Origin of the sequence: Pseudomonas sp. 25 R 14, from assembly GCF_900004755.1 — a bacterium.
Classification (GTDB): domain Bacteria; phylum Pseudomonadota; class Gammaproteobacteria; order Pseudomonadales; family Pseudomonadaceae; genus Aquipseudomonas; species Aquipseudomonas brenneri.
Genome location: NZ_CVTS01000066.1, coordinates 1 through 46,762, shown reverse-complemented (window position 1 = coordinate 46,762; position 46,762 = coordinate 1). Strand labels below are relative to the sequence as shown.

The 46,762-nt window shown below is 60.4% G+C and carries 45 protein-coding genes and 3 pseudogenes; 20 read left to right on the top strand and 28 right to left on the bottom strand.

From position 1 onward, the window contains the following. Window positions 1-83: 83 nt before the first annotated feature. Window positions 84-200, top strand: a pseudogene (locus tag BFQ03_RS30870) (outer membrane lipoprotein carrier protein LolA); the annotation flags it as partial. 112 nt (window positions 201-312) lie between these two features. Next, window positions 313-411 (top strand): annotated as a pseudogene (locus BFQ03_RS30865) (outer membrane lipoprotein carrier protein LolA); the annotation flags it as partial. 3 nt (window positions 412-414) lie between these two features. Here the strand turns inward: BFQ03_RS30865 and BFQ03_RS25590 are convergent. Continuing rightward, window positions 415-1,296, bottom strand: a complete 882-nt coding sequence (locus tag BFQ03_RS25590; protein ID WP_065944273.1) for a helix-turn-helix domain-containing protein — start codon at window positions 1,294-1,296, stop codon at window positions 415-417. Window positions 1,297-1,434: 138 nt separating this feature from the next. Here BFQ03_RS25590 and BFQ03_RS25585 point away from each other — a divergent pair, with 138 nt between their 5' ends. Further along, the gene (locus BFQ03_RS25585; protein ID WP_065944272.1) at window positions 1,435-2,346 is read left to right on the top strand and encodes a DMT family transporter; all 912 of its coding nucleotides are present in this window, start codon (window positions 1,435-1,437) and stop codon (window positions 2,344-2,346) included. Between the two features lie 102 nt (window positions 2,347-2,448). On the opposite strand, the gene norR is transcribed toward BFQ03_RS25585, so the two are convergent. Further along, window positions 2,449-3,990 (bottom strand): nitric oxide reductase transcriptional regulator NorR, encoded by a 1,542-nt coding sequence (gene norR, locus BFQ03_RS25580; RefSeq protein ID WP_032857637.1) that lies wholly within the window; start codon window positions 3,988-3,990, stop codon window positions 2,449-2,451. A gap of 155 nt (window positions 3,991-4,145) precedes the next feature. Between norR and hmpA the strand changes: the two genes are divergently transcribed. Together hmpA and BFQ03_RS25570 are read left to right on the top strand one after the other, a co-directional pair. Continuing rightward, window positions 4,146-5,327, top strand: coding sequence for an NO-inducible flavohemoprotein (gene hmpA / locus BFQ03_RS25575; protein WP_065944271.1), 1,182 nt, complete (start codon window positions 4,146-4,148; stop codon window positions 5,325-5,327). A gap of 237 nt (window positions 5,328-5,564) precedes the next feature. Next, window positions 5,565-6,071 carry a disulfide bond formation protein B gene (locus BFQ03_RS25570; protein ID WP_032857633.1) on the top strand — a complete coding sequence of 169 codons (507 nt, stop codon included), beginning with the start codon at window positions 5,565-5,567 and terminating at the stop codon, window positions 6,069-6,071. A gap of 553 nt (window positions 6,072-6,624) precedes the next feature. Here the strand turns inward: BFQ03_RS25570 and BFQ03_RS31120 are convergent. Further along, window positions 6,625-6,839: pseudogene (locus BFQ03_RS31120) on the bottom strand (hypothetical protein). A gap of 27 nt (window positions 6,840-6,866) precedes the next feature. Between BFQ03_RS31120 and cyoA the strand changes: the two are divergent. From cyoA to cyoE, 5 genes are read left to right on the top strand one after another with little or no spacing between them, the layout of a single operon-like run. Beyond that, on the top strand, window positions 6,867-7,805 hold the full coding sequence (cyoA, locus tag BFQ03_RS25565) for a ubiquinol oxidase subunit II (protein ID WP_032857631.1): 939 nt from the start codon (window positions 6,867-6,869) through the stop codon (window positions 7,803-7,805). A 3-nt stretch (window positions 7,806-7,808) separates the two neighbouring features. Beyond that, entirely contained in the window at window positions 7,809-9,827 is a 2,019-nt protein-coding gene (cyoB, locus tag BFQ03_RS25560; RefSeq protein ID WP_032857630.1) for a cytochrome o ubiquinol oxidase subunit I, read from the top strand. 3 nt (window positions 9,828-9,830) lie between these two features. Continuing rightward, a complete protein-coding gene (gene cyoC / locus BFQ03_RS25555; protein ID WP_029300213.1) occupies window positions 9,831-10,454 on the top strand; it encodes a cytochrome o ubiquinol oxidase subunit III in 624 nt (207 codons plus the stop codon). Further along, entirely contained in the window at window positions 10,454-10,789 is a 336-nt protein-coding gene (cyoD, locus tag BFQ03_RS25550; RefSeq protein ID WP_032857627.1) for a cytochrome o ubiquinol oxidase subunit IV, read from the top strand. The genes cyoC and cyoD overlap by 1 nt, the downstream gene beginning before the upstream one ends. 11 nt (window positions 10,790-10,800) lie before the next feature. Next, window positions 10,801-11,688, top strand: coding sequence for a heme o synthase (cyoE, locus tag BFQ03_RS25545; protein WP_029300217.1), 888 nt, complete (start codon window positions 10,801-10,803; stop codon window positions 11,686-11,688). 510 nt (window positions 11,689-12,198) lie between these two features. Here the strand turns inward: cyoE and BFQ03_RS25540 are convergent. The 8 genes from BFQ03_RS25540 to BFQ03_RS25505 all read right to left on the bottom strand — a co-directional run bounded on the left by BFQ03_RS25540 (window position 12,199) and on the right by BFQ03_RS25505 (window position 19,990). After that, a complete protein-coding gene (locus BFQ03_RS25540; RefSeq protein WP_065944270.1) occupies window positions 12,199-12,903 on the bottom strand; it encodes a hypothetical protein in 705 nt (234 codons plus the stop codon). Window positions 12,904-13,011: 108 nt separating this feature from the next. Further along, on the bottom strand, window positions 13,012-13,929 hold the full coding sequence (locus BFQ03_RS25535; RefSeq protein WP_032857624.1) for a CobW family GTP-binding protein: 918 nt from the start codon (window positions 13,927-13,929) through the stop codon (window positions 13,012-13,014). Next, window positions 13,926-15,662 carry an amidohydrolase gene (locus BFQ03_RS25530; protein WP_065944269.1) on the bottom strand — a complete coding sequence of 579 codons (1,737 nt, stop codon included), beginning with the start codon at window positions 15,660-15,662 and terminating at the stop codon, window positions 13,926-13,928. Before BFQ03_RS25530 ends, BFQ03_RS25535 begins: the two co-directional genes overlap by 4 nt. An 87-nt stretch (window positions 15,663-15,749) precedes the next feature. Then, window positions 15,750-16,931, bottom strand: a complete 1,182-nt coding sequence (locus BFQ03_RS25525; RefSeq protein WP_032857621.1) for a pyridoxal phosphate-dependent aminotransferase — start codon at window positions 16,929-16,931, stop codon at window positions 15,750-15,752. A 21-nt stretch (window positions 16,932-16,952) separates the two neighbouring features. Continuing rightward, window positions 16,953-17,642, bottom strand: a complete 690-nt coding sequence (locus BFQ03_RS25520; RefSeq protein WP_032857620.1) for an ABC transporter permease — start codon at window positions 17,640-17,642, stop codon at window positions 16,953-16,955. A gap of 12 nt (window positions 17,643-17,654) precedes the next feature. Beyond that, the gene (locus tag BFQ03_RS25515) at window positions 17,655-18,368 is read right to left on the bottom strand and encodes an ABC transporter permease (RefSeq protein WP_032857618.1); all 714 of its coding nucleotides are present in this window, start codon (window positions 18,366-18,368) and stop codon (window positions 17,655-17,657) included. An 18-nt stretch (window positions 18,369-18,386) separates the two neighbouring features. Next, window positions 18,387-19,160 (bottom strand): transporter substrate-binding domain-containing protein, encoded by a 774-nt coding sequence (locus tag BFQ03_RS25510; protein WP_032857617.1) that lies wholly within the window; start codon window positions 19,158-19,160, stop codon window positions 18,387-18,389. A gap of 47 nt (window positions 19,161-19,207) precedes the next feature. Then, window positions 19,208-19,990: an ABC transporter ATP-binding protein gene (locus BFQ03_RS25505; protein ID WP_029300232.1), complete on the bottom strand. Its 783-nt coding sequence runs from the start codon at window positions 19,988-19,990 to the stop codon at window positions 19,208-19,210. A gap of 305 nt (window positions 19,991-20,295) precedes the next feature. On the opposite strand from BFQ03_RS25505, the gene BFQ03_RS25500 reads away from it, so the two are divergent. The 3 genes from BFQ03_RS25500 (at window position 20,296) to BFQ03_RS25490 (ending at window position 25,106) form a co-directional block, all read left to right on the top strand. Beyond that, window positions 20,296-21,180, top strand: coding sequence for a LysR substrate-binding domain-containing protein (locus tag BFQ03_RS25500; protein WP_032857614.1), 885 nt, complete (start codon window positions 20,296-20,298; stop codon window positions 21,178-21,180). Window positions 21,181-21,298: 118 nt separating this feature from the next. Further along, window positions 21,299-22,906 (top strand): 5-guanidino-2-oxopentanoate decarboxylase, encoded by a 1,608-nt coding sequence (locus tag BFQ03_RS25495; RefSeq protein ID WP_065944268.1) that lies wholly within the window; start codon window positions 21,299-21,301, stop codon window positions 22,904-22,906. A 166-nt stretch (window positions 22,907-23,072) separates the two neighbouring features. Beyond that, the gene (locus tag BFQ03_RS25490; protein ID WP_065944267.1) at window positions 23,073-25,106 is read left to right on the top strand and encodes a c-type cytochrome; all 2,034 of its coding nucleotides are present in this window, start codon (window positions 23,073-23,075) and stop codon (window positions 25,104-25,106) included. Window positions 25,107-25,138: 32 nt separating this feature from the next. Here BFQ03_RS25490 and BFQ03_RS25485 read toward each other — a convergent pair whose 3' ends face one another. The 4 genes from BFQ03_RS25485 to BFQ03_RS25470 all read right to left on the bottom strand — a co-directional run bounded on the left by BFQ03_RS25485 (window position 25,139) and on the right by BFQ03_RS25470 (window position 29,272). Beyond that, window positions 25,139-26,407 carry a type II toxin-antitoxin system HipA family toxin gene (locus tag BFQ03_RS25485; RefSeq protein ID WP_065944266.1) on the bottom strand — a complete coding sequence of 423 codons (1,269 nt, stop codon included), beginning with the start codon at window positions 26,405-26,407 and terminating at the stop codon, window positions 25,139-25,141. Then, complete coding sequence (locus BFQ03_RS25480) at window positions 26,404-26,838, bottom strand: helix-turn-helix domain-containing protein (protein WP_083204913.1); 435 nt, start codon at window positions 26,836-26,838, stop codon at window positions 26,404-26,406. The genes BFQ03_RS25485 and BFQ03_RS25480 overlap by 4 nt, the downstream gene beginning before the upstream one ends. Before the next feature lie 132 nt (window positions 26,839-26,970). Further along, window positions 26,971-28,221 carry a 2-aminoadipate transaminase gene (locus BFQ03_RS25475; protein ID WP_032857606.1) on the bottom strand — a complete coding sequence of 417 codons (1,251 nt, stop codon included), beginning with the start codon at window positions 28,219-28,221 and terminating at the stop codon, window positions 26,971-26,973. A 154-nt stretch (window positions 28,222-28,375) separates the two neighbouring features. After that, window positions 28,376-29,272 carry a LysR substrate-binding domain-containing protein gene (locus BFQ03_RS25470; RefSeq protein ID WP_065944265.1) on the bottom strand — a complete coding sequence of 299 codons (897 nt, stop codon included), beginning with the start codon at window positions 29,270-29,272 and terminating at the stop codon, window positions 28,376-28,378. Between the two features lie 148 nt (window positions 29,273-29,420). Between BFQ03_RS25470 and BFQ03_RS25465 the strand changes: the two genes are divergently transcribed. Further along, window positions 29,421-30,449, top strand: a complete 1,029-nt coding sequence (locus tag BFQ03_RS25465; RefSeq protein WP_065944264.1) for an amino acid ABC transporter substrate-binding protein — start codon at window positions 29,421-29,423, stop codon at window positions 30,447-30,449. Window positions 30,450-30,452: 3 nt separating this feature from the next. Here BFQ03_RS25465 and BFQ03_RS25460 read toward each other — a convergent pair whose 3' ends face one another. The 4 genes from BFQ03_RS25460 to BFQ03_RS25445 all read right to left on the bottom strand — a co-directional run bounded on the left by BFQ03_RS25460 (window position 30,453) and on the right by BFQ03_RS25445 (window position 34,663). Continuing rightward, entirely contained in the window at window positions 30,453-31,457 is a 1,005-nt protein-coding gene (locus BFQ03_RS25460; RefSeq protein WP_032857603.1) for a diguanylate cyclase domain-containing protein, read from the bottom strand. A 153-nt stretch (window positions 31,458-31,610) separates the two neighbouring features. Beyond that, the gene (locus BFQ03_RS25455; protein ID WP_065944263.1) at window positions 31,611-33,530 is read right to left on the bottom strand and encodes an alkaline phosphatase D family protein; all 1,920 of its coding nucleotides are present in this window, start codon (window positions 33,528-33,530) and stop codon (window positions 31,611-31,613) included. A 94-nt stretch (window positions 33,531-33,624) separates the two neighbouring features. Further along, window positions 33,625-33,888, bottom strand: coding sequence for a hypothetical protein (locus tag BFQ03_RS25450; protein ID WP_065944262.1), 264 nt, complete (start codon window positions 33,886-33,888; stop codon window positions 33,625-33,627). After that, window positions 33,878-34,663: an MlaA family lipoprotein gene (locus BFQ03_RS25445; protein ID WP_032857600.1), complete on the bottom strand. Its 786-nt coding sequence runs from the start codon at window positions 34,661-34,663 to the stop codon at window positions 33,878-33,880. Before BFQ03_RS25445 ends, BFQ03_RS25450 begins: the two co-directional genes overlap by 11 nt. Before the next feature lie 164 nt (window positions 34,664-34,827). On the opposite strand from BFQ03_RS25445, the gene BFQ03_RS25440 reads away from it, so the two are divergent. Then, entirely contained in the window at window positions 34,828-35,538 is a 711-nt protein-coding gene (locus BFQ03_RS25440; RefSeq protein WP_032857599.1) for a response regulator, read from the top strand. After that, window positions 35,535-36,851 (top strand): sensor histidine kinase, encoded by a 1,317-nt coding sequence (locus BFQ03_RS25435; RefSeq protein WP_065944261.1) that lies wholly within the window; start codon window positions 35,535-35,537, stop codon window positions 36,849-36,851. The genes BFQ03_RS25440 and BFQ03_RS25435 overlap by 4 nt, the downstream gene beginning before the upstream one ends. Before the next feature lie 35 nt (window positions 36,852-36,886). On the opposite strand, the gene BFQ03_RS25430 is transcribed toward BFQ03_RS25435, so the two are convergent. Together BFQ03_RS25430 and BFQ03_RS25425 are read right to left on the bottom strand one after the other, a co-directional pair. After that, complete coding sequence (locus BFQ03_RS25430; protein ID WP_032857597.1) at window positions 36,887-37,264, bottom strand: response regulator; 378 nt, start codon at window positions 37,262-37,264, stop codon at window positions 36,887-36,889. 108 nt (window positions 37,265-37,372) lie between these two features. After that, window positions 37,373-38,092, bottom strand: coding sequence for an SDR family oxidoreductase (locus BFQ03_RS25425; RefSeq protein ID WP_065944260.1), 720 nt, complete (start codon window positions 38,090-38,092; stop codon window positions 37,373-37,375). A gap of 174 nt (window positions 38,093-38,266) precedes the next feature. On the opposite strand from BFQ03_RS25425, the gene BFQ03_RS25420 reads away from it, so the two are divergent. Together BFQ03_RS25420 and BFQ03_RS25415 are read left to right on the top strand one after the other, a co-directional pair. Further along, complete coding sequence (locus BFQ03_RS25420; protein WP_175403920.1) at window positions 38,267-38,827, top strand: hypothetical protein; 561 nt, start codon at window positions 38,267-38,269, stop codon at window positions 38,825-38,827. A 55-nt stretch (window positions 38,828-38,882) separates the two neighbouring features. After that, window positions 38,883-39,266 carry a c-type cytochrome gene (locus BFQ03_RS25415; RefSeq protein WP_032857595.1) on the top strand — a complete coding sequence of 128 codons (384 nt, stop codon included), beginning with the start codon at window positions 38,883-38,885 and terminating at the stop codon, window positions 39,264-39,266. 63 nt (window positions 39,267-39,329) lie between these two features. On the opposite strand, the gene phnX is transcribed toward BFQ03_RS25415, so the two are convergent. From phnX to psrA, 4 genes are all read right to left on the bottom strand, one after another. Next, on the bottom strand, window positions 39,330-40,157 hold the full coding sequence (gene phnX / locus BFQ03_RS25410; protein WP_065944259.1) for a phosphonoacetaldehyde hydrolase: 828 nt from the start codon (window positions 40,155-40,157) through the stop codon (window positions 39,330-39,332). Window positions 40,158-40,239: 82 nt separating this feature from the next. Continuing rightward, on the bottom strand, window positions 40,240-41,112 hold the full coding sequence (locus BFQ03_RS25405) for a LysR substrate-binding domain-containing protein (RefSeq protein WP_065944258.1): 873 nt from the start codon (window positions 41,110-41,112) through the stop codon (window positions 40,240-40,242). A gap of 37 nt (window positions 41,113-41,149) precedes the next feature. Beyond that, window positions 41,150-42,445 carry an MFS transporter gene (locus tag BFQ03_RS25400; protein ID WP_065944257.1) on the bottom strand — a complete coding sequence of 432 codons (1,296 nt, stop codon included), beginning with the start codon at window positions 42,443-42,445 and terminating at the stop codon, window positions 41,150-41,152. 92 nt (window positions 42,446-42,537) lie between these two features. Beyond that, window positions 42,538-43,629, bottom strand: coding sequence for an iron-containing alcohol dehydrogenase PsrA (psrA, locus tag BFQ03_RS25395; protein WP_032857585.1), 1,092 nt, complete (start codon window positions 43,627-43,629; stop codon window positions 42,538-42,540). A 281-nt stretch (window positions 43,630-43,910) separates the two neighbouring features. On the opposite strand from psrA, the gene BFQ03_RS25390 reads away from it, so the two are divergent. Further along, entirely contained in the window at window positions 43,911-44,423 is a 513-nt protein-coding gene (locus BFQ03_RS25390; RefSeq protein ID WP_065944256.1) for a type VI secretion system amidase effector protein Tae4, read from the top strand. Next, entirely contained in the window at window positions 44,420-44,647 is a 228-nt protein-coding gene (locus BFQ03_RS25385; RefSeq protein WP_065944255.1) for a hypothetical protein, read from the top strand. Before BFQ03_RS25390 ends, BFQ03_RS25385 begins: the two co-directional genes overlap by 4 nt. A gap of 94 nt (window positions 44,648-44,741) precedes the next feature. Here the strand turns inward: BFQ03_RS25385 and BFQ03_RS25380 are convergent, their stop codons facing one another. The 3 genes from BFQ03_RS25380 to BFQ03_RS25370 all read right to left on the bottom strand — a co-directional run bounded on the left by BFQ03_RS25380 (window position 44,742) and on the right by BFQ03_RS25370 (window position 46,491). Further along, a complete protein-coding gene (locus BFQ03_RS25380; protein WP_029300265.1) occupies window positions 44,742-45,113 on the bottom strand; it encodes a PH domain-containing protein in 372 nt (123 codons plus the stop codon). Between the two features lie 29 nt (window positions 45,114-45,142). Next, window positions 45,143-45,472: a hypothetical protein gene (locus tag BFQ03_RS25375; RefSeq protein ID WP_032857579.1), complete on the bottom strand. Its 330-nt coding sequence runs from the start codon at window positions 45,470-45,472 to the stop codon at window positions 45,143-45,145. 149 nt (window positions 45,473-45,621) lie between these two features. Beyond that, window positions 45,622-46,491: an AraC family transcriptional regulator gene (locus BFQ03_RS25370; RefSeq protein WP_032857576.1), complete on the bottom strand. Its 870-nt coding sequence runs from the start codon at window positions 46,489-46,491 to the stop codon at window positions 45,622-45,624. Between the last annotated feature and the right edge of the window lie 271 nt (window positions 46,492-46,762).

Here is a 46,762-nt window from a genome sequence, read left to right as displayed (position 1 = left end):
CTACAGGGATGCGTGTATGTTCAGGGGCGGGGCAGGAACGCCTGCCGATACTCCCCCGGAACGGCAGTGACCCGCTGCGCAACATCACCTGCGCCCCCCCTGTAGGAGCGAGCTTGCTCGCGAAGGTCGTTAACGATAACGCGGGGAACCTGACTCCCCGCATTGCCCTCAGGTTTTTCGCGAGCAAGCTCGCTCCTACAGGGATGCGTGTATGTTCAGGGGCGGGGCAGGAACGCCTGCCGATACTCCCCCGGAACGGCAGTGACCCGCTGCGCAACATCACCTGCGCGCCCCCCCCCTGTAGGAGCGAGCTTGCTCGCGAAGGTCGTTAACGATAACGCGGGGAACCTGACTCCCCGCATTGCCCTCAGGTTTTTCGCGAGCAAGCTCGCTCCTACAGGGATGTGTGTATGTTCAGGGGCGGGGCAGGAACGCCTGCCGATACTCCCCCGGTGTCGCCCCCATCGCCTGGCGAAACCGGTTGGTAAAGTGGCCGGCACTGGAAAATCCGCACGCCAGGGCGATCTCCCCCAACGGCAGTAACCCGCTGCGCAACATCACCTGCGCCCGAGCCAGGCGGCGGGCCAGTACATATTGGTGAGGCGGCAAGCCGAAGCTTTCGCGAAACATCCGCGCAAAGTGGTACTCCGACAACGCGCACAATCCGGCCAGTTGCCCCAGGCTGATCGGCTCGGCCAGTTGCTGCTCAATGTAGTCCACCAACTGCCGGCGTTGATGCGCAGCAAGGCCACCCTTGAGGCGCAAGCCTTCACGCAGGCCGACCTGGCTGAGCAGGGTGTGGCTGAGCATTTCATGGGCCAGGCTACTGGTCAGCAGGCGTTCGGCAGGTTCCTGCCAGTTCAGGCCAATCAACTGGTGAAAGCGCCGGGCTTGCTGCGGGTCTTCCAGGAACGTACTTTCGCGCAGTTGCAGCGCCCGGGGCTCGCGGTCCAGCAGGGTGACGCAACCCAGGGCAAATTGCTCCGCGCTGAAATACACATGGGCCAGGCGGATCTCGCCGTTGATCACCCAGGCCGACTGATGCTCGGCGGGCAGGATGCACAATTTGTCAGGGCCACCCTTGGTGCCGGGCTGGCCGCGCCGAAATGTCTCGGTGCCACCGCCCACGTAGCAGGACAGGGTGTGATGGCTGGGCGCCTCGTAGTCCTGGGCATCATGGTGGTTGCTCCACAAAGCCGCAGACAAGCCGTCCCCAAGCTCGGCGCTGAGCTCAAGGCGAGCGTTGGGCGAGCGGTTGAGGGCTTGAAAGACTTGCAGGGTTTCCAGGGTAGGCATAATTCGTTCTCTGGGACGCCTTGCATCCTACTCCCGGCAGTTGGTGCTGTGATCCCTCGGCCTGACAAAAGCGCAAGAATCTGCAAGTGCGCAGCATCAGGGCAGGGCGACACTGTGGCTCAACCACCGGAGTGCGCCATGAACCTTTCCCTGTATTTACTGACTGTGCTGATCTGGGGCACCACCTGGATCGCCCTCAAGTGGCAATTGGGCGTGGTGGAAATTCCGGTTTCCATCGTCTATCGCTTCGGCCTGGCAGCGCTGGTGCTGTTTGTGTTGCTGCTGCTCAGTCGCAAATTGCAGGTGATGAACCGGCGCGGGCACTTGATCTGCCTGGCCCAGGGTTTGTGTCTGTTTTGCGTGAACTTCATGTGCTTCCTCACGGCCAGCCAGTGGATCCCCAGTGGCCTGGTGGCGGTGGTGTTCTCCACCGCGACGCTGTGGAATGCGTTGAATGCCCGAGTGTTCTTCGGCCAGAAAGTCGCGCGCAATGTGTTGCTGGGCGGCGGCCTTGGGTTGCTCGGCCTGGGCTTGTTGTTCTGGCCGGAACTGGCCGGGCATACCGCCAGCCCCGAGACGCTATTGGGCTTGGGCCTGGCGTTGCTGGGGACGATGTGTTTCTCGGCGGGCAACATGCTGTCGAGCCTGCAACAGAAAGCCGGGCTCAAGCCGTTGACCACCAACGCCTGGGGCATGGCTTACGGCGCGTCGATACTGGCGCTGTACTGCGTGATCCAGGGCATTCCTTTTGAAATGGAATGGAACACCCGCTATATCGGTTCGTTGCTGTACCTGGTGATCCCGGGCTCGGTGATCGGCTTTACCGCCTACCTGACCTTGGTCGGCCGTATGGGCCCGGAGCGGGCGGCGTATTGCACGGTGTTGTTCCCGGTGGTGGCGCTGAACGTCTCGGCGCTGGTCGAGGGCTACCAGTGGACGGCCCCGGCACTGGTGGGGTTGGTGCTGGTGATGCTGGGGAATGTGTTGGTGTTTCGTAAGCCCCGAGCGATTACGCCTGTGAGTCCGCTTTTGGAATCGAAGCAAATCTGATGTGGGAGCTGGCTTGCCTGCGATGGCGGTGGAGCAGCCAAAATCTACGCTGGCTGACCCACTGTCATCGCAGGCAAGCCAGCTCCCACAGTTTGATCGGTGTTACTTCAGGCCCAGGCGCTTGGCCATGCGCCCCAGGTTGGCGCGGTCCAGCCCCAGCTCTCGGGCGGCGCTGGCCCAGTTGTGCTGGTGGCGTTCCAGGCAGGCGCCGATGACTTGCCTTTGGTAGTGCTCGGTGGCCTGGCGCAAGTCACCGGTCACCACGGGTAGCTCGGCCTGTTCCTCAATCAGCGGCGCCGATTCACTGGGCAAGTCCAGGTCCTTGGCGCTGAGGCTGAGAATTTTCGGCCGCTCCCGGTGGTTGCCCAAGGCTTTCAGGGCACTGCGACCAATCAAGTGTTCCAGCTCCCGCACATTGCCGGGCCAGCCATAAGCCAGCAACGCCGCCTGGGCATCGCTGGTCAGGCGCAGGCTACCCAGGCCCATGCGCGAACGGTTCTGCTCAAGGAAGAAACCCGCCAGCAGCAACACGTCGCGCCCGCGTTCACGCAAGGCCGGGACTTGCAGCGGGTATACGCTCAGGCGGTGATAGAAGTCGGCACGGTAACGGCCATTGCGCACCTCTTCGGCCAGGTCGCGGTTGGTGGCGGCGATCAGGCGCACGTCCACTTGATGCTCCTTGTCCGAGCCCAACCGTTGCAACTGCCCGCTTTGCAGGACCCGCAGCAGCTTGGCCTGCACGGTCAGCGACAATTCGCCCACCTCATCAAGGAACAACGTGCCGCCATTGGCCAGCTCGAACTTGCCCCGCCGTTCATTTAGCGCGCCGGTAAACGCGCCGCGAACGTGGCCAAACAGTTCGCTCTCCACCAGGGTTTCCGGGAGGGCGGCGCAGTTGAGGCTGATCAGCGGTTTTTCGCTGCGCGATGAGGCCGCGTGGATGGCCTGGGCCACCAGTTCCTTGCCGACCCCGGTTTCGCCGGTGATCAGCACGGTCAGGTCGCTGCCGCCCACCAGTTTGATTTCCTCTACCAGGCGCTTGTGGGTCTTGCTCTGGCCGATCATTTCCTTGTGCTGCTGGCCGCTGGCCTGGCGATAGATTTCCGCGCGCTGGTGTTCATCCTCGGCGCGCAATGCCAGGTGCTCGATACGTTCGGCGACATTGACCGTGGCGGCGGCGAGGCTGGCAAAGGCTTGCAAGGCGTCCAGTTCGACGCGCTCGAAGCGCTCGGTGTCCAGGGCATCCAGGGTCAGCAGGCCCCAGGGGCGGTCGTCGACAAACAGCGGGCAGCCCATGCAGTCGTGGACTTCCAGATGACCGTGCAGGCCATCGACCAAGCCGTCATAGGGGTCGGGCAGTTCGCTGTCGCTGTCGAAGCGGGTCGGGCCGGGGCTGCTCAATAGCACTTCGAAGCGCGGGTGTTCGCTGATCTTGAAGCGTCGGCCCAAGGTGTCCGGGCTCAAGCCGTCCACCGCCAGTGGCACCAGCCATTCACCGTCCAGGCGCAGCAGCGCGGCGGCATCGCAGGGCAGCAGGGTGCGCATGGCTTGCAGCAGGCGTCGGTAGCGCTCGCCTTCGGGCAGTTCGCGGGAGAGGTCGGCGACCAATGGCAACAGGGTGGTGAGCAGGGAGTGTGCAGTCATAATGACTCCTTGTAGTCCTAATGACTATAATGTGTAGGAAGTCATATTGACTATATTTAAATTAAGCTATTGATAAATAACGAATTATTAGTTGGCACGAATACTGAGTATCACAAGGTAATCATTCAGAAGCCTAAAAGCTCAGGAGTCTCCCCATGCTTAGCGTTCAAGACCGTGCCATCGTCAAGTCCACTGTGCCACTGCTCGAAAGCGGTGGTGAAGCCCTGATCACCCACTTCTACCGCATGATGTTGTCCGAATACCCCGAAGTGCGCCCGCTGTTCAACCAGGCCCACCAGGCCAGCGGCGACCAGCCTCGCGCCTTGGCCAATGGTGTGCTGATGTATGCGCGGCATATCGACCAGTTGGATCAGTTGGGCGACCTGGTGGCCAAGATCATCAACAAGCACGTGGCCCTGCAAATTCTGCCGGAGCATTACCCGATTGTCGGCAACTGCCTGCTGCGGGCGATTTCCGAGGTGCTGGGTGATGAAATCGCCACCCCTGAAGTGATGAGTGCGTGGGGCGCCGCCTATGGGCAACTGGCCGATATCCTGATCGGTGCCGAAAGTGCGATCTACGACGAAAAAGCCCAGGCCGTTGGTGGCTGGCGTGGTGCCCGGCCGTTTCTGCTGGTCAAGCGTGTGGAGGAGAGCAGCGAAATCATTTCCCTGTACTTTGCCCCGGTGGATGACGGCCCGATCCTCGCGGCTGAGCCTGGCCAGTACATCGGCCTGAAACTGCTGCTCGATGGCGAAGAAGTGCGCCGCAACTATTCGTTGTCGGCACGCACCGATTCGGGCCTGTACCGCATCAGCGTCAAACGCGAAGCGGGCGGGCGGGTCTCCAACTACCTGCATGACCAGATGCACGTGGGTGCGACCCTCGACCTGTTCCCGCCATCGGGAGAATTCACCCTGGTGCCCAGCGACAAACCCCTGGTGCTGATCAGTGGCGGGGTGGGCATCACGCCAACCCTGCCGATGCTGGAAGCGGCTTTGGCGACCGAGCGCCCGGTGCACTTTATCCACTGTGCGCGTAATGGCGGTGTGCATGCGTTCCGTGACTGGGTCGATGCGTTGGCCGTGCAGCATCCGCAACTGCAACGCTTCTATTGCTATGCCGAGGATGATGGCATCAGCCCGGCGGCGGACAAGCTGGGGATGTTGACTCAGGAGCAACTGGCGGCGTGGTTGCCTGAGGAGCGTGATGTGGATGCCTACTTCCTGGGGCCAAAGGGCTTTATGAGTGCGATCAAGCGTCACCTCAAGGCACTGGGTGTGCCTGAGAAGCAGAGCCGGTATGAGTTCTTTGGGCCGGCGGCGGCGCTGGAATAAGCGGCCGCTCTTCAACACCGCACCGCCGCTCCCACATTTGATCTGTGAATACATTCAAAATGTGGGAGCGGCGGTGCGGCGATTCGACTTGCTCGCGAAGAGGCCCGAAAGACCACCACATTAATGCGCCGTTAACCCATTTTGCCTACCCTCCCGCTGCCTACTGCTAAATTTTCACCTCCTGTGTGTAAACTTGCGGCCATTGGCACAACCATCATTAGGCAAAGGGAAACGGGGATGATTGACGAAATGCGGTTAGGGCGTGAACGGCGCTTCCTGGTGTTGTTGGGGATCATCTGCCTGGCGCTGATCGGTGGCGCGCTCTATATGCAAATAGTGTTGGGCGAAGCGCCATGCCCACTGTGCATCCTGCAGCGCTATGCCTTGTTGCTGATTGCGCTCTTTGCCTTTATCGGCGCGGCGATGCGCACCCAACGCAGTGTCACGGTCTTTGAAGTGCTGGTGGTGCTCAGTGCCCTGGGGGGTGTCGCTGCCGCCGGGCACCATGTGTATACCCAGTTCTATCCGGCCATCAGTTGCGGTATCGACGTGTTGCAACCGATTGTCGATGACCTGCCCCTGGCGAAGATCTTCCCGCTGGGCTTCCAGGTCGACGGTTTCTGCAGCACGCCGTACCCGCCGGTCCTGGGCTTGTCCCTGGCTCAATGGGCGCTGGTGGCGTTCGTGTTGACGGTGATCCTGGTGCCCCTGGGCATTTACCGTAACCGCAAGCACAGCGCTTAAATCGTCCTACAAAACGCCCCGGTCCTGCTGATGCAGGCCGGGGCGTTTTTGTGTGCGGGCATTTTGTGAAAGGACCGTGACGCTGGACAAGAATGGCAGCGCGCAACGTGCGACACGTTGTCACACTGAAGGCGCCGCAGGACGTTTCCCACCCCGTGCCCCGATGCTTGATCAGCCGTTGACCAGGCGTTTTTGCCTGTCACTTTCCATCCAGGCCGACCCCGCGCACGGCGTGCGGTACAGAACTTCCAGTGAGCTGTGAATGCCTTGTTTTTAGCGGGCTTGCCTAGGGTTTACGGGGGGCAGGAGAGGGCGCTGAATGCGACAAAATGGGCAATAACACGGCATTTTTTGTGGTTTTTGTTGAGAATCAAACGCGATACGATCCCGGACCTTTGCAACAATGGCGCAGGATTATTGCTGTAATCGATAAAAATAATTTCTTTATAAGTCATGGTTTATACATCGCTAGCTAACTACAATCGCCCGCACTGAATGTCCGGTGCTGCTCAACCCTGAGCAAATAGGGCGGTCGAGAGGCGAAAACATTGCTTCATGCGACCCCAGGTGCCGGCAGCCTTTCAACTATCCGCACCAAATGGAATTGGTCTGTAACAAGGCCTTTGACCAACGAAATCGAATAAGAATTCACCGCCAGACCTGGACGTGTCGATCAGCGCATGAAGCGCCGGGCAGGCCCTTATTCAATCGAAGAGAAATGCCAACCCTTGGCAGGGTGAAGTGTTGGCGATCAAAACCCAACTGCATTGCGCAAGCTGCTTTAGAGGTCGTGAGATGAGTAAAAACAGGTACACCCGATTACTAGGCATAGTGCCGCTTTTCGGCATGTTATTGCTGGGAGGCTGCAACTGGACGCTGCTCGACCCTGTGGGTCAGGTCGGCGTGGAGCAACGTAACCTGATCATCACCGCTACGCTGCTGATGCTGTTGGTCGTGGTGCCGGTGATCGTGATGACCTTCGCGTTCGCCTGGAAATACCGCGCGTCCAACACCAAGGCGACCTACGCGCCGAAGTGGTCGCACTCCACCAAGATCGAGATCGCGGTGTGGCTGGTACCTGTACTCATCATCATCGCCCTGGGTTACATCACCTATAAGTCGACCCACGAGCTGGACCCTTACCGTCCGCTGGAATCCGACGTGCCGCCAATCACTATCGAAGTGGTCGCGCTGGACTGGAAGTGGCTGTTCATCTATCCCGAGCAAGGGATCGCCACCGTCAACAAGATCGTGTTCCCGGCTAACACCCCGATCAACTTCAAAGTGACTTCTGACTCGGTGATGAATTCGTTCTTCATTCCGGGCCTGGGTGGCCAGATCTACGCAATGGCGGGCATGCAGACCAAGCTGCACCTGATTGCCAACCAGAACGCCGAGCTCGACGGTATCTCCGCCAACTACAGTGGCGCGGGCTTTACCGGTATGAAATTCAAAGCAATCGCCACCACTCAGGAAGATTTCAATGCCTGGGTACAAGAAGCCAAGAGCTCACCAAAACAGCTGGAAAAAGCTGAATACGAAGCCCTTGCCAAGCCAAGCCAGAACAACCCTGTAGAGCTGTACTCCTCGTACACGCCGGACCTGTTTGACAAAATCATCGATAAGTATGAAGCGATGAAGCCAGGCAAGCCGGTCAAGCACGAGAAGAAAGAAGTGGCTGCTGTGGAAGGGACGGACGCAAATTCGCATTCAGCTGCCGGGGCAGAGGAGTAAACGATGTTTGGTAAATTAAGTTGGGAAGCGGTGCCGTTCCACGAGCCGATCGTGATGGTGACCATCGCCATGATCGCGCTGGGTGGTCTGGGGCTGTTTGCGGCAATCACCTACTTCAAGAAGTGGACCTACCTGTGGACCGAGTGGTTGACGTCGGTCGACCACAAGAAAATCGGCGTGATGTACATCATCGTCGCCATGGTCATGCTGCTGCGTGGTTTTGCCGACGCCATCATGATGCGGACCCAGTTGGCCATGGCCACCGAGGGGTCGCCTGGCTACTTGCCGCCTGAACACTATGACCAGATCTTCACCGCCCACGGTGTGATCATGATCATCTTCATGGCGATGCCTTTCTTCACCGGCCTGATGAACCTGGCAGTGCCGCTGCAGATCGGTGCGCGTGACGTTGCGTTCCCGTTCCTCAACTCCCTGAGCTTCTGGCTGCTGGTTTCCGGCGTCGTGCTGATCAACCTGTCCCTGGGCGTCGGCGAATTCGCCAAGACCGGTTGGGTTGCCTATCCGCCGTTGTCGGGGCTGCAATACAGTCCGGGCGTGGGGATGGATTACTACATCTGGGCGCTACAGCTATCCGGGTTGGGTACGACACTGACGGGGGTCAACTTCCTGGCCACCGTGCTGAAAATGCGTACCCCAGGCATGAAACTGATGGACATGCCGATCTTCACCTGGACCTGCACCTGGGCCAACGTCCTGATCGTGGCTTCGTTCCCGATCCTGACCGCTACCCTGGCACTGCTGACGCTTGACCGTTACATGGATTTCCACATTTTCACCAATGAACTTGGTGGCAATCCAATGATGTACGTGAACCTGTTCTGGGCATGGGGTCACCCTGAGGTGTACATCCTGATCCTGCCAGCGTTCGGTATCTTCTCCGAAGTGATCTCGACCTTTACCGGCAAGCGCCTGTTCGGTCACCACTCGATGGTCTACGCATCGGGCGCGATCTCTGTACTGGGCTTCATGGTCTGGCTGCACCACTTCTTCACCATGGGTTCGGGGGCCAGCGTCAACGCCTTCTTCGGCCTGGCGACGATGCTGATTTCGATCCCGACGGGGGTGAAGCTATTCAACTGGCTGTTCACCATCTACCACGGCCGTCTGCGCTTCACCAGCCAGGTTCTGTGGACCCTGGGCTTTATGGTGACCTTCGCTATCGGCGGCATGACCGGCGTACTGCTGGCCATCCCGGGTGCTGACTTCGTACTGCACAACAGCCTGTTCGTGATCGCTCACTTCCACAACGTGATCATCGGCGGCGCGGTATTCGGCTACATCGCAGGTTTCAGCTTCTACTTCCCGAAAGCGTTCGGCTTCAAGCTGCACGAAGGCTGGGGCAAGGCTGCATTCTGGTTCTGGATCACCGGCTTCTTCGTCGCGTTCATGCCGCTCTATGCACTGGGCTTCATGGGCATGACCCGTCGTCTGAACGCCAGCACCAACCCTGAGTGGGTGCCGTACCTGTACGTCGCCATGTTCGGTGCGGTGATGATCGCTGTGGGTATCGCCTGCCAGTTGATCCAGCTGTACGTGAGTATCCGTGACCGCAAGCAGAACGCCTGCGACTCCGGCGACCCATGGAATGCACACACCCTGGAATGGTCGACCTCGTCGCCACCGCCGTTCTACAACTTTGCCGTGCTGCCTAAGGCCGAGACGATCGATCCGTTCACCGAAGCCAAGGAAAACGGTACTGCGTACCAGCGTCCTGTGCGCTACTCGCCGATCCACATGCCGAACAACACCGCCACTGGCGTGGTGATGGGCGCGCTGTTGACGGTATTCGGTTTCGCGATGATCTGGCACATCTGGTGGCTGGCCATCGCTAGCCTGGCTGGCACCGTGATCTATTTCGTGATCCACGCGGCTCGTGATGATCAAGGCTACATGGTGCCGGTCGACGTGATCGAACGCATCGAAGCCGAGCAGCACGCTCGCCTGGTTGCCGAGAAGAAGATTCCGGCCAACCGTGTTGAAACCTCGTTGGAACAGGCTTAAACCATGTCGAACTTAGTGACCAATGCTGGACACGCCCATGTCGATGACCATGGGCACGATGACCACCACGACGCGGGCGAGATGACCGTCTACGGTTTCTGGCTCTACCTGATGACCGACTGCATCCTGTTTGCGTCGATCTTCGCGGTGTACGCGGTACTGGTAAACAACGTAGCGGGTGGCCCGTCGGGCCACGACATCTTCGAGTTGAATTACGTACTGGGCGAAACCGCCTTGCTGCTGTTCAGTTCGATCACCTACGGCTTCGCCATGCTGGCGTTCTTCCGTGGCAACAAGGCAGGCGTGCTGAAGTGGCTGGGCCTGACCTTCCTGCTCGGCCTCGGCTTTATCGCCATGGAGATCAACGAGTTCCACCTGCTGATCTCCGAAGGCTACGGCCCTAGCCGCAGCGGCTTCCTGTCGGCGTTCTTCACCCTGGTCGGTACCCACGGTCTGCACGTAACCGCCGGTCTGATCTGGATGGCGATCATGATGTACCAGGTCAACAAGCATGGCCTGACGTCGACCAACAAGACCCGCCTGAGCTGCCTGAGCCTGTTCTGGCACTTCTTGGACGTGGTCTGGATCTGCGTCTTCACCGTTGTCTACTTGATGGGGACTCTGTAATGGCTAACGCACACTCCCATGACAGCCATGATGCGAGCCACGGCAGCGTAAAGTCGTACGCCATTGGCTTCATCCTGTCGGTGATCCTGACTGTCATCCCGTTCGGCCTGGTGATGTACCCAACCTTGCCGAAGGCCACGACACTGGCCATCGTGCTGTTGTTCGCGGTGATCCAGGTGGTTGTTCACCTGTATTACTTCCTGCACCTGGATCGCTCCCAGGCCCAGCGCAACAACGTGGTTGCGTTTGTGTTCACGGCCATTGTGATCGTGCTGCTGGTTGGCCTGTCGTTGTGGATCATGTTCAGCATCCACACCTACATGATGGCGAAGTGAGGTAAGACCCGATGTCGCTTAAGCACTTTATCCAAATCACCAAACCGGGGATCATTTTCGGTAACGTGCTTTCTGTGGCAGGCGGTTTCTTCCTGGCCTCCAAGGGGCATGTCGATCTGGCCATTTTCCTGGCGGCAATGATCGGCACTTCCCTTGTTGTGGCGTCCGGTTGCGTGTTCAACAACTGCATTGACCGTGACATCGATATCAAGATGGAGCGCACCAAGAATCGCGTGCTGGTCCAGGGCCTCATCTCCCTGAAACTGGCACTGATTTTCGCGACCGTCCTCGGTGTTGCCGGCGTTGCGTTGCTGTACACGGTGGCCAACCCGCTGGCGGCGTTGTTTGCCGTGATCGGTTTTGTCATCTACGTCGGCCTCTACAGCCTGTACCTCAAGCGCAAGTCGGTTCACGGCACGCTGGTGGGCAGTCTGTCGGGGGCGATGCCGCCGGTGATTGGTTATGTGGCTGTGACCAATAGCTTCGACATGGCTGCGCTGGTGCTACTGGTGATGTTCAGCCTGTGGCAGATGCCGCACTCTTACGCCATTGCGATCTTCCGTTTCAACGACTACCTGGCGGCTTCGATTCCGGTACTGCCGGTCAAGCGTGGCATCCAGGTGGCGAAGAAACACATCCTGCTCTACATCCTGGCCTTCCTTGTGGCGACCTTGATGTTGACCTTCAGTGGCTACGCCGGCATGAGCTACCTCGCCGTGGCCGCAGCCATGGGCATGTACTGGTTGTACATGGCCTGGACTGGCTACAAGGCGGTGGATGACACCGTCTGGGCGCGCAAGTTGTTCGTCTTCTCGATCTTCACCATCACCGCCTTGAGCGTGATGATGTCCCTGGATTTCCAGGTGCCGAAAGAGTTGCTGCTGACTTACGCCCACTGAGTTGGGATGCAATGAAAAGCCCCGCCTTCGAGAGAAGAGCGGGGCTTTTTTGTGGGGTGTTGGGGATGGTTTGGTATGAGTACATATCCATTTTTGCGGTCACGGCGGCTATTGGTTCCGCTCTTACAGCGGGTCACTTTTGGAGGGACCCAAAAGTAACCAAAAGGTCCTCGCCCCACCACTCGGTGCCTCGCCTAGGCTCGGCATGCCCACAGTCAGGCATTGCTCCGTGGGCCCGCCGCGATCGGCCATCCATGGCCGTGTCGCGGCTACCCCGGCATCCATGCCGGGGTGCCCACTGCGCAATACCTGCCTGCGGCCATCGTGGTTTAACGGGGCGCCGATCAAGATCAAGATCAAAAGCAGAGCAACAGCAAAACCAGAGCGCGGAGCTGCTTACCTGTGGGAGCGGGCTTGCTCGCGAAAGCGGTGTATCAATCAGCAAATAAAGTGACTGACACTGCGCATTCGCGAGCAAGCCCGCTCCCACATTTAGAGGTGGGGGAGGGCTTATTGCTGGGCGATGCTGTAACCGTCAAACGCTGTCTGCTGCTGCAACGCGGTAACGATGCTCTTGCGCGTCAACGGCTGCTCGGCACCGGCGTTATCCACAAAGGTCTCGCTCTCAAGCTCGGCCTCATCGCCTTCACCCACAAAGCTGAAACCGAGGAATTCCAGCGCCTCGCGGTCAACATTGAGTTTGGAGCGCGGTGTGCGCAAGGGCAGGGTGACGCTGATGCCATCCTTGCTGATCACAAACACTTCCACTTCCTTCTTCGCCCGTGCAGCCTTGCCTTTGCCGGCGCTCGGATTGCTGATGGCCTGGTGGGTCTGGTTCAGCACCTTGAGGGCCAGGCCGTAGACCAGTTCCTGGAACTCTGGGTCGTCCTTGAAGCTGGAAAGGATGCGGCTGATCGAGAACTTGCTGCTCAAGTCTTCGAGGGCGGCGTTGTCGGCGGCTTCGGCGTCCTTGAGCTGCTTGAGCTGGCCCATCAGGTCGTAGGCCTGGTCATCGTCAAAGGCGTCGTGGGCCTGGCGGATGGCGATGCGCAATTCGCGGATCTGGTCGCTTTCCTTGGAGGTATGGAAGGCGTCCAGCACCATTTCACTGATGTTCTTGGCCGCTGGCACATGCTGTGAAAGATTGATGGCGTTTTCGTATTCAGCTTTGGATTGCAAGGTGACTACGGATTCTTCGGTGCGGGAATCGGACATTGAAATTTCACTACTTCTGTAAGCGGGGAGACGAAAAAAGCGTCGGGCATTTTCAAGGGCCAGGGTAGCAAGGTCAAGGCGGCACTCTGCCTTCATCGTCATCCGCGTCTACAGGCCCTGCATCTCCTGCAGTTGCGCTTCCAGCGCTGCCCGCAAGCCACTGCCGCGTCGGGCGATAAACACCAGTTGCGCCGAGTTCTGCGCATGTTCGCCGCTGGCCAGGGTGAACTGGCTGCGATTGCCCACGTGTTGTAGCCAGAACGGTTGCTCGTTGCCCTGCAAATGCACCAGGCCTTTTAGGCGGAACACGTCCTTGGGCAGTTGCCCCAGCCAATCGCGCAGGGTCTTGGCCGGTAGGGCCTGGGTGCCTTGCCAGGTCCAGCTTTCAAACAATTCATGGTGCGGCGCGGGCACGGGAGTGAAGCCGTTGCGCGGGCTGCGTTCGCCCAGCAGCAGGGCGTCGGGGATCTGCGCCTGAACGGTGCTGATCACCCGCGTGCGCGCGCCGATAGTTGCACGCAGGCTTTGCAGTTCGGCGGCGCTGACCAGATCGGCCTTGTTCAGCAGCACCAGGTCGGCGCAGGCCACCTGGGCGCGGGACAGCCGGGCGAACTCGCCTTCCAGGTGGCTATAACCGCTGGCGTCCACCAGGGTGATCACGGTATCCAGGTGCAGGTGCGCCTTGAGCTGTGGATAACCCAGGGTCTGCACAATGCGCTGCGGGTCGGAGACACCGCTGCATTCGATCACGATGCGATCCAGGCGTGGGTGCAGCTGGCTCAGGCTCACCAGTTGCGCCAGCAGATCCTCCTGCACCGTGCAGCAGATGCAGCCGTTCTGCAGGCTGAATACCGCATCGGTGACTTCGGCGATGATCGCCGCATCGATATTCAGCTCGCCAAAGTCATTGACGATCACCGCCATCCGTCCGTGTTGCGGCTGCTGCGCGATGCGGTTGAGCAGGGTGGTCTTGCCTGCGCCGAGAAAGCCCGAGACCAGCGTGACGGCAATGCTGTCGTTATTCATTCGATCACCGGCGGCAGGCCTTGCCACACGGCTTGCAACGCCGTATCTGCAAACGCGTTGAGACGGTCGTAGACCGGACGGCCATCGACAAAGGTCAGCAGCACCTGGGTCTGGTGGATGTAGTTGCGCGCCGGCTGGGCGAACAGGTCGCGGTCGATCACGATCAGGTCGGCGCACTTGCCCACTTCCAGGCTGCCGGTGGAATGCTCCAGGCCCATGGCGTGGGCGCCGTTGAGGGTCGCCACTTGCAGTGCCTGCTCCAGGGTGATCGGTTCGCCGAAGCAGTCCGGTTCCTGGTTCCACGGGTTCTGCCGGGTGACCATGGTTTCCAGGGCCAGCCATGGGTCAATCGAGGCCACCGGCCAATCGGTGCCCATCACCGCCAGGCCGCCTTCGGCCAGTACGCCTTTGAAATCATAGATGCGCTTGAGGCGCTCGGCGCCATAACCGGAACGGGCGCCGCTGGCAAACGGTGTCGGGTACCAGGCGGCCGGGGAAAACTCGGCGATCACGTTCAGCGCCTTGAAGCGCTTGAGGTTGCCCGGATGCAGCAGCGTGCTGTGGGCGCACTGGTGCCGGATGCCGCTGTCGCCATTGACCCGCCGCGCCTCGGCCACCGCATCGAGGAATACATCGGAGGCGCCGTCGCCGGTGCAGTGGGCGATCACCCGCAGGCCGCGACGGTCCATGTCTACCACCATGTCGGTGATGTGTTCCGGGGTCAGGTTGAGCTTGCCGCGCCAGGTGGAATCCGCTGCCCATGGGGTCATCAGGTACGAAGACTTGGGCTCCACGGTGCCGTCGAAGTGGAATTTCACCGCGTTGGCATTCAGCCGCGCGCTGCGATAGTAGTGACGTTCGCCGCCGAGCAGTTCCCAGCGCCGGCGCACTGGGAAGATATCGTCCTGCCAACTGATCGCCGCTTCTACACGTACGCTCAATTCGCCGGCGTCGTCCAGTTCCTTGAGGGCGTCCAGGCGCCGTTCGCAGACGTGTACGTACTTGGTCGCGGTGACACCGCGCGAACTCTGGAAATGCACGCCGTCGCGATAGGCCCGGCGCAGCACTGCCACCGGGGTCGGCGGCATGGCTGCATGGATCAGTGCGTAGGCGCCGTCGATCAGCAGGCCGTTGGGCTCGCCGCTGAGTTCGTCGCGCTCCATATAGCCGTTGCGCGGGTCGGCGGTGTGGTGGTCGATGCCGGCCAGTTGCAGGGCCTTGGAGTTGACCATCATGGTGCCCCACATCCGGTCCAGCAGCGCCACCGGGCGGTCGGGCATGATGCTGTCGAGCCATTCGCGACCTGGGGTCAGGCCATCTTCGCGGAAGGTGTAGCGCACCCAATATTGGCCGTAGATCCAGCCATCACCGGGGTGGGCCTCGGCATAGGCGTGGATCGCCGCCGCCAGTTGTTCGGGGGTGGGGTCTTCGATGCCCACATCCAGGTCATCGCTGTAGCGCGGGGCCAGGGCGAGGTCGGGGTGGGTGTGCATGTCGTGCAGGCCGGGCATGCAAAATGCACCTTGCAGATCATGTTGGCGGGTCTGCGGGCCGATCAGGTGTTGCAGGTCGGCGAACGTGCCCACCGCGATAAAACGTCCCCCGCGAATCGCCACCGCTTCGGCCCACGGCTGGGCCGGGTCGAGGGTGTAGAGGCGGCCGTTGTGCAGCACCAGGTCAGCGTGCTCGCCGACAACGGAGTGGGTGGAAGTGAATTGGTCGGAAGCGGTCACGGGGGAAACCTCAATATTCAAGACGAACAAAGATCAAATGTGGGAGCAGGCAAGCCAGCTCCCACATCAATCCCAGTGTTCACATAATCAGCGGTTGGCTCTCAGGCCCTCGACAAACCCGGCAATGCGCTGGCAGGCGTCTTTGAGGGTGTCGTCGGCGACGGTAAAGGAGATGCGCACAAAGCCCTCGGCACTGGCGCCAAACGCCTGGGCATCGAGCACCGAGACGCCGGTGGCGCGGAACAGCTGCCAGGCAAAGTCCATGCTCGACAGCCCCGTGCGGCGCACGTCTACCAGCATGAACATCCCGGCTTGCGGCACCCGGCAATCGAGGTCGGTAATACCACCGAGGCCCGCTACCACCAGGTCACGCCGACGGCGATACACCGTGCGCGCATCGCTGACCACTTCGTCATCCAGTTCCAGGGCCTTGACCGCCGCTTCCTGGATAAACCCGGGCAAGCCATAGAGCATGCACAGCAGCAGGTTATCCAGGTGGCCCACCAGTGCGGTTGGCGCCACCACCCAACCCACGCGCCAGCCGGTCATGGCGTGGGTTTTCGACAGGCTGTTGAGCACCACGGTACGCTCGGCCATGCCCGGCAGCGAGGCGATGCTCAGGTGTGGCTGGTCGTACGTGATTTGCCCGTAGACCTCATCGGAAATCACCCACAGGTCATGCTCACGGGCGACTTCGGCCACCAGCTCCAGCTCTTCGCGGCTGTAGACATTGCCGGTGGGGTTACACGGCGTGGCCAGGGCAATGCCCCGGGTCTTGGCGGTAATGGCTTTTTCCAGCGCCGCGCGGGTCAGGCGAAAACCGTTGGCCGCCGGTTGCTCGATGGTTGCGATGCGTGCACCGGAAGCGTGGATGCACGCTTCGTACGTCAGGTACATCGGTTCCGGCACCAGCACTTCGTCGCCCTGGCTGAACAGGCACAGCGAGGTGGCGAACAGGCCGTTTTGCGCGCCGGCCACCAGGGCCACGTTATTGGCGTGTACGGCAATCCCTTGCAGGCGGCTTTGCTTGGCGGCAATCGCTTCGCGCAGGGCCGGTCGGCCGAGGACGTGGGTGTAGTGAGTGTCGCCGGCGCGCAAGGCGTCGACGGCGGTTTCGCAAATGGCGCTGGCGGTGGCGAAGTCTGGATCGCCCACGCTCAACACAATCACATCTTCGCCACGACCACGGGCTTCGACGGCCGCGTAGTGAATATCCCAGGCGCTGACGGACTCGCCACTAATGCGCTCGACAAACGGTGAATAACGCATCCTTGTTCTCCTAAAATTGATTCAAGCCTGGCGCTGCGGGACTTTGCCCCAGCGCGAGAAGACGTGTTCGATCACGAACGCCAGGACAATGTAGATCACCGCCACGGCCAGCAGGGGTTCGTACACCCGCAGCGTCTGCGCCCGCACCAGGTTGGCGGCGCCGAGCAAGTCGGTGACGGCCACGGTGGAGGCCAGCGCGGTGGCCTTGAGCAGCAACACGGTCTCGCCGACCAATGTCGGCTTCACCAGCTCCAGGGCCCGTGGCAGCCAGACCCGGCGCAGCACCATCAGGCGCTTCATGCCAAAGGCCCGCGCTGCTTCGAGTTCGCCCCGTGGCACGGCCCGCAGCGCGCCGCGCAGCACTTCGCCGACATAGGCGCCGACACACAGAATCAGGGCCAGGGCCACGTACCAGAAACCTTCACGCAGGTACGGCCAGAGAAAACTGCCGCGAATCAGCGGGTAACTGGCAAACACACTGCCCACGCCGTAGTACAGGATGTAGATCTGCACCAGCAGCGGCGTGCCACGAAACACTGCGGTATAGGCGCGCAACGGCGCACTGATCAGCGGGTTCGACGACAAGCGCCCCAACGCCACCAGCACCGCCAGCAAGAAGCCGAACACCCCGGACAAGGCCAGCAACTTCAGGGTGATACCCAGGCCATGCAGCAGCTCGTTGGCAAAACTGTTGATCCATGAAAAGTCCATCAGCTGCGCTCCTTAGTGCTGCGGCATCCAGCGGTTGATCCGGCGTTCGAACACCCGGAAGGCGCCGTTGGAAACCAGGGTGATGATGAAATACACCGCTGCCACTGCCAGGTAGAACACCAGGTAATGCTTGGTAGAGCCGGCAGCCTGTTTGCCCACCGAGAGCAACTCGCTGTAGCCGACGATGCTGATCAACGCGCTGTCCTTGACCAGCACCAGCCACAGGTTCGACAGGCCGGCCATGGCAAACGGCAGCATGCTCGGCAGCAGCACCCGGCGCACCAGCAGCCAGCGCTCGATGCCAAAGGCCCGCGCGGCTTCCAGTTGGCCGACGGGAATGGCCTGGATCGCGCCACGAATGATCTCCGCCGAATAGGCGCCCTGGACGATGCCCAACACCAGCACCGCAGCGATAAAACCGTTGACGGTCACGCTGTCGCGGCCCATCGCCGCCATCGCCATGTTCAGTAGGTCGGTGCCGGCGTAATACAGCAGCAAAATCAGCAGCAACTCCGGCACCGCGCGGTACAGCGTGGTGTAGAGGTTGGCCAGGCGTACCAGCCAGCGCGGGCCCTTGAGTTTGATCATGGCCACCAGCAGGCCGATGCCCAGGCCCAGCACAAACGCCCCGGCGGAGATCTGCAAGGTCACCACCGCCCCTTGGAGCAGGGCGTTGAGCCAGCCGTCGGCGACGAACAGCTGGGTGAGTTCGGACAAAGAAATCATGGCGCTTTCCGTTGGACGTTATTGCGCGGAAATATCGACGCTGAAATAGCGGCTGCGAATTTTGTCGTAGGTGCCATCGGCCTTGATTGCCGCCAGCGCCGTGTTGAGCTGCTCGCGCAACGGGGTGTCACCCTTGCGCACGGCGGCCCCGATGCCCGACCCGAACAACGGGTCTTTCGGCGCCAGGCCCTTGTCGGCCAGGCCGCTGCCGGCGGCGGACTTGAAGATCGGTTCGATGGTCAGGGCGTCGGCCAGCATCACGTCGATCCGCCCGCTTTGCAGGTCGGCGGTCATGTCGTCCTGGGTGTTGTAGTAGCGCAAGGTCGAACCCTTGGCGTAGTAGGCCTTGAGGTAGGTGGCGTTGGAGGTCGAGCCCTGCACGCCGATCAGCTTGCCTTTGAGGCCCTCGGGCGTGGTGACCAGCTCCAGGCTCTTGTCGGCGACCCACATGGCCGGGGTCTGGTAGTAAGGCGCGGTGAAGTCGATGACCTTTTCGCGCTCCTCGGTGATGCTCAGGGAGTTGAGGATCACGTCGATCTGGCTCGATTGCAGGGCGGGAATCAAGCCGTCCCAGGACACTTCCTTGAGCGGGCATTGGGCCTGCATGCGCTCGCACAGGGCCTTGATCAGGTCCGGCTCGAAACCGCTCCAGGCGCCATTGCCGGCTTTTTCGGAGAATGGCGGGTAGGGTTCCAGGGCGATGCCGAAGACGATTTTGTCGGCGGCAACGGCACTGTGGGACAGCACGGCGAGCACGCAGCCGGCGGCGAGGGATTTCAGAGAGTTGTGCATGGCTTGACCCTTTCGAAGTTATTGTTTTGAAGGATGGAAGCGGCAGTTCAAACGCGATTGTCCTGGGCCATGACGAACTGGCGGCAACGCTCGCTGGTGGGGTTCTGGAAGACTTGCTGTGGCGTGCCTTCTTCTTCAACCAATCCTTGGTGTAGAAACATGACTTTGCTCGATACGTCGCGGGCAAACGCCATTTCGTGGGTGACGAGGATCATGGTGCGGCCTTCTTCGGCGATGCCCTGGATCACCTTCAGTACTTCGCCGACCAGTTCCGGGTCGAGGGCCGAGGTGGGCTCATCCATCAGCAAGACGCGCGGGCGCATGGCCAGGGCGCGGGCGATGGCCACGCGCTGTTGCTGGCCGCCGGACAGGAAGGCGGGGAAGGCATCGCGCTTACTGGCCAGGCCGACTTTTTCCAGCAGGTGTTCGGCGTGGGCGATGGCGTCCTTGCGGTCTTCACCCAGCACATACACCGGTGCTTCGATGACATTTTCCAGCACGGTGCGGTGGGGCCACAGGTTGAAGCTCTGGAACACCATGCCCAGTTGCGTGCGCAGGCGAGCGACTTGATCCGGGTCGGCAATCAGCGGGTTGCCGGCGCGGTCCTTTTTCAGGCGCACTTCTTCGCCGTTGATGCGCAGGCTGCCGCTGCACGGGATTTCCAACAGGTTGATGCAACGCAGCAGGGTGCTTTTGCCCGAGCCGCTGGAACCGATCAACGACACCACATCGCCTTCGTTGGCGCGCAGGGAAATGCCTTTGAGAACATGGTGCGCGGCGTAGCTCTTGTGCAGAGCATCAATGGCGACCACCGGGGTGACTGGGTTCAAGGGTTATCCCTCTTTATTTTTGTAAATTGATCAACCTGGACACCGCCCCCTGTAGGAGCTGGCTTGCCAGCGAAAAACGCAAGAACACCACGTTTATCCAGCGTGCCCACGTCATCGTTGACTACCCGCGCCGGCAAGTTTGGGAGTGCCGTGCTGAAGATCGAGAATAGCCACTGGCCATTTGAGGTCAATCGAGCATTTTTCCGTCGATCTTGAAATTTAATTCAACTGTCCGCTTTACGAGTGGCTATGTCTGACGGTCGATTACGGCTATGGTGCGGGTAACTTTGAGCAGGTGAACACCCATGCGTTACCCCTCTATGACCGCCTTGCGGGCGCTGGACGCGGTGGCCCGGCTGGGCAGCGTGTCCGAGGCTGCCACCGAGCTGAACCTCACCCCCAGTGCCATCAGCCACCAGATCAAGAGCCTGGAGCAGACCCTGGGTTTTGCCCTGACCGAGCGCACCGGGCGCAATATCCGCATCACCTGGCAGGGCGAGCGCTATGCCCGTGATATCCATGGGCTGCTGGCCAATATCCTTGAGGCCGGGCAGCGGTTCGATGGCCAGCAGGTCAGCGGGCGCCTGTGTATCAGCAGCCCGGCGGGGTTTGCCACTTATTGGTTGTGTACCCATATCGCCGACTTCCAGGCGCTTTATCCACAGGTCGAATTGCACCTGATTTCACCGCGCACGCCAGATGACACCAGCGACCACGGCGCCGACCTGTTTATTGCCTACGGTATGGGCGACTGGCCCAACCAGCATGTGCAGAAGATCGTTTCGCTGCGTTATTTTCCGGTGTGCAGCCCGCGCCTGGTCAACACCATGGGCGGCCTGAAGACCCCGGAACACCTGGCGGGCGCGCCTTTGCTGCACATGATCGACTACTCCGACTGGCGCGTGTGGCTGGCCGCCGCCGGGGCGCCGAATGTCGATGTGCAGCGCGGCATCGTGTTTGCCGATGCGCATTTTGTGCAGTCGGCGTGCATCGCCAGCCAAGGCATCGCCATGGGCGACAACTTGATCAGTGGCGAGGCCCTGGCCAGGGGCTTGCTGGTGCGGCCGTTCGAAACCGAGATCGAATCCAATCGAGGTTATTACCTGGTGGCCGATCACCAGAAAGTCGAGCGCCCGGTGGTGCAGGCGTTTGGTGAGTGGGTGAAGTCGCAGTTGGGCGGCGGGCTTTAGTTTCAGGCAATCCGTGAATTTTTTTTGCCAATGGCCGGTAAAATTTTTGCTTGTCCGCCCTCGGAGTGCCGCCTAAGGTCTGGCCAATCGACACAGAACAATAAGAAGGAAATGAGCAATGACCACCTGCGCCCAGTCCCTGGTTCGCCTGCTGGAAGGTTATGGGGTAGATACCGTCTTCGGTATCCCCGGCGTGCATACCGTCGAGCTCTATCGCGGCCTGCATGGCAGCCGCCTGCGCCATATCAGCCCGCGCCATGAACAGGGCGCCGGCTTTATGGCCGACGGTTATGCCCGCGCCAGCGGCAAGCCGGGCGTCTGTTTCATCATTACCGGCCCGGGCATGACCAATATTCTTACCGCGATGGGCCAGGCTTATGCCGACTCGGTGCCGATGCTGGTGATTTCCACCACCAACCGCCGTGAGCATCTGCGCCTGGGCCACGGGCATTTGCACGAGTTGCCCGATCAGCGCGCGATGGTCGCGGGGGTGTGTGCGTTCAGCCACACGTTGCAATCGCCTGAGCAATTGCCCGAGCTGCTGGCCCGCGCTTTCGCCGTGTTCAAATGTGCGCGCCCGCGCCCGGTGCATCTGGAAATTCCTCTGGATGTGCTGGACATGCCGGCCATCGATCTCAACCTGATGCCCCGCAGCCTGCCAGGCGCACCGGCCCCGGCCCCGGCTTCGCTGGGGGCAGCGCTGAAGCTGCTCAATGAAGCACGGCGGCCGCTGATCCTCGCCGGTGGCGGTGCCCGCGATTGCGCCGAGGTGTTGCAGCAACTGGCCGAGCGCCTGCAAGCGCCGGTGGCCCTGACCACCAATGCCCGTGGCTTGTTGCCGATGGGGCACCCGTTGTTGCTGGACGGTGTGCAGTCGTCGCGCCATGGCCGCTCGTTGTTTGACGAAGCCGATGTGATCCTCGCCGTGGGTACGGAGCTGGGGGAAACCGACTACGACTTCTTCGGCCTCGGATCACTGAAATTCAAGGCGCCGCTGATTCGCCTGGACATCGACCCCATGCAGGTCATGGGCGTGCAGCGCGCCCATGTCGGGCTGGTGGGCGATGCCCGCGAAGGGTTGCAGGCGCTGCTGGATGCAGTCAACCCACCCGCTCCGAGCGGGCGTTGGGCACTGGACAGCGTACAGCGGGTCAACCGTCTGGAGCGCGAGAGCTGGACCACCAAGCAACAAGGTCTGCAAGGTCTGCTGGACCTGCTGCGCGACAGCCTGGTCGACCCGCTGATCGTCGGTGACTCGACCCAGCCGGTGTACCAGGGCGCGGTGGGTTACCAGGCGCCGGCGGCCAACAGTTGGTTCAACGCCGGCACTGGCTACGGCACCCTCGGCTACGGGTTGCCGGCCGCTATCGGCGCCAAGCTGGCCAAGCCCGAGCGACCGGTGGTGGCGCTGGTCGGCGATGGCGGCTTGCAGTTTGCCAGCAACGAATTGATCGCGGCCCGTGAGGCAGGCGTCGGCGTGATCCTGGTGGTGTGGAACAACCAGTGCTACGGCGAGATCCGTGACTATATGCAGGCCCGTGAAATCGCCCCGCTGGGCGTGGATATCATGACCCCGGATTTTGCCGCCATGGCCCGCAGTTTCCATGTCGCCCACCATCGGGTCGACACACCGCGGGACTTGCACGCCTTGCTGCACACCCTGGGTGACATTCGCCAGCCGGTGATGATTGAACTCGACGCCGCGCAATACCTGCAAAACGCCTGAACCTCCCCCGGCCCTGATCCATATCAACGGGCCACCTCTGAAAATCCGCTACAACAAAACCGGGGCTTACAAAGCCCCGGTTATCCGCCTGATGACCTCATAAAAACGTAAATAAACCTGTACCCAGGGGCCAACCCCCAGGCCAGGTGATTAAAGGAATAATGCGATGGCCCTTTCTCTGTCACGTCTGGCCTTGATGGGGGCGACGCTGTGTCTGGCGCTTCCCCTGCACGCCAACGAACCCGTCAAACCGGATACCGAACTGATCGCCCAGGGCAAATACGTGGCCCAGCTCGGTGACTGCATCGCCTGCCACACCGCCAAGCAAGGCCCACAGATGGCCGGCGGCCTGGAACTGAGCACGCCCATGGGCACCATCTATTCCAGCAACATCACCCCGGACCGCGAGACCGGGATTGGTAACTACAGCTTCGAACAGTTCGACCGCGTGATGCGCGAAGGTGTCACGCCGGCCGGTATGAACCTTTACCCGGCCATGCCGTATCCGTCCTACGCGAAGATGAGCGAAGAGGACATGCGTGCCTTGTTCGCCTACCTGATGCATGAGGTCAAACCGGTCAGCCAGGCCAACCTCGAAGCCGACATGGGCTTCCCATTCAACCAGCGCTGGGGCCTGGCGTTGTGGAACTTCATGTTCCTCGACAAACAACCGTTCCAGGCCGACCCGGCCCGCGATGCAGTGCTCAACCGTGGCGCCTATCTGGTCCAGGGCCTCGGCCATTGCGGTTCGTGTCACACCCCGCGCGGGATCGCCTTCCAGGAAAAAGCCATGAGCGACGCCGGCAGTGGCGGCGAGCACTACCTGGGCGGGGAAACCGTCGAACACTGGCGTGCCTTGAGCCTGCGCAACCTATGGACGGTGCAAGACACCGTGCAACTGCTCAAGACCGGGCAGAACCGTTTTGCCACGGTGTCGGGCAACATGGTGGACGTGATCCGTCACAGTACCCAGCACTTCACGGATACCGACCTGACGGCCATTGCGACGTATCTCAAATCCCTGCCACCGGGCAAGGATGACCTGCCAATGCCGGCTGTCGCCAAAGGTCCTGCCGAGTTGCCCAAGGACTTGTTCACCAGCCGTGGCGGCCTGGGTTATATGCAGTTCTGCAGCGATTGCCACCGCAGCGACGGCGCAGGTGTGAAAGGGCTGTTCCCGGCATTGGCCGGCAACGCCGGCGTGGTTGCCAGCAACCCGACCTCGTTGCTGCACATCACCCTTACCGGTTGGGAAACCGCCGAGACCGCAGCCCATCCACGGGTCTACACCATGCCGGGCTTTGCACGCCTGGGGAACAACGAAGTGGCGGAAATCCTCACCTTTGTGCGCACGCGCTGGGGCAACGAGGGCTCGCCGATTAGCACCGCCCAGGTGAAGAAAATTCGTGACCAGCTCAACCCGGTCAGCACTGATTTCTCGGCCTTCGAAACGCCGCGCCTGGCCAACCTGCTGGCGGCGTCGAATGCCGATCAAGTGGTGCGCGGCATGCGCTTGCACCTGCAAACCAAGGAACTGCTGCCTGATAACGTCGGCAACTCGCTGAACTGCACCAGTTGCCATCTCAACGCCGGCACCGTGGCCGATGGCTCGCCGTTTGTGGGCGTCTCGGCGTTCTTCCCCAGCTACGCCCCGCGTGCTGGCAAGGTGGTGAGCCTGGAAGAGCGCATCAACGGTTGCTTCCGCCGTTCGATGAATGGCAAACCAGTGTCGCCACAATCGGCGGACATGCAGGCGATGGTGGCGTACTTCGACTGGATGAAAAACAACACCAAGCCCGAGGACAAAGTCCCCGGCCGTGGCGTCGGCAAGATCGACCCGGCTATCAAGCCGGACATGGCCAATGGCGAGCAGGTCTACGCCAAGCAATGCGCGGTGTGCCACGGCAATGATGGCGAGGGCCTGGCCCGTGCTGACGGCACCCTGGTGTATCCGCCGCTGTGGGGCGAACAGTCCTTCAACATCGGCGCCGGCATGGCCCGCACCTACACGGCTGCTGCGTTCGTCAAACGCAACATGCCGATCGGTTTCCACGAGAAGTTCCCGCTGGGCCAGGGCGGCTTGTCGGACCAGGAAGCGGTGGACGTTGCCGCCTACTTCTCGCAAAAACCACGCCCGGACTTCCCGGACAAGGTGAAGGACTGGCCGAACGGCGGTAAGCCGGTGGATGCACGCTACTGACCCCCGCCCTGTAGGAGCCGGCAAGCCGGTTCCTACAACGCCAGTCGGAACGCCCGGCTCATACGTTCCTGTTCTTGACGGGATATGCCCATGGCGTTGGCCAGTGTCGGCCATTGGCGAACTACACCCTTGAACGCCTCGATAAGCCTATCCGCCTCATTGAGAGGTACCCTGAAATAGCCCGCCACCGAACGTGCCAGTTCCAGTTCCAGGGCGTTGTCATGCTCACTGATGTTGAGCTTCAGGCCTTGCCCGTAGTGATCCGGGTTCATATCGTAGGCCGGGGAAAGATGCCAGCCGCGACCGGGTTCTAACAGGAAGCCATGGTTACGCAGGTGATCGTCGGTATTGGAAACCAACAGGTTGAATACGATTCTGCACCACAGTTCCCGTAGGTCAGCCTGGGTGCTGGCGCCCTGGTTGATCAGCACCCGGGCCAATTCCAGGTAGCTGACGCCAGTCGAGCCGTCCTCTCCGTCGGTATGGCCAGTCAACGTCATCGCGCTGGCAAAGTGAATGCGTTGCCCTTGAGCGGTTCGATCAAAGCGCTTGACCCTGAAGCAGTGATGTTCACTGGCGTAGCGTTCAGCTTCCATGGCGGCGACACGCAGTCCGCATCCTTCGGCGAGCGATCCGATGATGTACTCCCAGGCACCGACATTGTGTTCATCGCGAAGGCTGGGGAACTTGGCGATCCACAGGTGACCGTCGGGGTCGACCACGCTGGCTTTTGGACGTGCGCCGCCCAATGAACCGCCCGGAGCAATCAGCATGCGTAACCACTCGACGCCTTCGATGGCGGTATTGTCGTGATCGTTTTCCAGTGCCCGACTTGCAGCCTCCAGTTGACGCAGTTGCACCAGCGGGGGAGCCGCCAACCCTTCGCGTTCATCAAGGAACGGACCCAGGTCATCCCGCTTGAAGCGCAGGGCGCCCACACGAAAGGCATCGTGAACGCCCAGCAAGTAGTCCGATTCAAAGAGGTGGGTATGAGAGGGGACCCGTGCTGCTCGCTTGTCGCGATCCAGTCGACGGTTCATCAACATACGCCCCCATCGGTCCGGGCTGGAGTCGCTGAAAACACCGAAGGTATCCCGGCCTTGCGCGGGGTATTGAGGGCCGTCAAACAGACCTATACGAGGATCGATCGGAGCCAGGGCCAGCAGTGGGTCGGCCAGTGCCGCCTGCTCATACTCAAACTCAAACAGCTCGCCGGCACCTCCCCGGCGAGCATGCAAAAAGCCCAGGCGGCGTGCTGTGCCAAGTTGCGCCCAGTCGGCATACACAGCAACCCGGGTCATGGTTTGGAGCTCTTGTTGACGGGGTTGACGATTAACCCGGAAAGTTTGGAGGCCGCTGTCACTGGCTCATGAGGTTGGAGGTAGGGGGGCGCGTCAGGCGCGGCGACGATGCCGAAGGATGATTTGGGTGTTCTGCGTGTTTTGTTCAGTAGCTGCGAGTCTTGCAGATGCCGGCCCAATTTGTCGCTTTCGGCAATTAAGGCAATATCCTGTTCCAAGCCCAATACCTGCAGCACGGACAGGTAGGCGCCGATGGTGACACCGGCAGCGCCACGCTCCAGTGCCCGCAGGGTCATCTGCGACATGCCGGCCCGTTCCGCCACTTGTTTGGCAGTCAGCTTGCGTCGCAAGCGGGCCAGGCGCAGGCGCTCACCGAGATCCACCAGCAGTTGCTGGGTCATTGGAAGGAGCGGAGCAGTTTTGTTGGCCATGAGTGCAATTATTCCAGCGCTTTAATCTTAAAGATGAAGGAATACTAGCACTTCAATCTGAGTGCAATTATTTTAGTGTTTTAAATTGTTTTTTCGCCAGAATAATTGCACTTTATTGTTCTTGCCTGGCTTTTAGTCGAGTTGTGCCAGGCATGCTTCAAAAATATCCAACCCTTGCTCCAGCACCACCGGCTCGATGGTCAGCGGTGCCAACAGGCGGATGATGTGTCGGGCCTTGCCGCTGGGCATCAGTAGCAGGCCGGCATCGCGGGCCAGGTTCAATAGTTGGTTGAGTTGCGCGGTGGCTGGGGTGCCGTCGGGTTTTATCAGCTCGATTCCCCGCATGGCGCCGACCCCGGTCAGGCGGCCGAGGTAGGGCGAGCGTTTTTTCGCCTGCCAGGCGGCATGGCGCCTGGTGATTGCGGCCTCCTGTTGTTCGCCCCACGCTTGCAGGTTTGCATCGCTCATTGCATCCAGGGTGGCCAGTGCGGCTGCGCAGGCAATGGGGTTGCCCGAGTAGGTGCCGCCCAGTCCGCCTTTGGGCAGGTTGTCCAGCAAGGCCTTGCGCCCGACCACGGCGCCCAGTGGCACGCCGCCAGCGATGCTTTTGCCCAGCAGGATCAGGTCGGGTTCGATGCCCAGGCGCGAGAAGGCGAAACGCTGGCCAGTGCGGCCAAAGCCGGATTGGATTTCGTCGGCGATCAGCAGGATGCCGTGTTCATCGCACAGGTGGCGCAGGGCTTTGGCAAATGGGGGGTCGAGGGCGAGGAACCCGGCTTCGCCCTGTACTGGCTCGATGATGAAACAGGCGACGTCGGCGATGTCGATTTCGACGCTGAACAAGCGCTCCATGGCCTTTAGCGCATCACCTGTGGTCACCCCATTGTCTGCGCTGGGGTAGGGCAGGTGGTAGACCGGGCCGGGCAGGATCCCGACTTTTTGCTTGTAGGGCGCCACCTTGCCATTGAGGTTGAGGGTGGCCAGGGTGCGCCCGTGGAAGCCGCCGTCAAAGGCAATCACTGCAGTACGGCCGGTGACGCCACGTGCGATTTTCAGCGCATTTTCGCAAGCTTCGGCGCCGCTGTTGGTCAGCATGCCGCTGACCGGGTAACTCACCGGGATAAAGGCGCTGAGCCGCTCCATCAACTCGACATAAGGCGCGTGTGGCGCGGCGTTGAACGCGTAATGGGTGAGTCGGGTGGCTTGTTCGCGAATGGCTTCCACCACGCCGGGGTGGCAATGGCCGAGGTTGAGCACACCAATGCCGCCGACAAAGTCTATATAGCGCTTGCCCGCGGTGTCCCAGACCTCGGCATTGCGCCCGTGGCTCAGGCAGATGGGGTGGACGATGGCAATCGACTGGCTGATGCTTGCGTGGCTCATGGATCACGGGCTCGGAAAGGGCGGTGTGCGCCTATCTAAGCTGCGTGCCCCATGGCCCCGCAAACGAAATAAAGTCGCCGGGTCATTCGCAAAAATCGGGATGTGCCAATGCATTGCAAGCCATGACACAGATCCAATGTGCGGGCTTGCACATTCAGGTCTTGGCGGTCTGCTGCGCCATGTACTCCACGATCCACTGCAAAAATGCCTTCACCTTGGGGATCTCCCCGGCCTGTTCGGCATGGGCGATAAAGTGTGCGCCGCTGCTGGGCATCGCGTAGTCCCATGGCACCACCAGACTGCCCTGGGCCAGTTCGTCGGCCACCAGGTAGTGCGGCACCAATGCCACGCCGTAGCCGGATTGCGCTGCACGAATGCACATGTAGAACGTGTCGAAGCGCGGCCCGTGATAGCTGTTCTGTGAGTGCAGGCCCTGTCCCAGGAACCACTCGTGCCAGGCCTCGGGTCGTGAGGTGCATTGCAACAGGGTGTGGCTCGATGAAGCATCACTGCCCTGGGCGACAAATCCCGGCGCACACACCGGCACCACTGCTTCGCGAAACAGCTCGATGCAGGTGGCGCCCGGCCAGGAGCCCTGGCCGAAGAAGAAGGCGATGTCGGCCTTGGCCTGCAGCACGTCGAAGGGTTCCAGCTCGTTGCGGATATCCAGATGGATGTTCGGGTGGCGGGCAGCAAAGTCCTTGAGCTTGGGCACCAGCCAACGATCGCCGAAAGTCGGTTGAGTGGCGATGCGCAGCACTTCGGTCTCGCCGCCGTAGGTGAGGATGTAACGGCTGGAAATGTCCACCTGGGTCAGGATCTTGTGTACTTCCGCCAGGTACAACGAGCCCGCCGGCGACAGGTACAGACGCTGGCGCACCCGCTCGAACAGCTTGTGGCAGAGCATTTCCTCCAGTTGCGCCACTTGCTTGCTCACCGCACTTTGGGTCAGGTGCAGTTCCTCGGCGGCACGGGTGAAGCTCAGGTGACGGGCCGCAGCGTCGAAGCATTGCAGGGCTGTCATCGAAGGGGTCAAGCGTTTTGAAATCATGGGAGTTCATTCCAAACAGGAAGGAGCCTTTGCCTAAACGTCGTTTGTGACCCAGGTGTAAAGCCGTTGATACTGACCGGCAACACTATAAATAAACTGGCCCGGGTTTGCGGCGCCAAATAAGAACGACCGACACGGAGAGCCTTGCATGAAGCATCTTAAATCCACCCTGGCGGCACTCACCGCTGCTGCCGTCATGAGCTTGGCCGGCGTAGCTTATGCGGGCGCGACCCTGGACGCGATCCAGAAAAAGGGCTTTATCCAATGTGGCGTCAGCGATGGTTTGCCAGGCTTCGGCGTGCCGGACGCCCAGGGCAAGATGACCGGCATCGACGTTGATGTGTGCCACGCCGTCGCCGCAGCCGTGTTCGGCGATGCCTCGAAGGTGAAATTCACCCAACTGACTGCCAAGGAGCGTTTCACTGCGTTGCAGTCAGGGGAAATCGACCTGATATCGCGCAACACCACCTGGACCAGCTCCCGGGATTCCGGAATGGGGTTGGTGTTTACCGGCGTGACCTATTACGACGGCATCGGTTTTCTGGTGAACACCAAGCTGGGGGTGGCCCATGCCAAGGAACTGGATGGCGCGACCATCTGCATCCAGGCCGGCACCACCACCGAGCTGAACGTCTCTGATTACTTTCGCGCCAATGGCATGAAATACACCCCGATCACCTTCGACACCGCCGATGAAAGCGCCAAGGGCCTGGAAGCCGGACGCTGCGATGTGCTGACCACTGACCAGTCGGGCTTGTACGCCCAGCGGATCAAGATGGCGCATCCGGCTGAGTTCATCGTGCTGCCGGAAGTGATCTCCAAGGAACCCCTGGGCCCGTTGGTGCGCAAGGGCGACGATGACTGGTTCAGCATCGTCAAGTGGACGCTGTTTGCCATGCTCAATGCCGAAGAGATGGGCATCACTGCGCAAAACGTCGAAGAACAGGCCAAGACCACCAGAAACCCGGATATCGCCCGTCTGTTGGGTGTCGACGGTGAGTACGGCAAGGACTTGAAGTTGCGCAAGGACTGGGTGGTGCAGATCGTCAAGCAAGTGGGCAATTATGGCGAGGTGTTCGAGCGCAATATCGGCCAGGGCAGCGTGCTGAAGATCCCGCGCGGCCTCAACGCCCTGTGGAACAACGGTGGCATCCAGTACGCGCCACCGGTGCGCTAGCGGTCATGGTGACACCCGGTTCTTGCCCGCGGCCTTGGACCGGTACAGCGCCTGGTCTGCCCTGGCCATCAGGTTGGTGGGTGTCTCGTCATTGAGGCGCTGTACCACGCCCAGACTCAAGGTCACCTTGAACTCGCCCACGCTGGGTAAGTCGAGGATGGCCAGGCGGATGCGCTCGGCCAGGATCCTGGCGGTCTCCACCGTGCTTTTGGGCAGGATCACCATAAATTCATCGCCGCCCCAGCGCGCCAGGAGGTCGCCCTGGCGCACGCACTGTTCCAGGCGCTCGACTACCTGTAACAGGGTGCTGTCGCCTACGGCGTGTCCGTGCTGGTCGTTGATCGACTTGAAGTCATCAACATCCATGGCAATCACCGCCAATGGCAGGCGAAACCGCTGGGCGCGCTCACATTCCTCCAGCAGGGCTTTTTCCAGGCGGTAGCGGTTGGCGATACGGGTCAAGGTATCGCGCTCGGCCAGGGAGCGGTTTTCGTCCAGTTGCAACCGCAATTGTTGGTTGACCCGCGACAGTTCGCGAGTGCGTTCGGCCACCAGTGCTTCAAGGGATTGATTGCGCCGCTCAAGCTGTTCCATGGAACGTTTGCGCTCATGAATACTGCGGTGGGCGCCGACCATGCGCCACACCGAGCCGTCGGCATTGCGGGCGATCACGTAGCCACGGTCTTCGATCCACAGCCAGGTGCCGTTCTTCTTGCGGCAGCGGTATTCGGCTTGATAGTGGGTGGTGCGGCTGCAGATGTAGTCGTCGAAGACTTTCATCACATGGGGATAATCGTCGGGGTGGATCACGCTTTCCCAGGTGAAGACCGTGTTTTCCAGGGAGTGGTGGTCGTAGCCGAGCATCTCGTACCAGCCGGGGTTGCGATAGACGAACCCAGTGTTGGCATTCCAGTCCCAAACGCCATCGCTGACCAGTTCCATGATGGCATGGGCCAAGTCAGCATTGACGTCGAAAAGCTCATTCTTCAACGGATCCATATCGACCATCTGCGCGCTCCCTGCGAGGATGCTGGCTCATTCTGGCCAGTCAGGTGTTAACGCCGATACTCCGTGGCTGGACGTACTGTACAACGAGGTTTGGCCGCATAGAAAGAGCCTACAGGCTTGTGGCTAAAAGCCACTATTTCCGGGGGCTCAAGGCTATTGCGGCTCCATCATGCGGGTGGGTGGCAAGCCATTGGCATTGTGCTGGTAGATTGCCTCGGGCTGCCCTTGCTCGTTGAAGAATACCTGGCCGATGCCCGCACTGTTCCAGAGCCGTTCGCCGGCTTCGGCGTGTGCCGGGATATACGGCACCACTTGCATGCGGCGGCGCCGAGTCAGCCAGTTCAAGGGCGAGCGTGGCGAGTAGAGCCAGCGGTTGAGGCGGTCAAACCACTCCAGCAGGCGGGGTGGGAATTGGTTCTTGATGCCACTGCTGGTGATCTGCCAGATCTGCGGCCCGGCATTGCGATGGCGGATCAGCACTTTGTAGACGAACGAGTAATGCACATCCCCCGACAGGATCACGTAGTTACCCGGGGTGCGTGAGTGGCGGAAGATATTCAGGATCACTTGCGCGGCGCCACGGTGAGCCATCCAGTTTTCCGCATCGACCAACAGCGGGTAGCCGCACCAGCTGAAGATTTTCTGCACCGTCTCGATCAGCTTGACGCCGAAGATCGGCGCGGGCGAAACGATGATGGCTGACGGATGGTCGAGCAGTTCCTGTTGCAGTTCGCTCAAGGCTTCCCAGTCCAGCAGGCCGGACGGTTGTTTGAGGGTGAACTCACTGCGCCAGCGCCGCGTGCGGGTGTCGATGACGACCAGCGCGGGAGTGGTGGGCAGCACGTAGTGCCATTGCTGGAACTGCAGCAGATCTTCCAGCAATTGGTCCTGGGTGGGTGCGTGCAGGTGATTGTCGTGGTCCTGGACCGTCGCGGCCAGGGCCAGGGTTTTTTCCACCAGTTGAGCGAAGGCATCGGGGTTGTTGCCCCAGCCCTGGCAGAGCATGTAGGCCAGCAAGGCGTTGCCGATGATGCGCTTGGAGAATGGGTTGCCGTAGGCGGTCTGTTCCCACTGGGCGCTGAGGTTCCAGTCATCGGTGATGTCATGATCATCGAAGATCATCAGGCACGGAACGTGGGCGAACACCCGGGCGACACCGGCCAGGCCGTCGCGAAACTTATCCACAGGCACCTGCTCGCGGGCGTAGCGGGCCTGTTCCTCAGGTGCCAGCCGTGCGGGCGGTTGCGGGGTGATCAGGGTCCAGGGTGTCGGCGACCAGGCCAGCAGGTACATCGCCATGACTTCGGCGAAGGTCACCAGGTGGTTGTCGGCGGTGCTGCTGGTGAAGATCGGTTTCTTCACCCCGCCAAAAAAGCGTTCGCGCAAGGTCTCGTTGCTTTCCAGGGCCGGCAACAGATCGGCGCGATGGTAGTAGCTGGCGGGGTGATCGTAGAGCCTGGTGCTGTCGTCCACCACCGCGCCATCGAGGTGTTCATCGAACAGACCCAGGCGGGCAATCAGCCCATGAATGGCACGCAGCATCGGCCCGGCTACGTCGTCGGCATACACCTGGTCGCCACTCATCATCAACAGGGCGGGACGCTGTTCCAGGCTGCGGTCTTCGGCCAACAGGCGATCCGCGCACAGCAGGCCTTCATCGGCGTAATGGTGGGGTTTGCGGCAAGAACCGTGCAGCAACTGGCGAATACGGCTGTGCAGGATGAAATCCGGGCACCGGGCATTGGCATACAGCAGGTGCGGCGCCCATTGGGCGATGCCGGTTCCATCGTTGAGCAGCAAGTCATAGCTGATGGGCACGTCCTGGGGGAGCGGCGTGGCCAGCGGTACATCGATCAGGTGGATAAAGGCTGCGCGGCCCACGGGAATGACCCGGCAGCGGGTGGCGTCGAGATCGATCTCCAGGGACTGCTGGCACTCGTCCTGGCGAAACTGCAGCCGCAAGGTCAAGGCCAGTGCCCGGCTGCCCACCAGCCACAACACCAGGCGACCCGGCTCCAGGCGACGCAGCAAGGGGCCGGCGAGGACGGCGGGTAGTGAAGCGGCTTGCAACATGAAGAACACGGCTCTATGCGGGAAAGGACGGCAGAGGATAGCGCAATGGATGTCGGCGTTTTGTCAAAGTAACAGGGGCGGGCAGCCTTGATCACTACAGCATGTTTGCCCGCTCTAGGCTGCTGACCGACGACTCTCCCTGGGCAATCAGCCAGCGCAGCACATCGCTCACCGCCACGCGGTGTTGGCGTTCGATCCAGCGTACGCCTTGTGGGGTGTACTGTTCCACATACCGGCTGAGCACCAGTTGATGTTGGTCGGCAGACAATTGCAAACGGGTTTCCCGACAAATCAGCGCGCGATCACCCCGTTTGTGTATCTTCTGCTGCAGGAGCATGGAGCTGCCATCAGAAATCATCGCCTGGGCCTTGTGTGCATGAGGTTGCGGTGGGTGTTGTCGCCCCTTCCTTGCCTTCCAGCACATAGGCTGCGCGGTGTTCAGCCACGACGTTACGCAATGCGCTGTAGTAATCGGGCAACTGTTGCAGGCTGTCGGTCAGTGGCAGCAGGGCTGCCCGGGTGTCTACGGTGTCGCCGACCAGGCTGATGGTGCCCAGGGTTTGCACCGTGTCGCTGTCGCCCAGTGGCGCCACCAGGAAACTCAGCACTTTACCGGCAGCATCTCGACTGTTGCCGGTACCCAGTAACGGCAGTTCGACGATTGGCCCGTTACCGATGCCCCATACACCGAATGTCTGGCCGAAGTCGGCCGTGTGGCGGGGAATGCCCAGCGAGTCGGAGACATTCAACAGGCCCACCAGCCCCACGGTGGTGTTGACCGCGAATCGTCCCAGCGTGTTGACGGAGCGCTGTGGGTTGCCTTGCAGCAGGTCGTTGATAAACACCTTGGGTTCACTGAAGTTGCTGGAGAAGTTATGCACACCCTGCTGGAAAAAATCCGGCAGGTGTTGATAGCCACGGGCGACAGGTGCCAAGGCATAGTCATCGACGGTCCGGTTGAACGCAAAGACCCCGCGATTGAACGGCTCGACGGGGTCGTACACCGGGTAATCAACCTGCGCACAGCGCACGTTCGCCTGTGGCGCGGGGCTGGCACAGCCTGTCAGGTACGAAACAGTCATCAACAGTGCAGCCTGGCGAGCCAGGTGGCGGGGATACGTCAGCGCACGCATAAACACAGTCTCCGAAAAAGGGAGGCCGATGCTGGCATTCGCAGCTTGCCTGAAGATGTCTGCTTTATGACTGCGATGACGCTTTGTTGCAGGATTGAAATATGTGACGAGTCGCTGCGAATGGTTTTGAATGTCGCCTCGACCAAGCCAAGTGATGCCAGCCGGTGAGCAACCTTTTAATCGTGGACGATGACCTTGAGGTCCTCGCACTGCTGAAGAAATTTTTCCTGCAACATGGCTACGCGGTACGGACCGCAGCCAATGGCACAGCACTGTGGGCGGCCATGGAACAGCAGGTTGCAGACCTGATCATCCTCGACCTGATGCTGCCGGGCGACAACGGCCTGTTGCTGTGCCAGCGCCTGCGCCAGCAATACGCCACGCCGGTGATCATGCTGACCGCCATGGGCGAACTCAGCGACCGGGTGGTGGGCCTGGAAATGGGCGCTGATGACTACCTGAGCAAACCCTTCGATGCGCGTGAGTTGCTGGCCCGGGTGCGCGCAGTGTTGCGCCGTGCCGGTGAAAGCCGGGGCCCCTCGGGCGACAGTTCACGGCCGTTGATTCGCTTCGCCGGCTGGCAACTGGACCTTACCCGGCGCGAATTGCGCTCGCCGGACCAGGTGATGATCCCCTTGTCGTCCGGGGAGTTCGACCTGCTGTTGGTGTTCGTCGAGCATCCTCAGCGGGTGTTGTCGCGCGAGCAGCTGTTGAACCTGGCCCGTGGCCACAGCCACGATGCGTTTGATCGCAGTATCGACGTGCAGGTCAGCCGTCTGCGGCGCAAGCTGGAGTTCGATACCAAACGCCCGGCGATGATTCGCACGGTGCGCAATGGCGGCTATCAATTTACCGCCAGTGTGAGTCGCTCATGAAGCGTCCTCGCGACACGGTGGCCCGCTGGATTGCCCTGACCATCCTGATCGCCATGTTCACCGCCCTGGCGCTCAATACTCTGTTTTCGCTACTCGCCGGCGTCTGGGCCCGACCACCCTTGAGTGAAACCGGCCTGCTGGACAAGGTGGCGGTGATTGTCCGGATGATCGAGACGGCGGATCCTGCCCAGCGCCCCAGCCTGGCCCGCTCGGCAGGCGACAGTATGTTCAGCGTGCATTGGGCGGTGGATGCCAAGCGTTTCGGCTTGCCCCAGGTCAAGAACGATGATTACAGCACGGGAAAAGAGCTGTTCGTGAATGCGCTGGCCTGGCCAGAGCGCCGGGCCGAGGGCTTTGAGCCGGCTGACTGGGCAGGTCCCGGTGGGCACTATGCGTTGCTGGTGGAACTGACCGATCACTCGTGGCTGATGTTCAGCGCCGCGTCGCGCAGTTGGGGGCTTGCCGAAGGACCGCGTAGCGTCATCGTGTTGGTGCTGGTGCTGATTTCCACCGCGCTGGTGACCCTGATTGCCACCCGGCGCCTGGCGAGGCCCTTGCAACATTTCGCCCTGGGTGTCCGGCGTTTTGGTGCCGACTTCCGGGCGCCGCCGATCGAGCCGGTGGGCCCGGAGGAAATTCGCCAGGCGATCCTGGCATTCAACGGCATGCAGGCGCAGTTGCAGCACTTTATCCAGGACCGCACCCAGATGCTCGCGGCCATTTCCCATGACCTGCGCGCGCCCTTGACGCGGCTGCGGCTACGCGGTGAGTTCATTGAGGACCGCGATCAGCAGCAGAAACTGTTTCGCGATGTCGATGAAATGCAGGCGATGATCAATACCGCCCTGGAGTTCTTTCGCGACGATGCACGCCTGGAGCAGGCCACGGCGCTGGACTTGTCCGAGTTGCTGCAAACCCTGGTGGATGATTATCGTGACCAGTCCATCGATATCGCCTTCAGCGGTCCGCCGCGCCTGGTGTATTTCGGCCGGCCCCTGGGGCTCAAGCGGGTGATGACCAACCTGGTGGACAATGCGATCCACTACGGCCACGCGCCCGAAATCCAATTGCAGCAACAGCCGGGGCAAATGGTGATTCGCGTGCTGGACCGTGGGCCGGGGATTCCCAGCGGACTTCACGAACAGGTCTTCCTGCCGTTTTTCCGCCTGGAAGGTTCACGCAACAAAAGTACGGGGGGTGTCGGCCTGGGGCTTTCCAGCGCCCGGGCGATTGTCCTGGAGCATGGCGGCACCCTGACCCTGCGGGACCGCCTGGGCGGCGGGTTGGAGGCGGTGGTGATACTGCCGGTGTAGTGAGGAGGGTGATCCATTGCAGATGTGAGCCGTATTCAATGCAGGGATGAATCCGGCCCCAAGGCTTGTTGTACACAGTCGAGCAAACGCTCAGTGCTCCATGGCTTGGGCAGGAATCTCACGGTGCTGCCCAATTGCGCCGCCATCGCTGTGTTGCCCGAGGTCAGGACCACGGGCAATGAAGGCCAACGGTGCGCCACTACTCGGCTCAGGTCATACCCGTTGAGCAGTCCAGGCATCTGGATATCACTGACAATCAAGTCCACCGGATCACTGGAGCGTTCCAGAAAAATCATCCCCTCATCCGCCGATGGAAACGAAATGACCTGTGCGCCGAATTCTTCCAGCACATCCACCATGAGTGAGCGAATGATTTCGTCGTCTTCCAATACCAATATCGATGGCTGAGCCATGATCACTACTCCACCATCAGAGGTCAGTAAGGTGGAGTGGGCGATGAATGGATAGGTTCGATTGGATATTTTATATTCGATGGGTGGTCATTTGGCTGGTTTTCCCCCTCAGAAGCGCTCATCCAGCAGGGCCGGCAAGGTCAGTTCCTTGACGAAGCTGGCCGATGACAGGCTCAAGGCCATACGCACCACCTGCACCACATCGTGTACCGGGATCAACTGCCCGTCGCCGCGTTGTTCGGCCTCTTGCCTGGATGTGCTCAACGGATCTTCGGTATTCAGGTAGCCCAGGTTCAGGCAGGTCACACCCAGGCGCTGGTGCCGATAACCTTCGCGCAGAGCATCGGCCATGCCACGCAAGGCGAATTTCGATGCGCCGAACGTGACTTCCGGACGACCGCTCTGGGGCAGGCCCGAGGTCGAGCCGGTAAGGATGATGCGTGGGTTCGGGCTCTTCAGCAGCACGGGCAGCAGGCGCTTGATCAGCAGCAGCGGCGCGGTGACGTTGCAACTGACAATGGCTTCCAGCTGCGTATCCTCGTCCTTGAGAAAACTGTAGGCCTCGTCGAACGCCCGTTCTTCCCAGATGCCCAGGTTATAGATCAGCGTGTCCAGGCCGTCCTGCACCACCGCTTGTTCGATGAGTTGCGCGGCCTGTGCTGGCTGGCCAAGGTCGGCTTCCACCCACAGCACTTCTGCACCCGTCGCGGATACCAGGTTGGCAGGACGGCTGCGCGAGACACCGACCACGGTATCCCCCACACCACCCAGACCTTCCATCAATGCCCTGCCCAAACCCTTGCTTGCACCGACCACCATGGTTCTCATCGATCTCTCCTGAACTGACGTGCTGATGGGAGGGCGCATGCAAACAGAGGGGGCGAGTGATGGCAATTGAATGGCTGTATCCAAATGTTTTGCCGGGGCAGGGCGCGATCTGCCTCCGATTGATTTAGAGTGATGGCCTTTTGATATTTATCCGGCTGTAGCCAAGGACGAAAAATGAAACGGATCGAACGCGACTTCATCACCCTGTTCAATTGCCTGTGGTACCAGGACTTTCCGGTGGAGGTCGATGCCGTCACCAACCGTGCCGGCTGGACGATTCATGTGGGGGTGGTGATACGCCAGTGTGCAAAATTGCTTGGTGCACGTGCTTATTTCGAGCAGGGCGGGCGCACCGATGCGGTCCTGAAATACCCGGACAAGAGCATTCTGTCCAACGTTGAATGGGAGTGGGTCCAGTCCCATAACGACAAAGTGGATGAAATCAGCAAACTGTTTAAAAGCCATGAAAAGGCGGCGTTCTCTACCTTCGTGTCCTACAGCACCAAAAGCCATTTGCCCGCAGCCATCGAAAAGGCTTCCAAGGTCTGGGCCAAGGCCAGCACGCCGCTGATTTTCTTTGTCGTGACCTTTGAGTCGGTTGGGCGCGACCGGCATTTCCTGGAGCTGCAAACGCACTTTTTCAGCCGTGGCAAACACAAGAAAATCCGCTCGCAGCCCGCCCTGCCTTGGCAGATCGATCGGGCACGCTTCAACAACCTGGACGAGGATAAGTAAACAGCAGGCATAATTGCCGCCTTTGCCGCCTGAAGCCCCCGATCTGGAGCCCCCGATGAAACTCGTTGCCTTGCTGCCCCTTTTACTCACGGCCACGCTCTTCAACACTTCGGCGACGGCAGCGGGTGATGCCGAGGCGGGTGGCAGGTTGTTCACCAAGACGTGTGGCGGTTGCCACAGTGTCGGGCTGAACGCCCGTGGCGGCTTCGGGCCGCAGCTCAATGGGGTGATCGGGCGGCTGGCGGGCGCTACGGCGGACTATCAGTATTCCGACGCGATGAAAAACTCAGGTGTGGTGTGGACGCGGGAAACACTCGCGGCCTATATCGAGAACCCGAAGAAAGTGGTGAGTGGTACCCGCATGATTTTCTGGGGGATCAGCGATCAGGAGAAGATCGAGAATCTGCTGGCGTATCTTGAGACCTTTCAGGCGCAATAGCCGGATACAACCAAATCCATTGCAGGAACCGACTTGCCGGCTCCTGCAGGATAGGCACTGATTTCAACTGCCCTGTGGTGTTTCCCCGCGTGCCAGCCGCGCATTGATGTCGTCGATCACCGCCGGCAGGTCGACGATGGTATCGATCAGGTAATGCGGGCGTGAACCCTCAAACATCTGGGTAATGCGCTCGCGCTCCTGCGCCAGTTCCTCGGCCGGCAGCGCCTTGAATTGCGCGTAGGTAAGGCCCAGCGCGTTGCCGGAGCAGGTCAGTGCCACCGTCCACATCCCGGCACTGCGTCCTTCCAGAATCCCCGGCCAGGTGTCATCGACCTTGACGCACGCCGCCACATCGCTGATGCCCAGGGCTATCACATTGGCCAGGGCCTGGGCCGGATGCGGGCGCCCGTTGGGCACTTCATCAGTCGCCACCACATGATCGGCCACGTAGCCGTTTTGTCGCGCCAGCTCGACCACCTTGGCCATTACCACGGCCGGATAGCCCGAGCAGGAGCCGATCTTCAAGCCCTTGCCACGCAGGGTTTCAATCGCCTCCAGCGCACCGGGAATCACCGCCGAGTGCAGGGCGATTTTCTCGATCTGCAACGGCATGAAACGCTCATACAGGGCGGTGACGTCCTCGTCGCTCGGCTGGCGGTTGAATACGGCGCGATAACGTTCGGCAATCTGCGGCTGATTACACAGGGTGCGGATGTGATCCCACTTGCCCATGCCCATCGGTCCGCGCGCTTCCTCCAGGGAAACGGCGACGCCGAACTCGGCAAAGGCCTCGACGAAAATCTGCGTGGGGGCGAAGGAGCCGAAGTCGACGACGGTGCCGGCCCAGTCCAGGACCACGGCTTGCAGCTTGGAAGGTGGTTGGTAGTTCATGGTCAATCTCCATTTTCGGGTATGAGCAGGCCGTCCCTCGATAAATGAGGTAAGCCGGTTGAGTGCAAAAGGGTGAAGCGAATCAGGTAGCCGGTATGGGGCTGGCCTCGAACAGTTCGGCGATCATCGGGCGGTTGCGCCGGATGCCCAGGCAACACAGGTGGTAGTCGATGGAAAACGGGTGGTCGACAAAAGTGATCGGCGTGGTGCCCGGTGTTTCGGCGTATTCCACCGCCGACACAAAACCAATGCCGATACCCTTGGCGATGGCATGCACGATTGCCTCGCGACTATTGAGCTGCATCACGCAGTTCAGGTCCACACTCAGGCGCTTGCAGCTCTCTTCCACCAGTTGGCGGGTGCGTGAGCTGCGTTCGCGCATGACCCAGCGCTCCTGGCTGATCTGTTCGACGTGGACCTCTTTCTGCGCCGCCCAGGGATGGTCATCGCGCACCACCGCGATGATCGGGTAACGCCGATACAGCTGCGTATCGAAGCGTTGGTCAAACTCCGAGAGGGCCAGGATTGCCACATCGATATCAAAGTTGAACAGGCGGTCGAGGGTTTCCTTCTCCGGGGAAAACGAGGTCTCCAGCTCGATATCCGGGTGGCGTTGCATCAGCTCGTACGTCAGGTTCATTGCAATCGGCGGCGACACCGCGCCCAGGCGCAGCATCCCGGTCTTGCGCTGCTTGAAGCTGTGCAGCAATTGCATGGCTTCATCCTCCTGGCCGAACAGGCCCTGGGTGATCCCGTAGAGCGCGTGCCCGGCCGAACTCATCTCGATAAAGCGCCCACGACGGTGGAACAACTCCACCGAGAACTGCTTTTCCAGGGCGTTCACCTGCTCGCTGACCGTTGGCTGGCCGACGCTCAAGTACTCGGCGGCGAGGGTGAAGCTACCGGTCTTCGCCACCGCATGAAAGGAACGCAGCCACTTGTGGTACTGGTACATAACCCATCCTGTTCCAGGGCTCAGCCGAGCCGGTTGATCAACGGCGGATAAACAGGGCTACCACTGCGCTGCACAGGCAGGCCGAGGTGACGACGATGAAGATCAGCGACGTATTGCCGGTACTGTCGAGCATACTGCCGATCAGCGGTTCCGCCAGGCCAGCAAACAGATAAGACGAGAAGTTCATCACACCCGTGGCCGTGCCTGCGCGCTTGGCGCCTACCAAGTCCGGGCACAGGGCCCAGAAGCTGGATGCCGGGCCGTAGACAAAGAACCCGCACAGAAACAGCGCGACCAGGCCGACCGCGCTGTGGGGCGGCAGGCTCCACATCCACAGGCTGGTGGCGGCGCCGAGGAACATATAGAGCATGATCGCCAGGTAGCGCTTGGAGCCGAACAGCTTGTCGGACACCCAGCCATTGCTCAGGGCGCCGACGGCCATGCCGACGGGCAGGGCGACGGTGATCCACTTGGGATCGATCATGCTGTCGCCGCTTTTCCAGTTGGCGCCGAGGAAATGCACCGGGACCCACACGATCAAACCGTAGCGCGCCGCGTTCTGGAAGCCCAGGGACACGGCAGCGATGATCAGGCGCGCGTTTTTCAACACGGCCTTGTAGCGCTGCGCCGAGGTTTCTTCTGTGCCATGGGCCACTTCATGGCCCTTGTCTTCGGCGTTGGCCACACCGGTATCGGCCAGGGGCTCGAAGCCCAGGTCCTGCGGGCGCTCACGGGCCACCAGATAAAACAGGATGCCCCCGGCCAACATCAGCAGGACCGGCAGACGGAAGATCCAGCGCCATTCCAGATGCAGCACCTCCAGCACCACGATGGAGGTCACATAGGACAGCACCGACGCACAGCCGGCGGCGAATACATAGAAGCCATAGACCCTGCCACGCTCGCTGGCGCTCCACCAATTGGAGATCAAGCGGCTGCCCGGCGCCCAGCCCAAGGCCTGGAAGTAGCCGTTGATACCCCACGGCAGGATCAACCCGGCAAAGCCACTGGCAAAACTGGTGACCCAGTTGGCGCCACAGGACAGCACCGCGCCCAGGGTCATGATGCGCCGGCCACCGAACTTGTCGGCCAGGTTGCCGTTGATTGCCTGGCCAATGGCATAGGCCCAGAGCATGGCGGCCGAGATCCAGCCCAGCACCTCCTTGGTCAGACCGAACTCGGCCTGTATCCCCGGGATGGCGAAGCCGAAGGTTTGGCGTCCGGTGTAGAAAAACAGGTAACAAAACATCGCCGCCAGCAGCATGCGCCACTGGGCAACACGGAACGATGCCGAGCGAACGGCAGGGACAGGCAGGGTGTGTGCACGATTCATGATGTTTTCCTTATTGTTATTCGCCCCCGAAACCGCAGCTACGGGGTGGCACGCTTTACAGGTGCAAGAGGAAAGACTGAATTGCGTTGGGCCTAGGCGGCCCTGGAACCGATAAAGTTCTTGCCGCGCGCACCTTGCAGGGCGAAGCGGATCATTGCGGCGGCCTCGGTGGGCGTGACGCCGTAGTCGGTAAATTCGGTTTTCACGTCCAGGCTATGCAGGAACGTGCGCAGTTGGGCCTGGGCTTTGTCCAGGTCATCGCCAAACACCCGCTGCAATGTGCGATCGCGCGCGGCGTCATGCCCCCACGCCAACCCCAGCACCAACGGCAAGGTAAAGGAGCAGGCGATGCCATGGGGCAGACCGTGGTGCAAGGTCATCTCATAGGAAATGGAGTGAGCCAGGGCCGTCTTGGTATTGGAAAAGGCCAGGCCGGCCTTGAGCGCCGCCAGTGCCATGCGCGAGCGTAACTCCGGATTGCCAAGGTCGCGCCGCAGCTGCGGCAGGCATTCCAGGATGTCCTCGATGGCCGACACCGCAAAAGTGTCAGAAACCGGGTTGGCGTTGATATTCCAGATCGACTCCAGGGCGTGGGATAAAGCATCGAGCCCTGTCGACACGGTGACCCCGGCTGGCACCGTGAGCATCAACTGTGGGTCAACAATCGCTACCTTCGGCCAGGTGCAGTCCAGGTGCAGGGAATACTTCTTGTGGCTGGCTGAATCCCAGATCGTCGCCCAGGGCGTCACCTCGCTGCCGGTACCCGCGGTGGTCGGCGCCGCGATCAACGTCTTGCAATGGGCCGGCACAAACGGTTGGCCGGTCGCCAGCAACGCCAGCAACTCATCGAACTGCCCGGACTCGGTGCCGACAATCAATGCCTTGGCTGTATCAATCGCACTACCGCCACCGACGGCCAGCACCACATCACAGCTCCCGGCTTGTTGCCAGAAACGCTCGTAGGTGCCACGCAATTGCGCAACATCGGGATTGGGCTGCACATCCTCGACCACATATACCAGACGCTCGCCCAGCAGTGCCTGGATCCGCTCCACCAAGCCCAGCGCACGGGCTTCCGGAAAGGTGACGAGCGTGACGGTCTGCTGCGCGGTGATACTGGCCAGGTCTTGCAGGCAACCCCAGCCGAAGCGGGTGTCTACCGGGTTATGGAATCGGGCAGTCATGGCGTGTTCCTGGTTTTTTGTTGTTGGAAGTGGCGCCAATAGTCGGGGAGGGTGGGAAAGAGCTCAAATCGATAGATTGGGGGGATGGATTGGTTGGGCCGATAGTGGGGGTAAGACGGTTTGCTTGGGCGAGCTTGCATCTACGTGTGACAGGTGTGTCCTATTTGCCCTGCACTCAGAACCTACACGTGAGTAGGGTTTTTCTGGTTTTTATGTAGACCCATCTTTAGGCGCAGTGCGTTTGCTAAGTTCTCGTGAAAAATCTGCGATGGAAGCGCTGAATGTTTACGTTCAATACCCTATGGAAAAATCACCCGCAAATTTTCGGAGATGCAGCACCTTGCAGAACTAACGGTGCCAAGAACTTTAGTGATCAATGCGCAATCAATCTCGGTGTTGCACTGCGTAGGTCGGGCGTAGATCTCAGCAGGTTAAGGGGGATGCGCTATTGTTGGCAGCATCCTAAAAGTGAGGGGCATGTACTGGCAGCAGAAGAAATGGCCAAGGCGTTGAGCAACGCGAATGTTCCCGGCTTGCAACGGATGAAGAAAGTATCCCCTGAAGACTTTGAGGATGTGTTAGACGGGCAGCGAGGCATCATTTTCTTCAAAGACTTTTGGCGCCGGGGGAACGAGACGTTTGGCAATCGCAGTGGTGATCACATCGACCTGTGGAATGGGCGGCGATTGACGGATTGGTTGAGCTATCCGCGTATTCAACTGGGTTTCTCGATTGAAGGATCATTCTCGGATTATCACGAGTCCAGGGAGATTTGGTTTTGGAAGGTTTTATGAAGGCTTTTAAGGGCGCGCTATTTGTGATTTTGGTGGTTGCGGTGGCGGTGGGGGTGTTCAACGGTGTGGTTGTGGCGGTTTCGGCTTACTTTGGGCCTTTTTATGAGGGGGATGCGCAGCAGAGTCGCAACTTTGGGATTTGGTTGTTGGGGAATGGAGTGGTGGTTGTGGCTTCAGCGTTCGTTGGCGTTGTTTGGTATCGCAGGTATTTGCGTAGAGGGTAGGTAGCCGTTCTGGCATTTGATTGCGTACACCCATTGAATCAGTAATGCCTGCAGTAAAAAGACCTTGGTATTCCAAGGTCTTTTTGCCTGCCAATCAGCCCAGCAGGTGTTTGGAAATCAGCCTGGAGATTTCGACAATCGAGGTCTTGCCGGTGAACTCGAATTTCACTTTGCCCAGCGATGAAAAGTAGATCTCCAACTCCGAATCCAGATCGAACGTGCCGGAGGTTTCCACGGAGTACGCGACGATGTTCTTGTAGGGCAGGGAGGTGAAGTCTTTCTTGCTGCCGGTGATGCCTTGCACGTTCACGGCGATAATGCGCTTGGTGGTGAACACTACGCCGTCGCGCATGGCTTTGTAGGCATCGACTACTTGTTCGTCATCGAGCAACAGCGAGGCAACGCGTTCGGCATACTCGTTGTTTTGCTTGAGTTTGAAGAAGCCTTTGTTGTTGAAGTCGATCATTGGACGGTCCTTGTGTGTCTGGGAAGGGGCTACAGGATTGCCTTGAGGTAGTCCTTGAGTGCTTCGAGTGGGAGCTTCAGTTCCTCTAGTGTCGAGGCTTGCTGGACGTCAGTCATAAGCTTTTGCAGCTCGCGGCCCAACACCGTGTTGGCACCACCCAAGGTCGCCAGGGCCAGCTTGGTGCATTCATCTACCTTGCGCTGGATGGTTGGCAGGTCGCCACTGCGCACCAGCAACCCAAATACCTCCCGCTCATACCCGTCCATGACCAGATCATCGCGCAGAATCGGGCTGCCATCTTCGGTCTCATGTACCAGTTTGAGGGCGAATAGAGCAACGGCTTCGAGCGTCAATTCCATGGTCCTGGGTCCTCTTCTATCGGGCGCGGCGGGGGGGATCATTTTTCTGCAGGCGAAAAAAAGACCTTGAGTTTCAAGGTCTTTCTTTAAAGCATTAATGGCTTGATTTGTATAGATTAAATTGGATATCGCGGTAGGTGGGTGTCGTGTTATTGCAGCGGTACATATATATCAGTCTGCCATTGATCCTGCGGGGTCTCGGGATAAACGCTCAGATAATCGAAGAACAGGGGGTGGTCCCGCAGTTCCTCGCCGCTGGTGGGTAGCCAGTCGCGGTAGATCGGGTAGATCGTCTCGCCAATGTGGTCCGTCGAGCCCACGTGGCGCACGACAACGCAACGTCCTCCTGGGATAACGCGCTCGGTTACGCCGAACTCATTTGTGGCCACGGCCTCGTTAATTTCGCCGCAGAGTGCAAACCGGAATGCTTCGGGCGGGGTTGTATCGGGGTTGCCGAAAGGAATACCAAAGCTGCGACTTGATTGCACGGGCGACTGTCCGCTCTGTCTGCGCCACTCGGAAAACTTGCGCACACTCTCGCTGACGAGCCCTGGAGCGCCACAGTGTTCGAGTGCTGCCACTCTGACGGGGTGAAACTCTACGATTCGTACGTGCATGATGATGCTCCTTGAGAAGTGAGGGATGGTGAACACCGAACTCCAGACCTGCCAACTGGGCTGCTTCCTGAACGCACTCGGTGCCATACCGAACGCTCGCCTGAATGCCCTGGAAAAAGCCTCGGGGCTTTCGAAACCTGCACCGAACGCTGCTTCCAGTACCGAATAACCCCGGGTGGAGGCCAGGCAATGCGCCGCGCGTCGTAGCCGCATTAACTGCACATAGCGTGAAACAGGTACGCCGACGAAGGCGGTGAATTGCCGATGGAAGTGAAATGCCGAAAAATTCGCCACTTGGCTCAACGCCTTCACGGACAGGTCACCTTCTAGATTGGCTTCTATATAGGTGAGGACTGCATTGAAGCGTTGTGTGTACGCGGCGTTGCTCGACAAGTCAGGCACTGGATGGAGGCTCCTGGGATTTCGGTAGGCATCAGAGTCAGCCATCCCGGCTTGCCTGCGCCTAGCCGTGCTTGCTGAGGTAGTGATGGGGTTGTCTTGGACGTTTCATAATGGCAACCCAGGCGCTTTGGAAAGAATTTTCAGGCGGGGGTTGACCACGTATTTTAATCCTGTACTATTCGCCTCCCGCTGACGAGAGATCGAAAGCGCAAGTGGTTGAAGTTGTTAAGGATTCCTTGAAAACTTCTGAAAATAATCACTTGACAGCAAA

Excerpts from the sequence above, each read along its gene's own strand:
- BFQ03_RS25390 (WP_065944256.1), top strand. The coding sequence starts at position 43,911 with ATGTTTACGTTCAATACCCTATGGAAAAATCACCCGCAAATTTTCGGA.
- BFQ03_RS25480 (WP_083204913.1), bottom strand. The coding sequence starts at position 26,838 with ATGGCCAACAAAACTGCTCCGCTCCTTCCAATGACCCAGCAACTGCTG.
- BFQ03_RS25450 (WP_065944262.1), bottom strand. The coding sequence starts at position 33,888 with ATGATTTCTGATGGCAGCTCCATGCTCCTGCAGCAGAAGATACACAAA.
- cyoB (WP_032857630.1), top strand. The coding sequence starts at position 7,809 with ATGTTTGGTAAATTAAGTTGGGAAGCGGTGCCGTTCCACGAGCCGATC.
- BFQ03_RS25435 (WP_065944261.1), top strand. The coding sequence starts at position 35,535 with ATGAAGCGTCCTCGCGACACGGTGGCCCGCTGGATTGCCCTGACCATC.
- cyoC (WP_029300213.1), top strand. The coding sequence starts at position 9,831 with ATGTCGAACTTAGTGACCAATGCTGGACACGCCCATGTCGATGACCAT.
- BFQ03_RS25445 (WP_032857600.1), bottom strand. The coding sequence starts at position 34,663 with ATGCGTGCGCTGACGTATCCCCGCCACCTGGCTCGCCAGGCTGCACTG.
- norR (WP_032857637.1), bottom strand. The coding sequence starts at position 3,990 with ATGACTGCACACTCCCTGCTCACCACCCTGTTGCCATTGGTCGCCGAC.
- BFQ03_RS25570 (WP_032857633.1), top strand. The coding sequence starts at position 5,565 with ATGATTGACGAAATGCGGTTAGGGCGTGAACGGCGCTTCCTGGTGTTG.
- cyoD (WP_032857627.1), top strand. The coding sequence starts at position 10,454 with ATGGCTAACGCACACTCCCATGACAGCCATGATGCGAGCCACGGCAGC.
- cyoA (WP_032857631.1), top strand. The coding sequence starts at position 6,867 with ATGAGTAAAAACAGGTACACCCGATTACTAGGCATAGTGCCGCTTTTC.
- BFQ03_RS25385 (WP_065944255.1), top strand. The coding sequence starts at position 44,420 with ATGAAGGCTTTTAAGGGCGCGCTATTTGTGATTTTGGTGGTTGCGGTG.
- BFQ03_RS25405 (WP_065944258.1), bottom strand. The coding sequence starts at position 41,112 with ATGTACCAGTACCACAAGTGGCTGCGTTCCTTTCATGCGGTGGCGAAG.
- hmpA (WP_065944271.1), top strand. The coding sequence starts at position 4,146 with ATGCTTAGCGTTCAAGACCGTGCCATCGTCAAGTCCACTGTGCCACTG.
- BFQ03_RS25515 (WP_032857618.1), bottom strand. The coding sequence starts at position 18,368 with ATGATTTCTTTGTCCGAACTCACCCAGCTGTTCGTCGCCGACGGCTGG.
- BFQ03_RS25415 (WP_032857595.1), top strand. The coding sequence starts at position 38,883 with ATGAAACTCGTTGCCTTGCTGCCCCTTTTACTCACGGCCACGCTCTTC.
- BFQ03_RS25490 (WP_065944267.1), top strand. The coding sequence starts at position 23,073 with ATGGCCCTTTCTCTGTCACGTCTGGCCTTGATGGGGGCGACGCTGTGT.
- BFQ03_RS25520 (WP_032857620.1), bottom strand. The coding sequence starts at position 17,642 with ATGGACTTTTCATGGATCAACAGTTTTGCCAACGAGCTGCTGCATGGC.
- BFQ03_RS25535 (WP_032857624.1), bottom strand. The coding sequence starts at position 13,929 with ATGAATAACGACAGCATTGCCGTCACGCTGGTCTCGGGCTTTCTCGGC.
- BFQ03_RS25470 (WP_065944265.1), bottom strand. The coding sequence starts at position 29,272 with ATGATTTCAAAACGCTTGACCCCTTCGATGACAGCCCTGCAATGCTTC.
- cyoE (WP_029300217.1), top strand. The coding sequence starts at position 10,801 with ATGTCGCTTAAGCACTTTATCCAAATCACCAAACCGGGGATCATTTTC.
- BFQ03_RS25495 (WP_065944268.1), top strand. The coding sequence starts at position 21,299 with ATGACCACCTGCGCCCAGTCCCTGGTTCGCCTGCTGGAAGGTTATGGG.
- BFQ03_RS25585 (WP_065944272.1), top strand. The coding sequence starts at position 1,435 with ATGAACCTTTCCCTGTATTTACTGACTGTGCTGATCTGGGGCACCACC.
- BFQ03_RS25430 (WP_032857597.1), bottom strand. The coding sequence starts at position 37,264 with ATGGCTCAGCCATCGATATTGGTATTGGAAGACGACGAAATCATTCGC.
- BFQ03_RS25525 (WP_032857621.1), bottom strand. The coding sequence starts at position 16,931 with ATGCGTTATTCACCGTTTGTCGAGCGCATTAGTGGCGAGTCCGTCAGC.
- psrA (WP_032857585.1), bottom strand. The coding sequence starts at position 43,629 with ATGACTGCCCGATTCCATAACCCGGTAGACACCCGCTTCGGCTGGGGT.
- BFQ03_RS25380 (WP_029300265.1), bottom strand. The coding sequence starts at position 45,113 with ATGATCGACTTCAACAACAAAGGCTTCTTCAAACTCAAGCAAAACAAC.
- BFQ03_RS25465 (WP_065944264.1), top strand. The coding sequence starts at position 29,421 with ATGAAGCATCTTAAATCCACCCTGGCGGCACTCACCGCTGCTGCCGTC.
- BFQ03_RS25425 (WP_065944260.1), bottom strand. The coding sequence starts at position 38,092 with ATGAGAACCATGGTGGTCGGTGCAAGCAAGGGTTTGGGCAGGGCATTG.
- BFQ03_RS25455 (WP_065944263.1), bottom strand. The coding sequence starts at position 33,530 with ATGTTGCAAGCCGCTTCACTACCCGCCGTCCTCGCCGGCCCCTTGCTG.
- phnX (WP_065944259.1), bottom strand. The coding sequence starts at position 40,157 with ATGAACTACCAACCACCTTCCAAGCTGCAAGCCGTGGTCCTGGACTGG.
- BFQ03_RS25500 (WP_032857614.1), top strand. The coding sequence starts at position 20,296 with ATGCGTTACCCCTCTATGACCGCCTTGCGGGCGCTGGACGCGGTGGCC.
- BFQ03_RS25460 (WP_032857603.1), bottom strand. The coding sequence starts at position 31,457 with ATGGTCGATATGGATCCGTTGAAGAATGAGCTTTTCGACGTCAATGCT.
- BFQ03_RS25375 (WP_032857579.1), bottom strand. The coding sequence starts at position 45,472 with ATGGAATTGACGCTCGAAGCCGTTGCTCTATTCGCCCTCAAACTGGTA.
- BFQ03_RS25420 (WP_175403920.1), top strand. The coding sequence starts at position 38,267 with ATGAAACGGATCGAACGCGACTTCATCACCCTGTTCAATTGCCTGTGG.
- BFQ03_RS25400 (WP_065944257.1), bottom strand. The coding sequence starts at position 42,445 with ATGAATCGTGCACACACCCTGCCTGTCCCTGCCGTTCGCTCGGCATCG.
- BFQ03_RS25475 (WP_032857606.1), bottom strand. The coding sequence starts at position 28,221 with ATGAGCCACGCAAGCATCAGCCAGTCGATTGCCATCGTCCACCCCATC.
- BFQ03_RS25510 (WP_032857617.1), bottom strand. The coding sequence starts at position 19,160 with ATGCACAACTCTCTGAAATCCCTCGCCGCCGGCTGCGTGCTCGCCGTG.
- BFQ03_RS25590 (WP_065944273.1), bottom strand. The coding sequence starts at position 1,296 with ATGCCTACCCTGGAAACCCTGCAAGTCTTTCAAGCCCTCAACCGCTCG.
- BFQ03_RS25485 (WP_065944266.1), bottom strand. The coding sequence starts at position 26,407 with ATGACCCGGGTTGCTGTGTATGCCGACTGGGCGCAACTTGGCACAGCA.
- BFQ03_RS25540 (WP_065944270.1), bottom strand. The coding sequence starts at position 12,903 with ATGTCCGATTCCCGCACCGAAGAATCCGTAGTCACCTTGCAATCCAAA.